This window comes from Stenotrophomonas sp. STEN046, assembly GCF_056759755.1.
Window position 1 is genome coordinate 1 of sequence record NZ_JBRRDR010000012.1, and the last position, 57,671, is coordinate 57,671.

Annotated in this window: 42 protein-coding genes and 1 riboswitch (1 of these 43 running past the window's edge); of the genes, 15 read left to right on the forward strand and 27 right to left on the reverse strand. The window is 66.0% G+C overall.

The features are described from left to right. Positions 1 to 524 precede the first annotated feature (524 nt). Complete coding sequence (locus tag ACVOLJ_RS08115; protein WP_475279955.1) at positions 525 to 2,489, forward strand: M2 family metallopeptidase; 1,965 nt, start codon at positions 525 to 527, stop codon at positions 2,487 to 2,489. A gap of 100 nt (positions 2,490 to 2,589) precedes the next feature. On the opposite strand, the gene ACVOLJ_RS08120 is transcribed toward ACVOLJ_RS08115, so the two are convergent. The 3 genes from ACVOLJ_RS08120 to ACVOLJ_RS08130 all read right to left on the reverse strand — a co-directional run bounded on the left by ACVOLJ_RS08120 (position 2,590) and on the right by ACVOLJ_RS08130 (position 5,326). Further along, a complete protein-coding gene (locus tag ACVOLJ_RS08120) occupies positions 2,590 to 2,982 on the reverse strand; it encodes a hypothetical protein (protein ID WP_475279956.1) in 393 nt (130 codons plus the stop codon). A 78-nt stretch (positions 2,983 to 3,060) separates the two neighbouring features. Continuing rightward, complete coding sequence (locus ACVOLJ_RS08125) at positions 3,061 to 3,957, reverse strand: siderophore-interacting protein (protein ID WP_481563881.1); 897 nt, start codon at positions 3,955 to 3,957, stop codon at positions 3,061 to 3,063. Positions 3,958 to 4,102: 145 nt separating this feature from the next. Next, positions 4,103 to 5,326, reverse strand: coding sequence for a multidrug effflux MFS transporter (locus ACVOLJ_RS08130; protein WP_475279958.1), 1,224 nt, complete (start codon positions 5,324 to 5,326; stop codon positions 4,103 to 4,105). 299 nt (positions 5,327 to 5,625) lie between these two features. Further along, a riboswitch (glycine riboswitch) is annotated at positions 5,626 to 5,728 on the forward strand. A gap of 61 nt (positions 5,729 to 5,789) precedes the next feature. Between ACVOLJ_RS08130 and gcvP the strand changes: the two genes are divergently transcribed. Further along, entirely contained in the window at positions 5,790 to 8,657 is a 2,868-nt protein-coding gene (gene gcvP / locus ACVOLJ_RS08135) for an aminomethyl-transferring glycine dehydrogenase (protein ID WP_481563882.1), read from the forward strand. Positions 8,658 to 8,756: 99 nt separating this feature from the next. Here the strand turns inward: gcvP and ACVOLJ_RS08140 are convergent, their stop codons facing one another. The 3 genes from ACVOLJ_RS08140 to ACVOLJ_RS08150 form a co-directional block, all read right to left on the reverse strand. Further along, entirely contained in the window at positions 8,757 to 9,167 is a 411-nt protein-coding gene (locus tag ACVOLJ_RS08140) for a VOC family protein (protein WP_475279960.1), read from the reverse strand. A gap of 106 nt (positions 9,168 to 9,273) precedes the next feature. Next, positions 9,274 to 10,644: an amino acid permease gene (locus tag ACVOLJ_RS08145; RefSeq protein ID WP_475279961.1), complete on the reverse strand. Its 1,371-nt coding sequence runs from the start codon at positions 10,642 to 10,644 to the stop codon at positions 9,274 to 9,276. Positions 10,645 to 10,725: 81 nt separating this feature from the next. After that, on the reverse strand, positions 10,726 to 11,448 hold the full coding sequence (locus tag ACVOLJ_RS08150; protein ID WP_475279962.1) for a PAS domain-containing protein: 723 nt from the start codon (positions 11,446 to 11,448) through the stop codon (positions 10,726 to 10,728). Positions 11,449 to 11,564: 116 nt separating this feature from the next. Here ACVOLJ_RS08150 and ACVOLJ_RS08155 point away from each other — a divergent pair, with 116 nt between their 5' ends. Both ACVOLJ_RS08155 and ACVOLJ_RS08160 read left to right on the forward strand, forming a co-directional pair. Further along, the gene (locus tag ACVOLJ_RS08155; RefSeq protein WP_481563883.1) at positions 11,565 to 13,658 is read left to right on the forward strand and encodes a catalase; all 2,094 of its coding nucleotides are present in this window, start codon (positions 11,565 to 11,567) and stop codon (positions 13,656 to 13,658) included. A gap of 21 nt (positions 13,659 to 13,679) precedes the next feature. Further along, the gene (locus tag ACVOLJ_RS08160; protein ID WP_475279964.1) at positions 13,680 to 13,889 is read left to right on the forward strand and encodes a hypothetical protein; all 210 of its coding nucleotides are present in this window, start codon (positions 13,680 to 13,682) and stop codon (positions 13,887 to 13,889) included. On the opposite strand, the gene ACVOLJ_RS08165 is transcribed toward ACVOLJ_RS08160, so the two are convergent. Together ACVOLJ_RS08165 and ACVOLJ_RS08170 are read right to left on the reverse strand one after the other, a co-directional pair. Further along, complete coding sequence (locus ACVOLJ_RS08165; protein ID WP_481563884.1) at positions 13,886 to 14,596, reverse strand: alpha/beta fold hydrolase; 711 nt, start codon at positions 14,594 to 14,596, stop codon at positions 13,886 to 13,888. The genes ACVOLJ_RS08160 and ACVOLJ_RS08165 overlap by 4 nt on opposite strands. Beyond that, a complete protein-coding gene (locus ACVOLJ_RS08170; protein ID WP_475279966.1) occupies positions 14,593 to 15,390 on the reverse strand; it encodes a hypothetical protein in 798 nt (265 codons plus the stop codon). The genes ACVOLJ_RS08165 and ACVOLJ_RS08170 overlap by 4 nt, the downstream gene beginning before the upstream one ends. A 343-nt stretch (positions 15,391 to 15,733) precedes the next feature. On the opposite strand from ACVOLJ_RS08170, the gene ACVOLJ_RS08175 reads away from it, so the two are divergent. Next, positions 15,734 to 20,617 (forward strand): autotransporter domain-containing protein, encoded by a 4,884-nt coding sequence (locus tag ACVOLJ_RS08175; RefSeq protein ID WP_481563885.1) that lies wholly within the window; start codon positions 15,734 to 15,736, stop codon positions 20,615 to 20,617. A gap of 88 nt (positions 20,618 to 20,705) precedes the next feature. On the opposite strand, the gene ACVOLJ_RS08180 is transcribed toward ACVOLJ_RS08175, so the two are convergent. After that, complete coding sequence (locus tag ACVOLJ_RS08180) at positions 20,706 to 22,832, reverse strand: methyl-accepting chemotaxis protein (RefSeq protein ID WP_481563886.1); 2,127 nt, start codon at positions 22,830 to 22,832, stop codon at positions 20,706 to 20,708. 227 nt (positions 22,833 to 23,059) lie between these two features. Between ACVOLJ_RS08180 and ACVOLJ_RS08185 the strand changes: the two genes are divergently transcribed. The 3 genes from ACVOLJ_RS08185 to ACVOLJ_RS08195 are packed head-to-tail and all read left to right on the forward strand — an operon-like array spanning position 23,060 to position 26,149. After that, positions 23,060 to 24,025 carry a L,D-transpeptidase family protein gene (locus ACVOLJ_RS08185; protein ID WP_481563887.1) on the forward strand — a complete coding sequence of 322 codons (966 nt, stop codon included), beginning with the start codon at positions 23,060 to 23,062 and terminating at the stop codon, positions 24,023 to 24,025. 4 nt (positions 24,026 to 24,029) lie between these two features. Continuing rightward, the gene (locus ACVOLJ_RS08190) at positions 24,030 to 24,638 is read left to right on the forward strand and encodes a M23 family metallopeptidase (protein ID WP_481563888.1); all 609 of its coding nucleotides are present in this window, start codon (positions 24,030 to 24,032) and stop codon (positions 24,636 to 24,638) included. A gap of 59 nt (positions 24,639 to 24,697) precedes the next feature. Beyond that, a complete protein-coding gene (locus ACVOLJ_RS08195) occupies positions 24,698 to 26,149 on the forward strand; it encodes a deoxyguanosinetriphosphate triphosphohydrolase (RefSeq protein ID WP_481563889.1) in 1,452 nt (483 codons plus the stop codon). A 125-nt stretch (positions 26,150 to 26,274) separates the two neighbouring features. Here ACVOLJ_RS08195 and ACVOLJ_RS08200 read toward each other — a convergent pair whose 3' ends face one another. From ACVOLJ_RS08200 to hflK, 8 genes are all read right to left on the reverse strand, one after another. Then, on the reverse strand, positions 26,275 to 26,634 hold the full coding sequence (locus tag ACVOLJ_RS08200; RefSeq protein WP_481563890.1) for a hypothetical protein: 360 nt from the start codon (positions 26,632 to 26,634) through the stop codon (positions 26,275 to 26,277). 10 nt (positions 26,635 to 26,644) lie between these two features. Next, positions 26,645 to 27,289, reverse strand: coding sequence for a nucleotidyltransferase domain-containing protein (locus ACVOLJ_RS08205; RefSeq protein ID WP_481563891.1), 645 nt, complete (start codon positions 27,287 to 27,289; stop codon positions 26,645 to 26,647). 41 nt (positions 27,290 to 27,330) lie between these two features. Next, positions 27,331 to 27,963, reverse strand: a complete 633-nt coding sequence (locus ACVOLJ_RS08210) for a hypothetical protein (RefSeq protein ID WP_481563892.1) — start codon at positions 27,961 to 27,963, stop codon at positions 27,331 to 27,333. Positions 27,964 to 28,118: 155 nt separating this feature from the next. Further along, on the reverse strand, positions 28,119 to 28,475 hold the full coding sequence (locus tag ACVOLJ_RS08215; protein ID WP_053510402.1) for a hypothetical protein: 357 nt from the start codon (positions 28,473 to 28,475) through the stop codon (positions 28,119 to 28,121). Positions 28,476 to 29,146: 671 nt separating this feature from the next. Beyond that, positions 29,147 to 30,439 carry an adenylosuccinate synthase gene (locus tag ACVOLJ_RS08220; protein WP_475279972.1) on the reverse strand — a complete coding sequence of 431 codons (1,293 nt, stop codon included), beginning with the start codon at positions 30,437 to 30,439 and terminating at the stop codon, positions 29,147 to 29,149. 324 nt (positions 30,440 to 30,763) lie between these two features. Further along, positions 30,764 to 30,949: a DUF2065 domain-containing protein gene (locus tag ACVOLJ_RS08225; protein WP_089236459.1), complete on the reverse strand. Its 186-nt coding sequence runs from the start codon at positions 30,947 to 30,949 to the stop codon at positions 30,764 to 30,766. A 68-nt stretch (positions 30,950 to 31,017) separates the two neighbouring features. After that, entirely contained in the window at positions 31,018 to 31,881 is an 864-nt protein-coding gene (hflC, locus tag ACVOLJ_RS08230) for a protease modulator HflC (protein WP_475279973.1), read from the reverse strand. Further along, positions 31,878 to 33,014 (reverse strand): FtsH protease activity modulator HflK, encoded by a 1,137-nt coding sequence (hflK, locus tag ACVOLJ_RS08235; protein ID WP_475279974.1) that lies wholly within the window; start codon positions 33,012 to 33,014, stop codon positions 31,878 to 31,880. Before hflK ends, hflC begins: the two co-directional genes overlap by 4 nt. A 152-nt stretch (positions 33,015 to 33,166) precedes the next feature. Between hflK and ACVOLJ_RS08240 the strand changes: the two genes are divergently transcribed. Beyond that, positions 33,167 to 34,162, forward strand: a complete 996-nt coding sequence (locus ACVOLJ_RS08240) for a YhdH/YhfP family quinone oxidoreductase (protein ID WP_481563893.1) — start codon at positions 33,167 to 33,169, stop codon at positions 34,160 to 34,162. An 88-nt stretch (positions 34,163 to 34,250) separates the two neighbouring features. Then, positions 34,251 to 34,622 (forward strand): twitching motility response regulator PilH, encoded by a 372-nt coding sequence (gene pilH / locus ACVOLJ_RS08245; protein ID WP_005410644.1) that lies wholly within the window; start codon positions 34,251 to 34,253, stop codon positions 34,620 to 34,622. Between the two features lie 73 nt (positions 34,623 to 34,695). Here the strand turns inward: pilH and ACVOLJ_RS08250 are convergent, their stop codons facing one another. Then, a complete protein-coding gene (locus ACVOLJ_RS08250) occupies positions 34,696 to 35,586 on the reverse strand; it encodes a DnaJ C-terminal domain-containing protein (RefSeq protein WP_475279976.1) in 891 nt (296 codons plus the stop codon). Between the two features lie 260 nt (positions 35,587 to 35,846). Between ACVOLJ_RS08250 and ACVOLJ_RS08255 the strand changes: the two genes are divergently transcribed. Further along, positions 35,847 to 36,329 carry a redoxin family protein gene (locus tag ACVOLJ_RS08255; protein ID WP_481563894.1) on the forward strand — a complete coding sequence of 161 codons (483 nt, stop codon included), beginning with the start codon at positions 35,847 to 35,849 and terminating at the stop codon, positions 36,327 to 36,329. Between the two features lie 29 nt (positions 36,330 to 36,358). Then, the gene (locus ACVOLJ_RS08260; RefSeq protein WP_475279978.1) at positions 36,359 to 36,943 is read left to right on the forward strand and encodes a ferritin-like domain-containing protein; all 585 of its coding nucleotides are present in this window, start codon (positions 36,359 to 36,361) and stop codon (positions 36,941 to 36,943) included. 96 nt (positions 36,944 to 37,039) lie between these two features. Here ACVOLJ_RS08260 and pbpC read toward each other — a convergent pair whose 3' ends face one another. Together pbpC and ACVOLJ_RS08270 are read right to left on the reverse strand one after the other, a co-directional pair. After that, complete coding sequence (gene pbpC, locus ACVOLJ_RS08265; protein WP_481563895.1) at positions 37,040 to 39,424, reverse strand: penicillin-binding protein 1C; 2,385 nt, start codon at positions 39,422 to 39,424, stop codon at positions 37,040 to 37,042. A 49-nt stretch (positions 39,425 to 39,473) separates the two neighbouring features. Next, positions 39,474 to 44,381 (reverse strand): alpha-2-macroglobulin family protein, encoded by a 4,908-nt coding sequence (locus ACVOLJ_RS08270; protein ID WP_481563896.1) that lies wholly within the window; start codon positions 44,379 to 44,381, stop codon positions 39,474 to 39,476. Positions 44,382 to 44,886: 505 nt separating this feature from the next. Between ACVOLJ_RS08270 and ACVOLJ_RS08275 the strand changes: the two genes are divergently transcribed. Further along, entirely contained in the window at positions 44,887 to 45,909 is a 1,023-nt protein-coding gene (locus ACVOLJ_RS08275; protein ID WP_481563897.1) for a WD40 repeat domain-containing protein, read from the forward strand. Between the two features lie 196 nt (positions 45,910 to 46,105). On the opposite strand, the gene ACVOLJ_RS08280 is transcribed toward ACVOLJ_RS08275, so the two are convergent. The 5 genes from ACVOLJ_RS08280 to prpB all read right to left on the reverse strand — a co-directional run bounded on the left by ACVOLJ_RS08280 (position 46,106) and on the right by prpB (position 53,760). Next, entirely contained in the window at positions 46,106 to 47,566 is a 1,461-nt protein-coding gene (locus ACVOLJ_RS08280) for a bifunctional 2-methylcitrate dehydratase/aconitate hydratase (RefSeq protein ID WP_475279981.1), read from the reverse strand. 152 nt (positions 47,567 to 47,718) lie between these two features. Beyond that, positions 47,719 to 48,897, reverse strand: a complete 1,179-nt coding sequence (prpF, locus tag ACVOLJ_RS08285) for a 2-methylaconitate cis-trans isomerase PrpF (protein ID WP_481563898.1) — start codon at positions 48,895 to 48,897, stop codon at positions 47,719 to 47,721. A gap of 51 nt (positions 48,898 to 48,948) precedes the next feature. Continuing rightward, positions 48,949 to 51,567 (reverse strand): Fe/S-dependent 2-methylisocitrate dehydratase AcnD, encoded by a 2,619-nt coding sequence (gene acnD / locus ACVOLJ_RS08290; RefSeq protein ID WP_481563899.1) that lies wholly within the window; start codon positions 51,565 to 51,567, stop codon positions 48,949 to 48,951. A 106-nt stretch (positions 51,568 to 51,673) separates the two neighbouring features. Next, the gene (gene prpC / locus ACVOLJ_RS08295; protein ID WP_475279984.1) at positions 51,674 to 52,831 is read right to left on the reverse strand and encodes a bifunctional 2-methylcitrate synthase/citrate synthase; all 1,158 of its coding nucleotides are present in this window, start codon (positions 52,829 to 52,831) and stop codon (positions 51,674 to 51,676) included. A gap of 35 nt (positions 52,832 to 52,866) precedes the next feature. Further along, a complete protein-coding gene (gene prpB, locus ACVOLJ_RS08300; protein ID WP_481563900.1) occupies positions 52,867 to 53,760 on the reverse strand; it encodes a methylisocitrate lyase in 894 nt (297 codons plus the stop codon). Between the two features lie 153 nt (positions 53,761 to 53,913). Here prpB and prpR point away from each other — a divergent pair, with 153 nt between their 5' ends. Continuing rightward, positions 53,914 to 55,497: a propionate catabolism operon regulatory protein PrpR gene (gene prpR / locus ACVOLJ_RS08305; protein ID WP_481563901.1), complete on the forward strand. Its 1,584-nt coding sequence runs from the start codon at positions 53,914 to 53,916 to the stop codon at positions 55,495 to 55,497. A gap of 35 nt (positions 55,498 to 55,532) precedes the next feature. Here prpR and ACVOLJ_RS08310 read toward each other — a convergent pair whose 3' ends face one another. Together ACVOLJ_RS08310 and pdxH are read right to left on the reverse strand one after the other, a co-directional pair. Beyond that, positions 55,533 to 56,582: a hypothetical protein gene (locus tag ACVOLJ_RS08310; protein WP_481563902.1), complete on the reverse strand. Its 1,050-nt coding sequence runs from the start codon at positions 56,580 to 56,582 to the stop codon at positions 55,533 to 55,535. Between the two features lie 95 nt (positions 56,583 to 56,677). Beyond that, positions 56,678 to 57,277, reverse strand: coding sequence for a pyridoxamine 5'-phosphate oxidase (pdxH, locus tag ACVOLJ_RS08315; RefSeq protein ID WP_475279988.1), 600 nt, complete (start codon positions 57,275 to 57,277; stop codon positions 56,678 to 56,680). Positions 57,278 to 57,317: 40 nt separating this feature from the next. On the opposite strand from pdxH, the gene ACVOLJ_RS08320 reads away from it, so the two are divergent. Continuing rightward, a protein-coding gene (locus ACVOLJ_RS08320) for a kinase (RefSeq protein WP_481563903.1) crosses the window boundary here: on the forward strand, positions 57,318 to 57,671 show its start. 486 nt of this gene lie beyond the right edge of the window; the window shows 354 of its 840 coding nt (coding positions 1-354); it begins with the start codon at positions 57,318 to 57,320; the stop codon falls past the right edge of the window.

Consider the following 57,671-nt stretch of genomic DNA (forward strand, 5'->3'; position numbering starts at 1 on the left):
GTTGAGGGGGACGCTGCAAGTACGTCCATGTAAGCTCGGTCGCCGCATCCATGCGGCTCACGCCCCCTCAACCGGACCCACCCCGCCTTCGACAGTTTTCCGCGATCGGATGGAACGACTCCATTTTGATTGTCGATACCTGACAGATGTGTCGACCAAGGTCGACACCTACCAACAGCTGCCGGGATGTGTCAGAGGTGGGGCGGTGTGGGCTTGCAGGACCGTTGGTGCCATGGATGGCGCCATCGAGCCCCCATGGGTGAGGGCGCTTTGCTTGCGGAGCACTGCTTCGCAAGCGCCCGAACGCACAGCCGCCAGCGGCTGGGCCGGACTGGGGGTTTACGGCGTGTCCTGCAAGTCCACACCGCCCCGCCATCCCACGGAATCCCCGCTGTTGGCGTTGCTTTTGCCGTTGCTTGAAGGCCTCTGCGGGTGCAGGGCGCAGCCCTGCCGACCTTTGCCACTTGCGGTGGCAGCGCCTGCCCACTAGCCTTCGGCGGTCGTTCACCACCCAAGGACCGCCCGTGAAACACCGTCATCTCCTGCTGGCTGCGGCAATCGCCACCGCCACGCTGGCCCTGGCTGCCTGCAAGAAGGAAGCAGCACCCGGCACCGATACCGCCAGCAGCAGCGCACCGGCCGGCGAAACCGCCGACCAGTTCGTGGCCCGCATCAATGCCGAGTTCAAGGCGGCCTACCCGGAGATGACCTCGGCACAGTGGCTGTCTTCCACCTACATCAACAGTGATTCCGAACGTATCGCGGCCAAGGCCAATGAGCGTTCGCTCACCCAGCTCAACAGCTGGATCGAGCAGGCCGGCAAGTTCGATGGCAAGCCGATGAGCGAGGACAGCAAGCGCGCGATCCATCTGCTGAAGCTGATGTCCTCGATGCCGGCACCGCGCGACCCGGCCAAGCTGGCCGAGCTGACCCAGATCGCCACCCGCATGGAAGGCAGCTACGGCGCGGGCAAGTACTGCACCGATGCCAACGATCCGAACTCGTGCCGCCAGCTGGGCGAGCTGGAACAGGTGCTGGCGCGCAGCCGCGACTACGACAAGCAGCTCGATGCCTGGCAGGGCTGGCACAGCACCACCAAGAACATGCGTGGCGACTACCAGCAGTTCGTCAGCCTGGTGAACGAAGGCGCCAAGGGCATGGGCTTCACCGATGCCGGCCAGATGTGGCGCAGCGGCTACGACATGCCGCCGGAACAGATCGGGCCGGAAACCGACCGCCTGTGGGAACAGGTCAAGCCGATGTACGAGCAGCTGCACTGCTACGCGCGCGGCAAGCTGGACAAGACCTACGGCAAGGACAAGGCCGAAGTGGGCGACGGCCTGATCGCCGCGCATCTGCTGGGCAACATGTGGCAGCAGGACTGGTCCAACCTCTGGGACCAGCTGGAACCCTACCCGGGCGCCGGCAGCCTGGACATCACCGCAGCGCTGGAAAAGCAGTACCAGACCAACCTGAGCGCGGCGCTGGCCAAGGCCGGCAAGGACGCCAACGTGGCCGCGCAGTACAAGGCACAGCGTGAAGCCGAGCTGCGTACCGCCAAGCAGATGACCGAGCGCGCGCAGGACTTCTACGTGTCGCTGGGCATGCCGTCGCTGCCGCAGTCCTACTGGGACAAGACCCAGTTCATCAAGCCCGATGACCGCGACGTGGTCTGCCACGCCAGCGCCTGGGACATGAACATGGAAGGCGATGTGCGCACCAAGATGTGCATCAAGCCGAACGAAGAGAACTTCACCACCATCTACCACGAGCTGGGCCACATCTATTACGACCTGGCCTACAACCCGCTGCCGCCGTTGTTCCAGGGCGGTGCCAATGATGGCTTCCACGAAGCGATCGGCGACACCATCGTGCTGGCGATGACGCCGAAGTACCTGAGCTCCATCGGCCTGGTCGACGCACCGAGCGAGAGCCGCGAGGCGGTCATCAACAACCAGATGCGCATGGCGTTGTCGGGCGTGTCGTTCCTGCCGTTCGGGCTGATGATCGACCGCTGGCGCTGGGGCGTGTTCGATGGCTCGATCACCCCGGACAACTACAACAAGGCCTGGTGGGACCTGAAGGCCAAATACCAGGGCGTGGCCCCGGCCGGCGCGCGGGGTGAGGAATTCTTCGACCCGGGTGCGAAGTACCATGTGCCGGGCAACACGCCCTATACCCGCTACTTCCTGGCGCGCATCCTGCAGTTCCAGTTCTACAAGGGCCTGTGCGATGCCTCCGGCTACAAGGGCCCGCTGCACGAGTGCACCTTCTACGGCAACAAGGAAGCCGGCCAGAAGTACTGGGCGATGCTGAGCAAGGGTGCCAGCCAGCCGTGGCAGGCCACGCTGAAGGAGCTGACCGGCAACGACAAGCTGGATGCCGGCCCGATGATTGAATACTTCAGCCCGGTCAATGCCTGGTTGAAGCAGCAGAACGAAGGCCAGATGTGCGGCTGGCAGGCCAGCGCGGCCCCGGCGGCAAAATGAAAAAAGGGCGGATCCGCAAGGATCCGCCCTTTTCGTTCCGGTAGCGCCGGGCCATGCCTGGCGGTGCAATCAGTCCAGGCGCGGTGGTTGCCGCAGGCCTTCAGTTGTTCTTCTTCGCCGCCAGCTGCGCGGCCAGTTCGGCCTTGAATTCATCGAAGGTCTGCCCCTTCGCGTTGGCCTCGGCCTGCGCCGCATCGCGCAGCGCGTCGGAGTACACCAACCGCACCGGCGTGCCATTGCGCTCGTGCAGTTCACCCGCCTGCATGATCAGCGACAGCACCTGCGCGGCGCTGTCACTCTGCCCGGCAATGCGGCCATCCATGCCCAGCACCCATTCGCCGTCGCGGCGGACGATACCGGCCAGCAGCGTGCGCTGCATGTCGCGCAGCTCGGCATGCGGCTCAACGGGCGAGGCGGTGGCGGCGGCCTTGTTGGCGGCCTGCTGTTCCTGGCGACGGCGCTGGTCGCGGCGGGATTTGGAAGAGGTGGACATCGATGGGGCTTGCGTTGCGGGGGCGCAAGGATAACCCAGCGCGCCCCCGCCCCGGTTCACGCAGCGCTGGAGGCACCCTCAATCCAGCACCCGTCCGTGCCGCCAGTAGCCCATGAAAGTGGCCATGCCGCGGTCCAGTCCACAGTCGCGCAGCAGGTGGCGGCGGATCGCCATCACCGCCCCGGCCTCGCCCGCCACCCAGGCGTACAGCGCCCCGCTGGCAGCGGCATCGGCCTGTTCCCACAGGATCTGCGTATCCACGTCGATCTCGTCCAGCGCATCCCCATCGGCCACGGTCGAGGCCGATGCCAGCCGGGCCTGCACCGCCTGCAGCAGTGGCTGGCCATGCGTGGACTGCCCGCGTGGCAGCCACACCAGCTCGGCGCCGGGTGGTGCCTTCAACGGCACCGCGTCACCGGCCTGGGCAACCTCCAGCAGGGCCAGTGCGCGCGGCGGATTGGCCAGCCCGGCCAGCTCCTCGAGAATGCCTGCCACGGCCGGCAGGGCGGTTTCGTCGGCCACCAGCAGCACCTGGCCAACGCCCGCCGGTGGCTTCCACTCCCAGCCTTCGCTGCTGTCAGCGCACTCGGCATCGGGGGCCAACAGCACGACGCGGTCACCCGGCCGTGCGTGGATGGCCCAACGCGAGGCCGGGCCGGTTTCACCGTGCAGGACGAAATCCACGTCCACTTCGCATTGATCGGCGCGCAGCTGGCGGATGGTGTAGGTGCGCATCGGCGGCCGCAGGCTGTCGGGCAACGTGCGGTAGCGCCGGTACCAGTCCTCGCCGCGGGGCACTTCCGGCACCTGCTGGCCGGGCAAGGGGAAAAACACCTTGATCCGCTGGTCCGGCCCCTCGGTCTTCATCCCCGCCACGTCGACGCCGGTGAACACCATGCGGTCCAGCGAAGGAGAAAGGACGCGGCGCTCCTTCAGCGCCACCTCGAACAGGCGGTAGGTCTGCTGTGCAGCCATGGGGGTACCTCATGCAACGACATCGGATTGGCTGGCTGTCGTGCATCCACGTACCGGCTGGCTGGAATCCCCAGCCTAGTCCGGTTGCTGCCCGTTGCCGGGCCTTGCAGGCCTGCCGGCCTGCCCTACCCCTGCATGCTGCCCGTTACGCCGTGCCCACTGCCTGCGATGCACGCTCGCGCCGGTGCTCCCAGTACCAGAACACGAAGCCTGCGGCGAAGAAACCGGCCTGGCCCAGCGCCAAGTGCAGCGGACTACCGTGCAGCAGCGGCGACACAAGGCCGGCCACCACCGTGCTGATCATCAGCTGCACGAACGCCTGCAGCGACGAGGCCAGGCCGCGCTGCTGGGGGTACATGTCCAGCACGGCCAGCGCCAGGATCGGGAAGATCAACGCCATGCCCATGCCACCCAGGAAGATCGGCATCACCGCCCAGGGCAGTGCGAACTGCGGCGCCAGGCTGACGTAACCGATGTTCAGCAGTGCAGACAGCGCACACAGGGTGAACCCGATGGAAACCTGGCGGGTCGGTGTGCTGTGCCCGGCCATGCGCCCGGACAGGAACGAACCGGTGGTCATGCCGCCGATGGTGGGAATGAACAACCACGCAAACCCGCCCTCACCCAGGTGCAGGTGCTGCATCACGATGGCCGGCGCCGAGGAGATGTACAGGAAGATGCCGCCGAAGCCGATGCTGCCGGCCAGCGCCAGGCGCAGGAAACGCGGGTTGAAGCCGATGCGCACGTAATCGCGCATCAGCGTGCGCGGGGACAACCCCACCCGCGCGTGTGGCGGATGGGTTTCCGGCAGGAACCGCGCCGTGGCCGCCAGCAGCACCAGCGAGAACACCACCAGGAACCAGAAGATCAGCGGCCAACCGGCGCCACTGAGCAGGATCCAGCCGCCAATGATCGGCGCGATGGCCGGAGCGATGCCGAACAGCATCGACACCTGGCTCATCAGCCGCTGGGCATCGTGGCCGTGGTACAGGTCGCGGATGACGGCGCGCCCGACGATCATGCCCACGCCGGCCGACAGGCCCTGCAGCGCGCGGAAGGCCAGCAGCGTGGTCAGGTCGGTGGACAGTGCACAGCCCACCGAGGCGCCGACGAACACCACCAGCCCCCCCAGGATCACCCGCTTGCGGCCCCAGGCATCGGACAGCGGGCCATGTGCAAGGCTCATCAGGCCGTAGAACAGCAGGTACACGCTGATGGTCTGCTGCACGGCGACCTCGTCCACCGCCAGGCGCTCGGCCAGCTGCGGGAACGCAGGAAAGATGGTGTCGATCGAGAACGGACCGAACATGGCAAGGCCGGCGAGCAGCAGGGCCATGCGGCGGGTGGAAGGAGCAACAGCGGCGGTCATCGGGCAAGCGTCCGGCAGGGCCATGCGCGGCACGCACGGCGGGCGCCGATCCCCTGCAGCAGGGACGGCGCCAGATGAATACGAGAATCCGGCCATCATAGGTGGGTAATGCGCCCGGCGCCATGCACAGCTGCACAAAACGCACGCCCGGGCCATCGGCCATTCAGCCCCACAGGGCCGCAAAAGGCCACCGTCGGGCAGCGGCAACGGGCTATAATCGGCGGGCAACACGGTGGGAGAAGCGGAACACCGCTGCCGAAGGCGCAACGCCCGTAATCGCTCAGGCCCGATACCACCCGTAACAGAACTCTGGAGAGACCGGTTCGATCCGGCGCCGAAGGGGCACGAAGCTGCGGTCCGCCGCGCTTTTAAACTCTCAGGCAAAAGGACAGAGGGGCGCCCGCAGACCGCCGACCGGCGGCTTGTGCCCGTGCGTGTGCCCTTTCCTGACGGATCCTTCGCCATGTCCCAGAACACCCCTTCCCTGCGTGAGCTCGAGCATCATTCGGCCTTCGTCGAGCGCCACATCGGCCCCAACGATGCGGAGATCGCGCAGATGCTCGGCGTCATCGGCCACGCCTCGCTGGATGCGATGACCGATGCCATCGTGCCGGCCAAGATCAAGTCGCCGGCACCGCTGGCGCTGCCGGAGTCGATCACCGAAGTGCAGGCGCTGGCCAAGATCCGCGCGATCGCCGACAAGAACACCGTGCTGCGCAGCTTCATCGGCCAGGGCTACTACGGTACCCACACGCCGAACGTGATCCTGCGCAACATCCTGGAAAATCCGGCCTGGTACACCGCCTACACCCCGTACCAGGCGGAAATCTCGCAGGGCCGCATGGAAGCGCTGATCAACTTCCAGACCCTGTGCGCCGACCTGACCGGCATGGAAATCGCCAACGCCTCGCTGCTGGACGAAGCGACCGCCGCGGCCGAAGCGATGACCCTGGCCAAGCGTTCAGCCAAGTCGAAGTCGGACACCTTCTTCGTGCACGACGCTGTGCACCCGCAGACGCTGGAACTGCTGCGCACGCGCGCAGAACCGCTCGGCATCGTGCTGCGCGTGGGTACGCCGGCCGAAGCGCTGGAAGCGGACGGCTTCGGCCTGCTGCTGCAGTACCCGGATACCTTCGGCCAGGTCGGCGACTACAAGGCGCTGGTCGATGCCGTGCACGCACGCGGCGGCCTGGTGGCCGTGGCCACCGATCTGCTGGCGCTGACCCTGCTGGCTGCACCCGGTGAATGGGGCGCGGACATCGTGGTCGGCAACAGCCAGCGTTTCGGCGTGCCGTTCGGCTTCGGTGGCCCGCACGCTGCGTTCATGGCCTGCCGTGATGCCTACAAGCGTTCGATGCCGGGCCGCCTGATCGGCGTGTCGATCGACGCACAGGGCAACCCGGCCTACCGCCTGACCCTGCAGACCCGCGAGCAGCACATCCGTCGCGAGAAGGCCACCTCCAACATCTGCACCGCGCAGGTGCTGCTGGCGGTGATGGCCTCGATGTATGCCGTCTACCACGGCCCGGAAGGCCTGACCCGCATCGCCCGCCGCACCCACCGCCTGGCCTCGATCCTTGCCAGCGCGCTGCGCAGTGCCGGCGTGCAGGTCGGTGGCGACTTCTTCGACACCCTGCATGTCACCGGCGTGCACGCCGATGAGATCCACGCCAAGGCCCGTGCCGCCGGTTACAACCTGCGTGCGATCGACAGCGACTCGGTCGGCATCAGCTTGGACGAAACCACCACCCGCGCCGACATCGTGGCCGTGGCGTCGGTGTTCGGCGCTTCGCTGGATGTGGACGCACTGGATGCCAGCACCGCCGACGCGCTGCCGGCCGGCCTGCTGCGCCAGTCTGAGTTCCTGACCCACCCGGTGTTCAACACCCACCACAGCGAGCACGAACTGCTGCGCTACCTGCGTTCGCTGGCCGACAAGGACCTGGCGATGGACCGCACGATGATCCCGCTGGGCTCGTGCACGATGAAGCTCAATGCCACCGCCGAGATGATCCCGGTGACCTGGCCGGAGTTCTCGCAGATCCATCCGCTGGTGCCGGCCGAGCAGGCGCTGGGCTACAAGGAACTGATCGAGTCGCTGGAAGCGATGCTGGTCGAGTGCACCGGCTACGACGCGGTGAGCCTGCAGCCGAACTCCGGCGCGCAGGGCGAGTACGCCGGCCTGCTGGCGATCCGTGCCTACCATCGCTCGCGCGGCGAAGACCATCGTGACATCTGCCTGATCCCGGATTCGGCGCACGGCACCAACCCGGCCTCGGCACAGATGTGCGGCATGAAGGTGGTGGTGACCAAGACCGACGCCAACGGCAATGTCGATGTGGAAGACATCCGCCTCAATGCCGAGAAGTACAGCGACCGCCTGGCCGCGATCATGATGACCTACCCGTCCACGCACGGCGTGTTCGAGGAAGAAGTGGTGGAGATCTGCGAGATCATCCACAAGCACGGCGGCCAGGTGTACACCGACGGTGCCAACATGAACGCCCTGGTCGGCGTGGCCAAGCCGGGCAAGTGGGGTTCGGACGTTTCCCACCTGAACCTGCACAAGACCTTCTGCATCCCGCACGGCGGCGGCGGCCCGGGCGTTGGCCCGTGTGCGGTCAAGGAGCACCTGGCTCCGTTCCTGCCGGGCAAGCTGGGTGACAACGGCCCGGTCGGCATGGTCAGCGCGGCCAGCTTCGGCAGCGCCTCTATCCTGCCGATCAGCTGGATGTACATCGCGATGATGGGCACCGAAGGCCTGCGCAAGGCGACCCAGGTCGCCCAGCTCAACGCCAACTACATCGCCAAGCGCCTGGCCCCGCACTTCAAGACCCTGTACACCGGCCGCAATGGCCTGGTCGCGCACGAGTGCATCCTGGACGTGCGTCCGCTGGAGAAGACCAGCGGCATCGGCGCCGAGGACGTGGCCAAGCGCCTGATCGACTTCGGCTTCCATGCCCCGACGCTGAGCTTCCCGGTGGCCGGCACGCTGATGGTCGAGCCGACCGAGAGCGAATCGCTGCACGAACTGGACCGCTTCATCGACGCGATGATCCAGATCCGTGAAGAGATCACCGCGATCGAAGACGGCCGCCTGGACCGCGAGGACAACCCGCTGAAGAACGCGCCGCACACCGCCACTGCGGTGACCGCCAGCGAGTGGACCCACGCCTACCCGCGTGAACTGGCAGCGTTCCCGCTGCCGAGCCTGAAGCTGCAGAAGTACTGGCCGCCGGTGGCACGCGTGGACAACGTGTACGGCGACAAGAACGTGATGTGTGCGTGCATCCCGGTCGACGCCTACAAGGATGATGAAGTGGAGGCATAAGCCTTCGTCGCCCTGGCAACGGAACGGCCCGCGCAAGCGGGCCGTATTCGTTTACCGGTAGCGCCGGGCCATGCCCGGCGAGCGCAGCGGCAGAACGCATCACGGGTCCGGCATCTGCCCCAGGCTCAGCTGCCACGAGACGCCGAAGCGATCCTGCACCCAGCCGTAGCGGCTGCTGAAATCATGTTCGCCGAGAGGCATCAGCCAATGCCCTCCGTCGCCCAGCACGCGCGCGGCACGATCAAGCTGCTCGGCGCTGGCGAACTCCACAAACAGCGACAGGGAGGGGGTGAAGGTGAAGGCGTGCACATCCAGGCTGTCAAAGCACAGGTAGTGGGTACCGCCCAGCACGAAGATGGCCTGGCGCACCTGGCCCGGCACACCTGCGCCTGCGCCTTCGGAATGGCGCTGCAGGGCCAGCAGGCGGAAATCGGAAAAGGCTTCGGCGTACAGCGCCAGCGCCGCTTCGGCCTGGCCGGTGAACATCAGGAAGGGGCGGCTGCGCAGCATGCGGTGCTCCTGGTCGAGGGGCCGGTGACGACCCACACGGTCAGCATGGCAGGGCGCATGTGCGCAGGGTGTATCGGTGGCGCCGGGCCATGCCCGGCGGCATCGATCAGGCCTCGCGCAGGCGCCGGGCGATGGCGCTGCTGGCGGCGATGGTTGCCGTCAGCGCCACCATCGACAGGAATTGCAGGCGGGTGTGCGATTCGCTCAGCAGCAGGCCGAAGATCAGCGCCAGCACGGCCAGACCGATCACGGTCAACCACGGGAAGCCGGCCATGCGGAACGGCAGGCGGGTGCCCAGGCGGTCGGCACGGCGGCGCAGCACCAGCTGCGAAACCAGCGACAGCGTCCACACCAGCAGGCAGGTGGAGCCGACGATGTTCAGCAGCACCGGCAGTACCTTGTCCGGGAACAGCAGTTCCATCACCGTGGCGGCGAAGCCGAACAGCACGCTGGCCAGCACGGCGATCACCGGCACCTGGCGCGGGTCGGTCCAGCCCAGTACTGCCGGTGCCTCGCGGCGCTGTGCCAGCGAGTACATCATGCGCGAGGCACCGTAGAGGTTGGCATTGAGCGCCGACAGCAGCGCGATCACCGCGATCAGGGTGATGGCGGTGGCTGCACCGGGAATGTTGGCCACATCCAGAACGGCGGCAAACGGCGACTTCAGGGCTTCACTGGTCCACGGCACCACCGCGATGATGACGCTGAGCGAACCGATGTAGAACACCAGGATGCGCCAGGCCACGGTGCGGATGGCGCGGGCGATGCTGCGCTCCGGGTCTTCGGTTTCAGCAGCGGCGACAGCGACGATCTCAGTGCCACCGAAGGCAAACACGACAACCAGCAGGGCCGCGCCGATGCCGGCCAGTCCCTTCGGTGCGAAGCCACCATGCTCGGTGAAATTGCTCAGCCCCGGCGACGCCACCTGCGGCAGCCAGCCCATCAGCAGGGCAATACCGACAGCGATGAAGGCAAGGATCGCCGCCACCTTGAGGATCGCGAACCAGAACTCGAACTCGCCGAAGTTCTTCACCCCGAGCAGGTTGATGGCAGTGAAGAACAGCATGAAGGCCAGCGCCGCCATCGGCACCGGCACCACCGGCCAGACCGTGGCCAGCAGGCCGGCCGCACCCACCGCTTCGGCGGCGATCACGATCACCAGCTGCACCCACCACAGCCAGCCCACGGTGGCCCCGGCGGTGGCGCCCATGGCATCGGCTGCATAGACCGAAAACGCGCCACTGGTGGGCTTGGCCGCCGCCATCTCGCCCAGTGCGTTCATCACGATGATCACCAGCGCACCGGCCACCAGGTAGGACACCAGCACCGCCGGACCGGCCGCCTGCACACCCACGCCCGAACCCAGGAACAGGCCGGCGCCGATCGCGCTGCCCAGGCCCATCATGATCAGCTGCCGCGGCTTGAGCGAATGGCCGAGGCGGGAGGGCGAGGTGCTGGAATTGGGGGTGGCGGGCATCGGCAGGGCTGGCGGCGGCTACAGGGGCGTCACCTTACAGTGTCCGGCGGCCGCCGGGATAGGCACAGCGCAGCAGGAAACTCAGGCCGGTACCGGCTCGCCGATGCTGTCGCCGATACGGGCCCGGTAGGCGCGCGGCGAGAAACCGGTTTCGGCCTTGAACTTGCGGGTGAACGCGCTCTGATCGCTGAAGCCGCAGGCCTGGCCGATGCAGGCGATGCTCTCGTTGCCGTGCAGCAGGTGCATGGCCATCTGGATCCGCAGGCGGGTCAGCACCTGCTGCGGGGTCATCTGGAACACCTTGCGGAAACTGCGCTCCAGCTTGGAAAGCGAGAAACCGGTGATGTCCAGCAGGGTCTGCATGCGCACGTTCTCGGCGTAGTGCGCATTGAGATGGGCCAGCGCCAGCCGCAGCTGCTCGTACTGTGCGCCGAGGCTGTCCTTCTGGCCCAGGTCGCGGGAAATGCCGATCAGCCCCTCGATCTGGCCGTCCACCAGCAGCGGGCGCTTGCAGGTCAGGCACCAGCCCGGTTCGCGGTTGGCGAACAGGTGCAGCTCCATCAGGTTCTCGATCACCTCACCGGACAGCACCCGGGCGTCCTGGTCGACGTAGTCGGCGCTCAGCCCGGTCGGGTAGATCTCGGCGGCGGTGCGCCCGATCACGTCCTTGCGCGCACGCAGCCCCAGCCGTCGCAGCATGGTCTGGTTGACGTAGGTGTAGCGGCCCTGGCGGTCCTTCATGAAGAACAGCACGTCCGGAATGGCGTCGAACAGGGCTTCGATGTCGGCGGGTTCGACTCGCATGCGGCAAGCATACCCGAGCCGCCGATTTCCCTGTGCGTTCACTCCCACGGGACCTGGGTTTAACGCGACCGGCGCCAGTGTCAGGGTCTGCCCCTACCCGCCCCAGGAGACCGTCCATGGCCGCCAGCAAGCCGACCGGCAAGCGCGCCCCCGCCACCCCCACCTACCGCGACAGCCGCGGCCAGGGCGATGAACTGCATCAGCTGGCCGGCGGCAGTCATCCGGTGCTGACCACCAACCAGGGCCTGGCCGTGGCCGACAACCAGAACTCGCTGCGGCAGGGACCGCGCGGGCCGAGCCTGCTGGAAGATTTCATCCTGCGCGAGAAGATCACCCACTTCGACCATGAGCGCATTCCCGAGCGCATCGTGCATGCCCGTGGCAGTGCGGCGCACGGCTACTTCGAACTGACCCGGTCGCTGCGCAAGCTGACGCGCGCGAAGATCCTCGGCGACGTCGGGGTAAAGACGCCGGTGTTCACCCGCTTCTCCACCGTGGCCGGCGGCGCCGGTTCGGTGGATACGCCGCGCGACGTGCGCGGCTTTGCGGTGAAGTTCTATACCAGCGAAGGCAACTGGGACCTGGTCGGCAACAACATCCCGGTGTTCTTCATCCAGGATGCGATGAAGTTTCCCGACCTGGTGCACGCGGTGAAGATGGAACCGGACCGCGCCTTCCCGCAGGCTGCCAGTGCGCATGACACGTTCTGGGACTTCATCTCGCTGATGCCCGAATCGATGCACATGATCATGTGGGCCATGAGTGACCGTGCCATTCCGCGTTCGCTGCGGATGATCGAAGGCTTTGGCGTGCACAGTTACCGCCTGCTTGACGAGGATGGCGCATCGACATTCGTCAAGTTCCACTGGCGGCCGAAGCTGGGCATCCAGTCCACCGTGTGGGACGAAGCACTGAAGCTGCAGGCCGCCGACAACGACTTCCATCGCCGCGACCTGTTCGAAGCGATCCAGCGCGGTGACTTCCCGGAGTGGGAGCTGGCCGTGCAGCTGTTCAGCGAAGCGGATGCGGAGAAATTCCCGTTCGACCATCTGGACCCGACCAAGATCATCCCCGAATCGCTGGTGCCGTTGCAGGTGATCGGGCGCATGGTGCTGGACCGCTGGCCGGACAATTTCTTCGCCGAGACCGAGCAGGTAGCGTTCTGCCCGGCCAACGTGCCGCCGGGCATCGACTTCAGCAACGATCCACTGCTGCAGGGGCGCCTGTTCTCCTACCTGGACACGCAGCTGCTGCGGCTGGGTGGGCCGAACTTCAACCAGATACCGGTGAACGCACCGAAGTGCCCGTTCGCCAACCACCAGCGCGATGGCCACATGCAGATGCAGGTGCCCAAGGGCCGGGTGGCCTACGACCCCAGTTCACTGCAGGAGGACAGCCCGCGCGAAACGCCCACCGGGTTCAGCAGCCACGCCAGCGCCGACGATGGACGCAAGGGCCGCACCCGCGCCGAGAGCTTCGCCGACCACTACAGCCAGGCGCGCGCGTTCTTCCGCAGCCTGGAAAAACCCGAACAGGCACATCTTGCCTCCGCGCTGGTATTCGAGCTGTCGAAAGTGGAAACGGAAAAGGTGCGCGTGCGCACGATCAGCCACCTGCGCAACATCGATGAGGCGCTGGCCCGACGCGTTGCCGATGGCCTGGCCCTGCCCGCCCTGCCCGACCCGGCGCCAACGGCCACACCGGCGCGCGACATGCCGGCGGTGCCGGAAGTGCGGGTGATCGGCCGCAACAGGAGCACACTGCAGGGCCGCTGTATCGGCATCCTGTTCGACGAAGGCTCCGATGCCCGGCTCATCGCCAGCCTGCGCAAGACGGCTGAAAAGGCCGGTGCCAGCGTCAAGCTGGTGGCACCGAAGGTCGGTGGCGCGACACTCAGCGACGGCAAGTTGCAGGCTGCCGATGGGCAGCTCGCCGGCACACCCTCGGTGGTCTTCGATGCGGTGGCGGTAGTGCTGAGCGCCGACGCCGGCAAGTCGCTGGCCAAGGAAGCAGCGGCGGTCGGTTTCGTCAGCGATGCATGGGCACACCTGAAGGCCATTGCCAGTGACGACGGCGCGCAGCCGCTGTTGAAGGCGGCGCGCGTGGGCAAGGATGCCGGCATCGTAGCGGCCAGCGACAGCAAGGCCTTCCTGGCTGCTGCCGCCAACCGGCAGTGGGCACGCGAGCCGAAGCTGCGCCTGCTGGCCTGATCGATCGACAGGAGAACCGACATGCCCCGGGGTGACAAGAACGCCTACACCGACAAGCAGAAGCGCCAGGCCGAGCACATCGAGCACAGCGAACGCGCGCGTGGGGCCAGCGAAGGCACCGCCGAGCGCATCGCCTGGGCCACCGTGAACAAGCAGGACGGCGGTGGCAAGCGCAGCGGCAGCGGGCGCAAGACCGCAAAGAAGGCCGTGCACCCGCCTGCCCGAGGCTAATCCACGGGCGGCAGCGCCTTCACCCAACCGGCCACCACGGCGGCGGCCGGTTCGGCGCGGGCCTGCAGCAGCAGATGCGGCCCTTCCAGCGCGACGTGCCGTGCGTCCGGCAGCAGCGCCAGCAGTTCAGACACGCTTGGCGGCCACAGCAGACGGTCCTGGCGCGCCTGCAGGCACAGCGTGGGCACTGCGATGCGGCTCAGCACGCTTCGCACGTCCACGCGCAGCGTCGCAGCGGCACGCTGCCGCAGTGTGCCCGTTGGAACCTGGGCCAAGGCATCGCGCAGCAACAACCGGTGTTCGTGGTCGTGCCACCGGCCCAGCAGCAGGCGTGCCAGCAGCGCCAACGGCGGCATCGGCCAGGCCGGTGACAGCATTGCTGCGCTGGCCGCAGGCAACGGCACCGGCCGACGCGCGAACGTGGCGGCCAGCACCAGCCCATGCAGTGCGGGCGGCTGCCGCGCGGCGAGTTCAATAGCCAACGGGCCCGAGAATGATTCGGCAAGCAGCACGAACGGTGCGCGTGGCAGCTGTGGCAACACCCACTGCGCAAGCGCGGGGTAATCCTGCGGACCCTGTACCGGCAGCGCGATCGCCTGCACGGTCAGTCCATGGGCCTGCAATGCCGACAGGAAGCGCACCGACATGCTGCCGGTGCCGTCCAGCCCCGGCAGCATCACCACCCGCGGCAGCGCTCCCGCACTCAACGCGCCGCTGCGCCCTTGCCAGCAGACGGTGGTTGCGCCGCTACATCAACGGCCTGCACCCTGCGTACTGCGGCAATTGGGATCGCCTCGGCCCGCCGTTGCTGTGGCCACCATACAAACAGGAACGCGCTGCTGGACCCCAGCAGGCGCGCGGTGCCCGGCAAAGGCATCGGGTCTCCGGTGAGCTGCACGCGCACCACCTCACCATGTCCATGCTCACGGACCTGCGCGCCGCGCACCTGCACATAGTTGGCCGCGCCCACCGCCATGAATGCCGCCACGGCCAACGTCATCGCCGTCAACGGACGCAGCCCCAGCACATCCCAACTGGTCAGCAGTGAGCGCGACAGCACCAGCCGCCACATCCGGTTGCGCGCACGCAACTGCTCCAGCTTCGCCGCATTGCGCAGGCGCAGCGTTTCCGGCCAGCTGACCAGCAGCACCAGCAGCACGCCCAGCGCCAACAGCAGCACATAGGCGGGATCACGGATGCCGGCCACCAGGAAATCACTGGGCTGCATGTAATCGAGGATCGACAGCGCGAAGCCACGATAGAACCAGTAACTGCACCAGAGCCCCAGCAGCGACACCAGCAGGTAGGCACTGCTGAACAACAGCGCCGGCTCGCGGCGCATCCGCCGCAACGCGCCCATGACCGCCGAATCATCATCGCTGCGCGTGAGCGGTATCAGCGACCAGTCGGTCGCCGGCTCACTGCGTGGCGCATCGTGTACATCAATGCCCTGCAGCGCCGGCACATCGCCATAGGCGCCCTCGGTTTCCCTGCTGTCCATGGCATCCCCCCTTTGCCTGCGAGCATCGCCGAATTGTGGCAACGGCGATAGCCCGGCACACCGTACGCCGCAGTACTTGATCACCCCGATGAGCGGTTCAGACGCCCCGATTGGCAATCGCGAAAAAACCGCTAGAATCGCCGCCACACGGGCTGCCAGCGGCGGCCCAGGGGATTGAGGAAGTACGTGCCACGGCACGGAAATTGCATCGCGGCAATGGACTGTCGACCGGCAACCCGGCCGACATCGGGAATCGAAAGCGTACGTAAGGAATGGCCCATCCGCGGGAGCGCATCGCGCGTTTCGTGGTGGCTGACACTCGTGGATTGATCAGGGGGATCACATGTCCGCACCATATTTCGGCCGTCCGCTGCTGCGGGCGGTGTTTCTGTTGTTGTGCCTTGCCGTGGCGCTCACCACCCATGCCGCACCCACCATGGTGACGTTCAGCAACAACGCCGGGCTCGGCGGTCCCATTGCCAGCAGCGGCCAGGGCGGCTCCGCTTCGATAGCGGGGCTCAGCATCCAGATCGGCCACATCTCCGACAGCAACGGTACGCCCTCCGGCGCGATCGGCTGGCAATCGGCAACGGCGCTTTTTGACAGTGACAACTTCGACGGCCTGACCGACGCCGCGCTTGCCGTCGGCTATCGCGGCATGATCGTCCGCTCTGCCGACGGCAAGGAGTTCCAGCTGACGGCATTCCGCTACTACAACTGGGGAGAGACCTTCAGTGCCCCGATCACTGTGGCGGGCTTTCGCAACGGCCGCCAGGTCGCCTCGACTTCGTTCGAGGGCTACAAGGCAGATTCCAGCTCGGTGCAGGTCACTCTGCCGTCCTTCACCAACGTCGATGAGGTTCGCCTCTATACCGCCAGCGGAAACCCCAGCTGGCACACGATCAACAACCTGGTGATCGATCCCGTGCCGGTGCCTGAAGTGCCAGACGCACCGCAGATGGGCCTGGCGACAGCGGGCAACGCACAGGCCTCGGTGAGCTTCACCACGCCGACCGACAACGGTGGCGCGGCCATCACCGGATACACCGTGACGTCATCGCCGGGCGGACTGACCGCCAATGGCAGCAGCTCTCCGCTGGTGGTTGCCGGATTGACCAATGGCACCTCGTATACGTTCAAGGTCACCGCCACCAACTCCGTTGGCACCGGTCCCGCCTCCGCGGCGTCCGCTGCGGCCGTGCCCAAATCGGACCAGACCATCACCTTCGCCGATCCGGGGGCACAGGCATTCGGCAGCACCCCCACGTTGACCGCTTCCACCACGTCCGGCCTTGCGGCGAGCTTCTCATCAAGCACTGCAGGCGTCTGCACCATCACCAGCGGAGGAGCGCTGACCTTTGTCAGCACCGGCACCTGCACCATTGATGCCAACCAGGTTGGCGATGCTGCCTGGAATGCGGCGCCCACGGTGAGCCGTTCCTTTACCGTCAATGCCGTCGCGCCGGCTGCGCCGACCATCAACGCACTGACCGCTGGCAACGGCCAGGTTTCCGTCGTTTTCAGCGCACCCGCCAACAATGGCGGATCGGCCATCACCGGTTATACCGTGACCTCCGCACCGGGTGGATTCACCGCCACGGGTGCGGGTTCGCCGCTGGTCGTCACCGGCCTGAGCAACGGTACCGCCTATACCTTCTCGGTCACCGCCACCAACGCGATCGGCACCGGCGTCGCTTCGGCTGCCTCGCTGGCAGTGGTTCCGAAAGGCCAGCAGACCATCACCTTCAACAATCCCGGTGCGCAGAACTTCGGCACGTCGCCGACGTTGACCGCCGCCACCAACGCCGGCCTGCCGGTCACCTTCACCTCCAGCACGACCGCCGTGTGCACGACCAGCAGCGACGGCACGCTGGCGTTCGCCACAGCCGGCACCTGCACCATTACTGCCGCACAGGGCGGCAACGGCACATACGCCGCAGCAGCGGATGTCATGCAGAGCTTCACCGTCAACCCGATTGTTCCCGGCGCGCCGACGATCGGCACCGCCACTGCGGGTGACTCGCAGGCGACGGTCACCTTCACGGCACCGGCGAGCAACGGCGGCGCCGCCATCACCGCCTACAAGGTGAGCGCAGTGCCAGGCGGCAATCTCACCATTGGTGGCGGATCACCGCTCACCGTGACCGGCCTGACCAACGGCGTGAGCTATACCTTCACCGTCACCGCAACCAACAGCGCTGGCACCGGCACCAATTCAGCCAGCTCCAACGCCGTCATCCCGGCTTCGCCGCAGACCATCACCTTCGCCAACCCCGGTGCGCAGAACTACGGCACCACGCCCACCCTCACCGCCACCTCCAGCTCAAACCTGCCCGTGGCACTCACCTCGTCCACCACGGGCGTCTGCACGATCAGCAACGGCACGCTGGCGTTCCTGGGCGCCGGTACCTGCACCATCGACGCCAACCAGGCGGGCGACAGCGCCTATCTGCCGGCAACACAGGTCAGCCATTCGTTCACCGTCAATGCCGTGGCGCCGGGCACGCCCACTGCGGTCAGCGCGACGCCGTCAGGCACCGGTGAGATCAAGGTGGCGTTCACCGCACCTGCCGGCAACGGCGGTGCCACGATCAGCGGCTACACGGTGACGTCCATCCCGGGCGGTATCACCGCCTCCGGTGCGGCCAGCCCGCTTACGGTCAGCGGCCTCACTGTCGGCCAGTCCTATACGTTCACCGTATCGGCCAGCAACAGCGCCGGCACCGGCAGCCCATCCACCGCCTCCAATGCGGCGGTGGCCGCCGATGCCATCGTCGCCAACAACTCCGCCGCTGCGGTGGCCTACGGTACGCCCACGCCGATCAGCCTGAGCATCAGCGGCGTGGCCACGCAGGTAACCGTGGGCACTGCGCCCGCGCATGGCAGCCTGGCGATTTCGGGCATCATTCCCACCTACACACCGGCGGTGGGTTACGCCGGGTCCGATACCTTCACCTACACCGCCACCGACGGCAACATGACCTCGGCAGCGGCGACGGTCAGCATCACCGTCGGCGCGCCCGCACTGGCATTGACGCCGGCCACGCTGGCCAGCGCCACCGCCGGCAGCAGCTACCAGCAGAGCCTGTCCAGCAGCGGAGGCGCGGCACCCTACAGCTACCAGCACGCCGGCACACTACCGCCCGGCATCAGCCTGTCGGCCAGCGGCGAGCTCAGCGGCAATCCGACAACGGCAGGCAGCTACAGCTTCGCCATCACCGCAACCGACAGCAGCACCGGCACCGGTCCGTTCTCCATCACCCACAACTACACCGTGGTGGTGGCTGCACCGCAGATCGGCTTCACGCTCTCGAGCCTGCCGCCGTCCTCGACCGCCACCGCCTACGCCCAGCAGCTGCAGGTCTCCGGCGGCGTCGCGCCCTACAGCTTCCAGGTCAGCGCCGGCGCACTGCCGTCCGGCCTCAGCCTGGGCAGCGACGGCACGTTCTCCGGCACGCCGACCGGCGCAGGCAACTACGCGTTCACGGTGACCGTCACCGATGGCAACGGCTTCACCGCCAGCCAGGCCTTCACCCTGCAGGTGATCGAGGCGGTCCAGCAGATCACCGCGTTCGTGGCCAATCCCACAACACCGGTGTACAGCGTCGATGGGCGCTTCACTGTTTCCGCCAGCGGTGGCGCCTCGGGCAGTCCGGTGCTCTTTGCCACCACCACGCCTGCGATGTGCCGTGTTGAAGGCAGCACGGTGGTGATGCTGTCGGCTGGCCGCTGCAGCCTGACCGCCAACCAGGCCGGCAACGCGCAATACCAGGCTGCGGTGCAGGCCACTCTGGATGTGGACATCACCGCCGCGGTACCGGTGCTGCAGTGGCCGCAGGAACTGCACAAGGTCTTCGGTGAAGCCGCGTTCGACCTGGCCGACCCGCAGAGCCCGAGCCGCGGCAGCTTCAGCTACAGCAGCAGCAATACCTCCGTGGCGACCGTGCAGGGCCGCACGGTCACAGTAACCGGCGAAGGCGTGGCGATCCTCACCGTCACCCAAGCCGCCGCTGGTGGCTTTGCGGTGGGCACGGCGCAGCTGCGCCTGGTAGTCAGCCAGCGTCCGGATCCGAGCCGCGACCCCGGCGTGATCGCCAACCTGCAGGCCCAGGTCGATGCCAGCGTGCGATTTGCCAGTGCACAGCAGGCCAACATCCGTGATCGCCTGCGACAGGTACGGAGCGGCAGCAATGCGTCCAGCAACCAGTTGTCATTGAGCTACAGCGGTGGCAACGATCTGCCGAGTGTGTCGGTGCCGATGTCGCGGCTGGGGGGCGATGCGCTGCCGGCGCTGGCCGCCGGCTGGGGCATGTGGGCCTCGGGCAGCGCCAGCTACGGTGCCGGTGCGGGCAGCAGCCGCTACGACTTCCGCACCGATGGCCTGAGCGTGGGTGTGGACCGTGCCTTCGGCGATCAGTTCCTGTTCGGCGTGGCCGGCAGCATCGGTCGCAACAACAGTGACATGGACGGCAGCGATGCACGGGTCAGATCCGATCAGCGCTCGCTGGCCGCCTACGGCCTGTGGCGCGGTGGCGATCACCTGTTCGTCGATGGTGTACTCGCTACCGGCACGCTGGACTTCGATACGCGCCGCTGGAGCGCGGACGCCGATGCCTTCGCACAGGGCAAGCGTGACGGCGACCAGTGGTTTGGTTCGCTGGCCATCGGTTACGAACACCGCAACGCGGGGATGTCACTGACCGGCTACGGCCGTGTTGAAGCCAGCCGCAGTACGCTGGACAGCTACCGCGAGAGCGGCGCGGGCCTGTACGACCTGGTCTATCGCGAGCAGGTGGTACGCAACAGCGCCGTCGCACTGGGCCTGGAGGGCGCCTACCTGCCTGCCGACCCGGAAGCGCGCGTGCGCCCGTTCTGGAGCATCGAGTACCGCCAGGCGCTGGATGACAAGGGGGACGCCTACATGAACTACGTGGTGGGTCCGCGAGCACAGGATTACCAGTTGCGCATGCAGAGCTACAACGACCATGCGCTGTCGATTGCCGCCGGCATGGACGTGCGCCTGCAGCGTGGCTGGTTCATGTCGCTGCTGCTGGGCCACGAGCAGACGCGTGGCTCGAGCCGTGCCAGCAGCATCGGCCTGCGTGTGGGCTATGGCGCTGCGGGCGGTGCATCCGGTACCGGCACGCTCGGCAACAACGATGGCACCGGCAAGCAACGCTGCAACCCGCGCCGTTGCCCGCCGCAGGCCAGCGCCGCGCCGCGCTGAGGCTGCTGCATCGCCCTGGCTGAAAACACTGCGACCTGCCTGCGTATCAGCGCAGGCAGGCCGCAGGTTGCTTGTTCAACGCGTGGCTTTACGCAGCGCGTGCCGCTGCCAGCGGCGTCCGCACGCCCTGCTCCAACTGGAACACCGACACCGAAGTGGTCAGCGCATGCGCCTGCTCTTCCAGCGCGCGGCTGGCAGCGGTCGCCTCTTCCACCAGGGCGGCGTTCTGCTGGGTCACCTGGTCCATCTGCACCACCACCTGGTTGACCTGCTCGATACCTGCCGCCTGCTCCTTGCTGGCCGCGGCGATGTCGCTCATCAGCTGGGTGGTACGCGCGCTGGCCTGGGCGACGCGGGCAATGGCGGCTTCCGATTCGACGGTCACTGCCAGGCCACTCTGGACCTTTGCAGCGGCGTCCTCGATCAGTTCCTTGATCTCCTTGGCCGCAACACCGGCACGCTGCGCCAGCGTACGCACTTCGCTGGCGACCACGGCAAAGCCACGCCCCTGCTCGCCGGCACGTGCGGCTTCCACCGCCGCGTTCAGCGCCAGGATGTTGGTCTGGAACGCGATGCCATCGATCACCGTGGAGATTTCCGAGATGCGCGCCGAGGACTGATCGATCTCGCCCATCACCGTGGCCATCTGCGTCATCGCCTGTTCGGTCTCGCGCACGGCGGCACCGGCGGCATGCGCCTCGCTGTCGGCCTGGCGTGCCAGTTCGGCATTCTGGCGAACGGTCGAGGTCAGCTCTTCCATCGATGCGGCGGCCTCTTCCAGATTGGCGGCCTGCTGCTCGGTACGGCGTGACAGGTCGTTGTTGCCGGCCGCCAGTTCCTGCGCGGCGTTGTTGATGCTGTCGGCGGCCACCTGGATGCCCCGCACGATGCCGGTCAGCTGCGCGGTGGTGGTGTTGGCATCGTCACGCATGCGCGCGAACACGCCTTCGTACTCGCCGTCCATGCGTGCGGTGAGGTTGCCGTGCGAGATCGCACGCAGCACGTCGGAGACATCGGCGATGCTGGCCTGCGAACTGGCCATCATGCCGTTGAGGTGGTTGACCATGGCCTGGAACTGGTACTGGAAGGCCGAGGCGTCGCCGCGCATGCTGAAATCGCCGGCGCGGGCGGCGCGGGCCAGTTCGTCGATCTGCGCATTGATCGCCATCAGGCTCTGCTTCACCGCTGCCAGGGTGCGCGTCAGCGTGCCCTTCTCGCCCGGGTACTCGGGCAGATCGCGGCTGAGATCGCCGATGGCATAGCGCTGCATCACCTCGGCCATCAGCAGCTGCACCTGCACGTGCGATTCGACCAGGTGGTTGGTGGCCTGCACCATGCGGCCGAAATCGCCGGGGAAGGCGCTGGCGTCCATCCGGTAACGGATCGCACCGGCTTCATGCTGCTCGGCCATCTGCAACTGCGCACCGATCGCGGCCTGCACACTCTGGCGCACGCTGGCCATCGCCTCGCCCAGCTGGGTCAGCTCGTCACGGCCGCCGAGGCGGAACTCCTGGTCCAGCTCGCCCTTGGACAGGCGCTCGGCCAGCTGCACCGCACGCGCCAGCGGCGCGGTCATGCTGCGGCCGATCAGCACCGAGGCGGCAATGCCCACCAGCAGCGCCACACCGCCCAGCACCAGCAGCTGCAGCAGGCTGCGCTCGCCCAGCCGGATGGCCTCGGCGGCGGCCTCGCGGCTTTCCTTTTCTTCATAGGCCACGCCATCGGCCAGCGCCTTGTTCCAGCCATTGGCCGCTTCCTGCACCGGGCCCAGGGTCAGCGCCACGGCACCGGGAAAGTCGCCTTGTTCCATCAGTTCGCTGGTCTGCTTGTTGAGCGGGCGGGCCAGCGCTCGCTTGGCGGCGATGGTCTCACCGATCACCTTGCCTTCGGCATCGCCCGGCAGTGCCTGGTAGGCCGTCCAGCTGGCCTCGTAACGCTTGACCAGGTCGGCGATGCGCTGTTCGTCGCTGGCGCGCTCTTCGCCCTGGCGGATCAGCATTTCGCGGCGCACGACCATCATCTGGTTGTTGGCATCGAGCATCTCCGACAGCAGCCGCACCTTGGCCACGCCGACCTCAACCACCTGCTCCATCGCGCGCTTCTGCACGGTGGTGGCGGTGGCACCGGTGGCAACCACGGCGGCAACCAGCAGCAACAGCAGGCCAAAGCCAAGCCCAAGACGCCAGGCAACCCTGACGTTCCTCAAGTAGTTCATGGGTGAATCCAAACGGGGGGGATGTGCCCTTATCGGCGGGCGCGCAGGCAATCTTGATCGCCGTCCATCGATGGCGTCGGGTGCCGTTCACCTTGGTGAGCCCCGTCCTGCTGCGCCCGGCAGCGGTTAACGCACCCATCTGCCGTGCTTGCTCATGCGGGCATCAGATCCCTTTCACGGTGGCTCGGCGCCGCCTGCGGGCAAGGTGGAGGCGTTACCTGCTGGAGATGCCCATGCCTGTAGTCCGCCCCGCCCTGCTCGCCCTCGCGCTGCTGGCATCACCCGCCTTCGCGCAGGTGCCACCGCCTGCCAACCTGCCCGCGCCCATCGCCGAGACATCCGGCCCTGACATCGCACCGCGCTCGGCCCTGCATGCCCAGGTCCTGCTGGACCGTGCCAACTTCTCACCCGGGCAGATCGATGGCGAGGTGGGCAGCAACCAGCGCCGCGCGGTGTCCGGTTTCCAGGCCGCGCATGGCCTTGCCGTGACCGGTGAACTGGACGATGCCACCTGGAAGGCCCTGCAGGCTGACACGGTCAGCCCGTTGGCCAGCTATACGCTGACCGCAGAGGACGTGGCCGGTCCGTTCGTTGCCATTCCGAAAAAGCCGGCCGCACAGGCCAAGCTGAAGGCACTGGGCTACACCAGCGTGGCCGAAGCACTCGGCGAGCGCTTCCATGCCGCGCCGGACCTGCTGAAGGCACTCAACCCCGGCGTCGACCTGGGCAAGGCCGGCAGCCGCATCCAGGTGCCGAACATCGCACCGGCGGCACTGCCGAAGGCGGCCAAGGTGGTGGTCGACAAGTCCGACTCCACCCTGCAGCTGTTCGATGCACAGGGCAAGGTGATCGCGCAGGTCCCGGTCTCTTCCGGCAGCGAGCATGATCCGCTGCCGATCGGTGAATGGAAGATCCTCGGCGTGTTCCGCGACCCGCCCTTCCACTACAACCCCAAGCTGTTCTGGGACGCGAAGAAGGGTGATCGCAAAGCGACGATTCCGCCCGGCCCCAACAACCCGGTCGGGCAGGTGTGGATCGACCTGTCCAAGCCCCACTACGGCCTGCACGGCACGCCGGAACCCGGGCACGTGGGCAAGACCGAATCCCATGGCTGCGTGCGCATGACCAACTGGGATGCGCTGCGTGTGGCGGCAGCCGTGGATACCTCCGTGGCCGTGGTGATGCAGGAGTAAGACGATGCGCCTTGCGCAGCTGATCGTGCTTGGACTGGTACTGGGTGTGGCCGCCGGGTGGTGGCTGCAGCGCGGCACGCCTGTGCCGGAAACGCAGCGCACGCGCGTTGCTGCGCCGGCTTCCGTATCGGCCGCAGCGCAGGCTCCGCCGCCTGGTGCAACGTCCGCAGGCGTGCCGGCAGGCCTGCTGCTGCCGGTGCAGGACATCGCGCCGTCGCAGCTGCGCGATACCTTCACCGATGCGCGCAGCGAAGGCCGCGTGCACGATGCGATCGACATCATGGCGGCCGCTGGCACGCCGGTGCTGGCGGTAGCCGACGGACGTGTGGAAAAGCTGTTCGACAGCGAACGCGGCGGCCTAACGATCTACCAGTTCGAACCCACCGGACGCTGGTGCTACTACTATGCGCATCTGCAGCGCTATGCCGATGGCCTGGCGGAAAAGCAGGTGATCAAAAGCGGGGATGTGATCGGTTACGTCGGCAGCACCGGCAACGCCAGTGCCGACGCGCCGCACCTGCATTTCGAAGTACATGTGCTGGGACCGGAAAAACAGTGGTGGAAGGGAGAATCGATCAACCCGTATCCGATTCTTGCTCGGACAGCACCCTAGACTCGATCTGGCGCCAACAGTGAAACTCGGCTGACAGAACCGCGCCAAGGATACGGCGTATGGACATCCGGCCTGTTTCCAGTGTAAATCTCAACTTCCTCGCCGTTACGCGCGAGGGAATTGGATTACTCACAGGGGAAACAAGGATGATGCAGTGGGAAAAATTACTGAACTCGACTCGACTGGGCAACAGACCTCCAAAGGACGAAGTTGGCCGTTCGCCGTTCAATTCAGACCACGACAAAGTGATCTTCTCGGGATCTTTCAGGCGCCTAGCGCGCAAGACGCAAGTCCACCCTCTAGCCACCAACGATCATATTCATAACAGGCTGACGCACAGCCTGGAAGTCGCTTGTGTTGGTCGGACGCTGGGAATGAGGGTCGGGCACGAGCTAATCAAGGAAAAGAAGCTTCCAGAACTATTTTCCCCAGCAGACATCGGCGACATCGTTCAGACGGCCTGTCTTGCTCACGATATCGGCAACCCCCCTTTCGGGCACACAGGCGAGGAGGCAATTAGACACTGGTTCTCCAATGAATCTGAGGACATCCTCAAGACATTACGGCCGAACGAAGCAGCAGATCTGAAACTATTTGAGGGCAACGCCCAAGGTTTTCGGGTGCTGACCACCTCGGAGTACCACCCTTACGATGGCGGAATGCGCCTAACCTATGCGTCTCTCGGCGCCTTCATCAAATACCCATGGAATTCCGTCGATGCTGCCAGCGGGGCGCGACCCAAGGACTCGAAGTACGGGGTGTACCGATCCGAGGAGGATCTATTTAGAGAGGTGGCAGAGGCGACTGGCCTCTTGAAGAAGGGTGATAATTGGTACTGTCGCCACCCACTTGCCCACCTTATGGAGATGGCAGACGATTTTTGCTATGCGATTCTAGACTTGGAAGACGGAATAGAAATGGGCATCCTGAACTGGGACGAGGTATTCGAAATAATACGACCAGTACTGGACCGCAGCAAGCTTGCAGAATTGAGTAGTGACCTTAAGGATCTCCGCCCTGGCAGGAAGCCCCCACTAGTTCGAGGAAAAATAATATCGGCATTTGTCGATGCGGGCGCAAAGGCATTCATTGACAACGAAAGCGACGTACTCCGCGGGGAGGTTAACGACCTGCTGGCAAAGTGTGATCCAGCTGTCGTCAAATGTGTTCAGGACGCTAAAAACCTAGCAAAGGAACGAATTTTCCAGCATCCCCGAAAGGTTGAGCTAGAGATTGGGGCTTACAACACACTCGCAACAATCCTGAACGTACTCTGCAGGGCCGCCATCAGCCACGTGACCAACGCCACGGAGGGTGATTACAAATCGAAGCGGGCACTCGACCTGATTGGGCGAAACACGTTCGACCCGAAAATTTCTTCCATTGGAGCCCAAGTCTTTTCGCGTGAGTACTTGGCTCTGATGAGAGTTATGGATTTCGTAAGCGGAATGTCTGACAACTATGCAACACACCTCGCACGGCAGTTCAATGGATCAGGAGATGTTCGATAGATGAGCAGAAGCCCCGCACAATCGGGGCTTCTATAGAAGCTCAGAGGGCACACCGTGGGGCCTTACGAACCAGCATGTAGGGATGAAACGATCACCCCGTTTGCACTGCATTCACGCACACGGCTCTACAGCCCAGAAGCAACTCGTACCGCCTCGCACGCGGCAATCAGGTCTTCGACCAGACGACCGCTGGCATCCAGTTCACCCTCGTACTCGGCAAGGTTGCGCTGCTGGTGGCACTTGTCCAACACGCGCCAGACCTCCGGGCCAACGCCCAAGGTGTGCTTCAGGGACTGGAACATGATGTAGCGGTTGCTGGGCCGGTAGCCCTGCCCGCGCAATGCCGCCAGGCTCAGCGCATGGGCCTCGTTGTAGGCCCGGCCGAAGCGGCTTTCCAGCGAAAGCGTGCCATTGCGTGCATCGCGCAAACGCGCCAGGCCGGAACGCTGCAGTCCCTCGATCTCGCGCGCATGCGGCGGTTCCAACGAAAGCGGCTTACCCGGCCCTACCAAGTTCTGCAAAGGCGAGGTCATCCTTTCCTCCAATCACCCACAGCTTGGGTTGTTCCAGCACCCGCTGCAGGAAGGCATTGCCCTTGCGCAGGCGCTCGCTCAGTTCGTCGTGCATGTACAGCGTCGGGTTCACGGGCCGCCCAAGTCGGGCTTCAAGCGGGTCCAGAGCGGCCATCAGTTCAGAATAGCCCAAGGTATTGGACACCAGCAGCAGATCGATGTCGCTGTGCGCGGTATCACCTCGCTTGGCTACCGATCCATAGACGAATGCACAGGTGATCTGGTCCTGCAGCGGCTGCAATGCGTCGCGCAGCGGACCAGCCAGGCCGACGGTCTTGTGCACCGGGGACACCAGTTCGACATGGATGGGCGAGTGTGCGTTGACCCGGCAACGCTTCTGGCTGCCGACCCGCCGCTGGTTCACCAGGCCACTGGCGACCAGCTTGGCCACTTCGCGCTGCACGGCGCCCGAGCCGGCACCGCTGCCGCTGATCAGCTCAGAGATGCTGAAATCGCGGCTGTCCTGCCCGAACAGCAGGGCCAGCACCCGTTGCTGGGTCTGGGTGAAGAGCGCGTCGGCCAGCCCGACAGGGCCGGCAGAAGACCGATTGTCGGCAGGGATACCCATATTGGGTATATGACAAGTATCCCGCCGGGCGTGGCCTGCCGCTACCGGCGTCGCCAGCGCCGCAGCGCGATGCTGGCGGCCGCCAGTCCGCCACCGGCAATCAGTAAAAGGAGCGCCACCGGCTGCCAGAAGAAGAACGGCCACAGCCAGAGGTAGTCCAGGTCGGTCAGCTTCAGCATGTCCATCGGTGGTAGCAACTCCACCGAGGCCGCACGGCCGGCCAGCGCCGGGTCGACCGCCAGCACGGTCAACCGCAGCCAGGAACGGCCACGCGGCAATGCATCACCGCGGCCGTAGCCGAAGTACGAGGCGGCGAAGCGGTCGGGCTCGACCGATTCCAGTGCACGAATGACCTCGGCCGTTGCCGAAGGTGAGCGCGTATCCGCGCGGAACTCATTGCGATCGGTCGGCGTTTCAGCGCGAAGGCGCACCTCCGGATCGATCGGCGGCTCGAGGCCATCGTCCGCATAGCGCAGTCGCAGGCGCAGCGGATCGTCGATGAAGCGATAGACCGTGATCTCGGCCGTGTCGCCCGGCTGCAGCACCAGCGGCAGGGTCTGCGTGCGCGAGGCCAGGTGGTTGGCGACCGCGCCCAGCAGCAGCACGGTGCAGGCCAACGTCCACAGGCTCCACAGCAGCCACAGGCTCACCCGTGCCACGGTCTCGCCCTTCATGCCGAACTCCCGGTCATCGCGATGCATCCCTGCTGGCGTTGGCCACAACGTAGCGCAGAACTGCACGTGCCCACAGTGCCGGCGTAAAGCAGCGCATGAGCCCACCCGGTACCTCGCAAGATGGCGAGGCTGGGCATCGCACATGCGGAAGGAGGTCAGGCCGGCCTGACTTCCCTGCAGACCAGCTCAGCAAGTTCGCGGCACGCGAAGAACAGCCCTTCAACCACACCTTCGTCCAGGTGCCTGCGCGGCGTCGCCATGGTGGCGCAACGGTTGGCCGCATGCAGCATTTCCACCGCGGTGAGGATGCCCACGGCCGCACGGTCGATCCGCGCCAGGGACTGACGTCGTCCGTCGGACAGGTTCTCCTCCGGCCACAACATGCCATCGGAGCCTTCGCCATCACGGATGCGGGTGAGGCAGCCCTGGAACGTGCTGAGATCGTCGGCGGGATTGGCGTCGTCGTTGATGGGCTCAACAACATGGAACGGCGGAGTCTTGCGAGTGGTCATGGCGTCGGCTTCCGTGGCTGTACGTGACAGCGCCACCGCGTGGAAGCGGGGTGGCGGACGGTGCGGGTTCCAAACCGGGATACGTGCTAGACCGGCGGGTCCGAAGACCCCCACGCACCGCCCGCCATAAAGGCCGACGGATTGCCAGCCGGCACCGTTTCAGGACGGTGCCGGCTGACAAGCGCTTACAGCACATATCGCGGGTTTGGATGCCCGGCCACCCTTTTTCGGTGGCGCGCCATGGTGTCTACGCCTGCACGTTCGATTCAATGAGAAAAATTCGAATGCTTCGGATGAATAGAGAGCGCAGGGCGAAGTGTTGCATGCCCGGGAAATGGTGGATGCGACAGGAATAGGCGCGACTGTGCTGGTGCGCGGACGAGAGCGACGCGCGGTGACGCGAACAACCCTCACTTCAGAATGGCGCGTGACGTTTATCGCTTACCAGAAGTTGTATGCGGGAGCATGAGGGATGTGTGGCTTGGGAGAATTTGACGTGGTCGGCCGATTTGGCGTGCTGGAAGCGACATGTTGGTGGCTTCGGTTCTGCCAGCCATGGGCTGGCACTACTGGAGCCCCCCGAGCCGCCGAAGATTGCTTCGGCCAAAAACGAAACGCCGCGACCCCACAGGGAGTCGCGGCGCTCTTTTTCAATTGAACCGCGTTATTGCTCAGGCGAACGGGTCCTGCAGGACCATGGTGTGGTCGCGGTCCGGGCCGGTGGAGACGATGCTGATCGGGCAGCCGGCCAGTTCTTCCAGCGAACGCAGGTAGGCGCGTGCGGCCGGCGGCAGGTCGTCCCAGTTGGTGATGCCATGGGTGTTCTCGGTCCAGCCCGGGAACTCCAGGTACACCGGGGTGCAGTCTTCCCAGCCCTGCGCGTCCAGCGGTGCGTACTCGGTGCGCTTGCCGTTGTATTCGTAGGCGATGCAGACCTTCAGCTTTTCCATGCCGTCCAGCACGTCCAGCTTGGTGATGCACAGGCCGCTGATGCCGTTGATGGCCACCGCGCGCTTGAGGGCGACGATATCCATCCAGCCGCAGCGACGCGGGCGGCCGGTCGAGGCACCGTACTCGGCGCCGCGGTCACGGATGCCCTGGCCGATTTCATCGTCCAGCTCGGTCGGGAACGGGCCACCGCCGACGCGGGTGGCGTAGGCCTTGGCAATGCCCAGCACGTAGTCGATCGCATCGGCGCCGACGCCGGCACCGGCCAGCGCGCCACCGACGGTGGTGTTGGAGCTGGTGACGTACGGGTAGGTGCCGTGGTCGATGTCCAGCAGTGCGCCCTGCGCGCCTTCGAACAGCACGCGCTTACCCTGCTTGCGCAGGTCGTGCAGGATGCCGGCCACGTCGGACTTCATCGGCTGCACGTACTCGCCGAACGCCAGCGCCTCGTCGAAGGTCTTCTGGAAGTCGACGGCGTCGGTGTTCAGGTACTTGGTCAGCACGAAGTTGTGGTAGTCCAGCGCCGTGCGCAGGAGCTCTTCCAGCTGCTTCGGGTAGTGCAGGTCGGCGATGCGGATACCGCGGCGCGCCACCTTGTCTTCGTAGGCCGGGCCGATACCGCGACCGGTGGTGCCGATCGCCTTGCCACCGGCAGCGCGTTCGCGCGCCTGGTCCAGGGCAATGTGGTACGGCATGATCAGCGGCGCGGCCGGGGAGATCTTCAGGCGCGAACGCACTTCCACGCCGGAGGTTTCCAGCTCGGCGATCTCCTTCTGCAGCGCGGCCGGCGAGATCACCACGCCGTTGCCGATCAGGCACAGCGCATCGTCGCGCAGGATGCCCGACGGGATCAGGTGCAGGACGGTCTTCTTACCGTTGATGACCAGGGTGTGGCCGGCATTGTGGCCACCCTGGAAGCGCACGACGGCGCCGATTTCCTCAGTGAGCAGATCGACGATCTTGCCCTTGCCTTCATCGCCCCACTGGGCACCCAACACTACGACAGACTGACCCATGACGGGCTCCTCGATTTTGTAGCGGCCATCGGGGCCGCGGACGGGTAAACCGTGGCGGGGCTGGCCAGCACCTGGATGGCGGCTCCAAACGGGGAGCAGCCGGCGATGGAAGGCCCAGACACAGAAAAAGCCGAACGGGGAGGCCCGTCCGGCTTTTGTGCATTATCCGGGTTTCCGGGGTCGGCTGCCACCTTTCCGACGGACGGCTTCACCGGCCGGTCAGGCGTCTCATCCGGTCGTGCCAGCCGCTGGCCGGCAATGCCAACCAAGGTTGGCATCCACCAGAGCCGGGCCACGCACCTAGACGCAGCCGGCCCGGCGGGTTCAGTGGCGCACCCACCACAGCAGGCTCAGGCCGGCCAGCAGGACCAAGCCACCAAAGCTGCGCAGCGCCGGGCTGGGCAGGTCCAGCAGGCGTTCGGCCATGCGCTTCCAGGCCACGGGGGCCGCGAACAGCAATAGGCCTTCCAGCACCGCGACCAGGCAGACGGCGGCGAACAGATCTTTCATGGGGGGAACTCCGGAAAAGCACGGGGCCCGGCGAGTGGCCGGGCCCCGTGGGGTATCGCACTGCGGTTTCAGCGATCGTTCTTGAGGTACTGCAGGAACGGGTCGTTCTTGTCCAGCACGATCACGCCGTTGCCGTCGGTCATCGAGCCGCGGTAAGCCTCGAGGCTGCGGTAGAACGCATAGAACGACGGGTCGGCCGAGCCGGCCTTGCCGTAGATCCGTGCAGCCTCGGCATCACCCTCACCACGCAGGCGCTGGGCATCGCGTTCGGCTTCGGCGATCAGCACGGTGCTGTCACGGTCGGCCTGGGCACGGATGGTCAGCGACTGCTCCTCGCCCTCTGCACGCAGCTTGGCTGCTTCCTGCTTGCGCTGTGCGCGCATGCGCTCGTACACATCGTTGATCACCTGGCTGTCGGTGGGCAGGTCCACCTGCTTGATGCGCAGGTCGATCATCTGCATGCCCAGCCCGGCCACCGCTTCGTTGATCCCCTTCAGCTGCTCGGCGATCAGCTCGCTGCGGTCGCCGGAAACCAGCTGCTGCAGGGTGCGCGAGTTGATCTGGTTGCGCAGCGAGTCGGTGATGATCGGTGCCAGGCGGGCATTGGCGATACGCGGATCGCCGCCGGTGGCACGGAAATAATCGCCGACGTTGGAGATGTAACCGATGGCGAAGAAGTCGACGCTGACGTCCTTCTGCTCGGCAGTGAAGTAACGGGCCGGCGCGGTGTCCAGCACCTGGAAGCGGCGGTCGAACACGCGAACGGTTTCCACCACCGGCAACTTGAAGTGCAGGCCCGGCTTGATGTCCGAACGCACCACCTTGCCCAGGTTCAGGACCATGGCGGTCTGGTCCTCGCGGACCACGTAGACCGAGCCCAGCAGGCCCAGCAGCACCGCGACGGCGACGGCGATCCAAATAGAATTTCTCATCGGCTGCCCTCCTCACGGCCGCTCGAACGCCCGGTCGGGCGGCCCACCGGCCGGCCCGGATCACGGGAAGCTTCCACCGCCGTGGTACCCGGCAGCGACGGCATCACCACATCCGGATTCGGCACCGGTGCCGGTGCCGACGTGCTGGCGCGGGTATCACCGGTCATCGGCACGTAGATCAGCTGGCGGCCATCGCCGCCGATCACCTTGCGGTTCTCGCTGAGCACCTGCTGTACCGTTTCCAGCCACAGGCGCTTGCGGGTGACTTCCGGCGCGTCCTTGTACTGGGCCTGCAACAGGCTGAAGCGCTGGCCATCACCCTCGGCCTTGGACACCACGGCCTGCTTGTAGCCTTCGGCGGTGGTACGGGCACGCGAGGCCTGGCCTCGGGCTTCCGGCACGACCTTGGCGGCATAGGCCTGGGCTTCGTTGATCAGGCGTTCCTTGACCTGCTGGGCACCGTTGACCTCGTCGAAGGCCGGCTTGACCTCTTCCGGCGGACGGGCGTCCTGCAGGGTCAGGCCGGTCACGGTCAGGCCGGTCTTGAACGCGCCCAGCAGGGTCTGCAGGCGCTCTTCGGCGGCCACGGCCAGCGGGCCACGGTTGTTCAGCACGGCATTGAGGTCGGCACGACCGACTTCCTCGCGTACTGCGCTCTGCGCCGACTGTTCCAGCACCTGGTTGGCATCAACGGTGCCGAACAGGTACTGCTGCGGGTCATCGATGCGGTACTGGACGTTCAACGAGACATTGACGATGTTCTCGTCGCGGGTCAGCACCGGCACCTGGATCGAGAACGTCTTGATCTCGGTGGCGTTGACCTTGGTGACCGATTCGATCGGCCACGGCAACTTGAAGTTCGGGCCTGGGGTCAGGATGCGCGAGAACTGGCCGAAGCGCAGCACCACGCCACGCTGCTGTTCGCCGATCAGCTGGAAGCTGGAGAACAGCACCAGCAATACCACCGCAGCCGCCACCCAACGCAGGATGCCACCGTCGAACAGGTCCTTCAGCGGTCCGGGCAAGCCGCCCCAGCCGCCACCATTGCCACCGCCGCGCGTGCCGAAAGGCCCACGTCGATTGTCCTCGGGGCCTTGTCCGCCCTTGTTGCCGCCGGGTGTATTCCAGGCCATGCACGCTCCATCAAGATTTGGGCTGCGACGCGGGCCCTTCCCGCAACGCCAGCCGTGAACCACTACCGATCATACAAGATGGGGCGGACCGGCAGGATTGAAAGGGCCAGGAACCGGTAAGGTGGCGTTTTCCTCGAAGTCAGGCAGCGCCGATGGCCCCCACCACCCCGTTCACCGCCTTCCGCATTGAAAAAGACGACGCCGGCTATCGCAGCGGCCTGGTCCAGCTGGGCCTGGACGACCTCAATCCCGGCCAGGTCCTGATCCGCGCCCACTGGTCCTCGGTCAACTACAAGGACGCCCTGGCAGGCACCGGCAAGGGCCGGATCCTGCGCCGCTTTCCGCTGGTGGGGGGAATCGACGTGGCAGGCACCGTGGTGGCTTCCACCGATCCGGCCTGGCGCGAGGGCGATGCGGTGCTGGCCACCGGCTGCGGCCTGAGTGAAACCCGCGATGGCGGCTACAGCCAGTACGCGCGGCTGGAATCGAGCGCGGTCATCGCCCAGCCGGCCGGCTTGAGCCCGCGCGACGCGATGGTGCTGGGCACTGCCGGCTTCACCGCGGCACTGGCGCTGCTGCGCCTGCAGGACAACCGGCAGACGCCCGAGCAGGGGCCGTTGGCGGTCACCGGCGCCAGCGGCGGGGTTGGCGCGCTGGCCGTGGATATCTTCAGCCGTGCCGGCTATGCCGTACACGCGATCAGCGGCAAGCCCGAGCAGGCCAGCTTCCTGCGCGACATCGGCGCTGCCGAGGTGCTGCCGCGCGAGGCACTGGCCGATACCGGGCCGCTGCAGTCGGCGTGCTTCGGTGGTGGCCTGGACAACGCCGGCGGGCCGATGCTGGCAAGCCTGCTGGCACAGACCGTGCCCTATGGCAGCGTGGTCAGCGCCGGGCTGGCGGCCAGCCCGACACTTGATATGACCGTAATGCCGTTCATCCTGCGCGGCGTTTCGCTGCTGGGCGTGTCCTCGGCCAATGCACCACGCGCGCTGCGCGAAGAGGTCTGGGCACGCCTGGGCAACCAGTGGAAACCACAGCACCTGGATCGCATCTGCACTGCCGAAGTCGGCCTGGATGGCCTGCCTGCGGTGTTTGATCGCATGCTGGCCGGTGGCTCCCTGGGCCGCACCGTGGTGCGGATCGACTGAACGTCGCAGGCAGGCGACGGACGGCAGCCGCCGTCCTCCCGCCGACACGATGCCCGCACTACACTTCGGGCATTACATGGGGAACAACATGGCACGCATTCTGATCGTCGACGACTCACCGTCGCAGCTGTTGGGGATACAGCGCATCGTCGAGAAGCTCGGGCACCAGATCCTGACCGCCACCGATGGCGCGGCCGGCGTGGAAACCGCCAAGGCCGAGCTGCCCGACCTGGTGCTGATGGATGTGGTGATGCCCAACCTCAATGGCTTCCAGGCCACCCGCACGCTTGCCCGCGACGAGGCAACCCGGCATATCCCGGTGATCCTGGTGACCACCAAGGACCAGGACACCGACCGCATGTGGGGCATGCGCCAGGGCGCGAAGGCCTATATCACCAAGCCGTTCTCGGAAGACGAGTTGTCCGAGGTGCTGGAGCGGGTGTTCGCCGGGCAGGGCTGAAGCAGCGCCCCCGGCAGGTGCCAACCTTGGTTGGCACGCGTTCGAATCCGCCGGGCATGGCCCGGCGCTACCGTCAGATCGTCTCGCCAAAAGCCTTTGCAAGGTTCCGGTAGGCCTTCTTCTGCGCCTCGTCGGTCGCAGCCGGGGCAACGATCTCCAGCTCCACGATCTGATCACCCTCGGGGCTGCCCGGCAGGCCACGCCCACGCAGGCGCAGTTTGCGGCCCGCATCGGAACCGGCCGGAATCTTCAGCTCCACCGCCCCGCCCAGGGTCGGCACGCTGATGCTGGTGCCCAGCGCGGCCTGCCACGGAGTGACCGGCAGCGTGTGCAGGATGTTGCGGCCGTCGACCTCGAACTGCGGGTGGGCGGCGTATTCCACTTCCAACAGCAGATTGCCGCCATGGTTGCCCTGCCCGGCCAGGCGGATCACCTGCCCGGGACGGATCCCCTTGGGCACGCGGACATCCAGCTGCTTGCCGTTGACGGTGATGCGCAGGCTGTCACCGTTGTAGGCCGCTTCCAGCGGTACCGACAGCTTGGCCCGCGTATCGCGGTTGGGCGCATGGCCCTGGCTGCTGAAACCGGGCCCGGGGCCCGCCCCCTGGCCACCGCGCTGGCGTGCGAACAGGCTTTCGAAGAAGTCGCTGAAGCCGCCATTGGCGCCACCGCCGCCGAACACTTCCTCGAAATTGAACCCGCCGCCGCCGTAGTTCGGCGGTACGTTGAATTCTTCGCCCGGGCGGTAGCCCTGCGCGCGCAGCTGGTCATAGGCGGCGCGCTTTTCCGGATCACGCAGCGCCTCGTAGGCCTCGTTGATCGCCTTGAACTTGTCCTCCGCCCCGGCTTCCTTGCTGACGTCCGGGTGGTACTTGCGTGCCAGCCGACGGTAGGCGGTCTTGATTTCCGCCTCGCCCGCGCTCGGTTCCACCCCCAGGGTGGCGTAATAATCCTTGAATTCCATCCAGCTACCTCGATTCGCTTCGGCCGCGCCGGTGGCGTGGCCCCGGGTTCATTCTACGCGCCGGCGATGCTACCCCGCCCCCTGTGCGGCACGGGTGAGGTCAACTGATCCAGCGCAATGCGCCTGCCATCGCGCTGCCCCACCCTGTGACTGGAAGTCGCTGCGTCGGACCCCGAAGATGGGGCCTGCACGCGACGTTTCCAATGTCTTGACGCCTCCGTCCCATCCGGCCCACTAGCCTGCCCCAGCAAGGAGTTCCCATGACCATCCATGTCGGCGACCGCATTCCGGAAGTGACCCTCAAGCGCATCCGCGAGGGCATTGAAACGCTGGATACCCACGCCCTGTTCGATGCACGCAAGGTGGTGCTGTTCGCCGTGCCCGGTGCCTTTACCCCTACCTGCTCGGCGCGTCACCTGCCCGGCTTCGTCGAGAAATTCGATGCATTCCGCAAGCGCGGCATCGACGTCTACTGCATGGCGGTCAACGATCCGTTCGTGATGAAGGCCTGGGCCAGCGACCAGCAGGTACCCGAGGGACTGATGATGCTGTCCGACGGCAATGCCGAACTGACCCGCGCACTTGGCCTGGAGCTGGACGCCAGCGCATCGGGGATGGGCATCCGCTCGCGCCGTTTCGCCCTGTATGTGGTGGATGGCGTTGTACGTGCGGCATGGATCGAGGAACCCGGTCAGTTCGAGGTGTCTTCAGCCGATTACGTGCTGGAACACCTGCCCACCTGAAACCCCCACAGCAGAGGAACCGGCCAGCCATGTCCAGCAAGCCAGCCAAACGCAGCAACGCCCCCACCGCCCGCTCCAGCGTGCCCGGCATCAGCGATCGCAGTACGCTGCGTGAGAATGCACGCCGCAACATCGAAGACGGCGCGATCACCGACAGCTACAGTGCCGACCGCAAGGTGGTGATCAAGCTGCTGAACGATGCGCTCGCCACCGAGTATGTGTGCGTGCTGCGCTATTACCGGCACTACTTCATGGCCAAGGGAATGCTCGCCGATGCAGTGAAGGCCGAGTTCCTCGAACACGCGCAGCAGGAACAGGCGCACGCCGGCATGCTGGCCGAGCGCATCGTGCAGCTCGGTGGCGCGCCGGACCTCAACCCCGACACGCTCACGGCACGCTCGCATGCCGAGTACAAGGAAGGCAGCGATCTGCGTGACATGGTGCGCGAGAACCTGATTGCCGAGCGCATCGCCATCGACAGCTACCGCGAGATGATCAACTTCATCGGCGACCGCGATACCACCACCAAGCGCATCCTCGAACAGATCCTCGCGCAGGAAGAAGAGCACGCCGACGAGTTCGCCGACCTGCTCGATGGGTGGATCGGCGAATGATCTGGTAGATGCCCACCTTGGTGGGCGTTCTGCCACGTGCCAACCAAGGTTGGCACCAGGGCCCGGTGCACCGGCAGCGCCGGGCCACGCCCGGCGTCAACGAAGCACGTTGAACCGTACCTGCGTCCACGCACCATCCGCAGCCAGCGCGGTCAGCGTATGGGTGCCCGGGTCGGCGAACTCACGCTGCATCAGCTGTGCCCCCCGGGTCTGTGCGATCCAGCGCCCGTCCAGCAGCCAATCCACCGCCTGCTCACTGCCCAGCGCGCGCAACTGCAGGCGCACGCCGTGTTCTGCATTGGGTGCACGTGCCAGCGTCGCGCCCTGGTTGATGCCATCGATATGCAGGGCCACGCTGGCCTCGCGCCCGTCATCGCGGCAATCGGCGGCCAACGCAGGAAGCTGCGAGGCATCGCGGGTGGCCTGCGGCAGCCAGGGCGACAACAGCGCCGGCCAGCGTGCGATCTCGCGCGCGACCTCCTCGTGCGGCGCGCTGCAATCTGCCGACAGGCGCAGACCGGTGCGTGCATCGGCGATGTAGCGCTGCCGGCCCGGCTGCCAGCGGCGCGCCTCGCGCTCGGGGAAGGTCGGGGGCGCAGCGCCATCCAGCAGGTACGCCGACAACCGGCGCTGGCACAGCGCCGGCGACAGTCCTTCGGCGCGTTCCCCGGTGGGCCAGCAGACATCGGCCTGGGTCACGCTGGCCGGCATCGGCGCGGCGGCCGCATCACCGCGCTGGCGCGGCAGACTGTCGACCACTTCGAACATCAGCGGCAGCGCGGTGACCGCCCCGTACTGGCCCGGCAACGGCGTGCCGTCCGGTCGCCCGACCCACACGCCCACCGTGTAGTGACGGGTGCTGCCGATCGCCCAGGCATCCCGGTAGCCGTAGCTGGTGCCGGTCTTCCAAGCCACGCGCGGCCGCCCGCCGACATCGAACGTACCGACCCCGTAGCCGGGCCGCGGATTGGATTCCAGCATCTCGCGCACGATCCAGCTGGCACCGGGCGATGCCAGCCGACGTTCGATCATCGGTTCGTCATCGGTGTAGCGCACGCGACCGGCGATGCCGTTGCGATTGAGCGCGGCGAACGCACCCACCAGATCTTCCAGGCGCGCACCGGTGCCCCCCAGGATCAGCGACAGGTTGGGCGAGCTGCCCGGCGGGAACCGCAGCTGGATGCCCGAGTGCGACAGGCGTGCGGCAAAACGCGCCGCACCCACCCGCTGCAACAGATCCACCGACGGCACGTTCAACGACAGGCGCAGCGCGCTGGCGGCACTGATCGGCCCGTTGAACGCCGCATCGAAATTGCCCGGCCGATAATTGCCGAAGCTCTGCGGTGCATCCACCAGCAGGCTCTCGGAATGGATCAGGCCATCGTCCAGCGCCATCGCGTACAGGAAGGGTTTGAGGGTCGAGCCCGGCGACCGCCAGGCCTGCACCATGTCCACATGGCCCAGGCGTTGGCGGTCGCCGAATGACAGCGTGCCAACGTAGGCACGGGCCTGCAGGGTCTGGTTGTCGACCACCAGCAGTGCGGCCGAAGTGCGTTCGGGCAATGTCGAGAAGTAACTGGCCACGCGCTCTTCCAGCGTGCGCTGCAGTCCGATGTCGATGCTGCTCTGGATGCGTGCCTTGCCCGGTTGCGCCGAATGCAGCCGCTGCGCAAGCAGTGCGGCATGCAGCGGTGGACGCAGCGAGCGCGCCACCACGTTCTCGATGCGCGCGTCTTCCACTTCGTCCGGCGTCCACGCACCCAGCTCGGCCATGCGCGCCAGCACCTTGTCGCGGGCCTTCTGTGCGGCTTCGGGATGCCGGTCAGGGCGCAGCCGGCTTGGCGCCTGCGGCAGCACGGCCAGCAATGCGGCTTCGGCGTGCGAAAGCTGTGCGGCCGGCTTGCCCAAGTACGCCCAGCTGGCCGCTTCCACGCCCTCGATGGTGCCCCCGTAAGGCGCGCGCTCCAGGTACAGGGCCAGGATCTGCTGCTTGGACAGATGCACTTCCAGCTGCACCGCGCGCAGCATCTGCTTCAGCTTGCCCCAGGGCGTGCGCGTATGCGGGTCGAGGATGCGCGCCACCTGCATGGTCAGGGTCGAACCGCCGGACACAATGCGCCCGCCACGCAGCAGCTGGCTGCCGGCCCGCGCGATGGCCAGCGGATTGATGCCCGGATGCCGCCAGAACCAGCGGTCCTCGTAGGTCAGCAATGCCTGCAGATACAGCGGCGAGACGCTGTCCACCGATGCCGGGTAGCGCCAGACACCTTCGGCATCGGCGAACGCACGCAGCGGGCTGCCATCGGCGGCCACCACCAGCGTGCTGGTGTCGCGCTGCTTCGGCAACGGCGGCGGGAAGACGAAATCCAGCACCAGCAGCACCACCAGCAACGCCGCCGTGCCCCAGCGCAGCCACGGCCACAGTGATTGCAGCGGCTGGCGCAGGCGCGGCAGCCGCGTTTTCAGTGTTCCTGCATTCATCCACGGCACCCTGTGGGACGGGCCGCACCGTCGCGGCCCGTCCGCACGATCACGGCTGTACCACCGTCAGCGTCGTCGGGTTGCTGCGGCCCACACCGCGCAGCTGCGGCCGGTACATGTCTTCCACCAGCGGCGGCGGCACCGAGTATGTTCCCGGGGTGACCGCGCGCACCAGATAGAACACATTGGCCTTGCTGCCGCGCGAGAGCTTCAGCGCTGCCACGTAGCGGTCATCGCGGAACTCTTCATGCTTGGTGTCGGCCGCCTCGCTGCGATCGCTGATGGTGATCCCGTCCACCACCACGTCGGCCCACTGCTTGGCATCGCCCAGGTTGAGGTTCTCGATCTCCAGGCCGGCCGGCAGCAGGTCGGTCAGCAGCGCATCGGGCATCTCGCTGTCGGAGGTGACCGTGACCCGCACGATCAGGGCTTCGCCTTCCTTCAGCGGACGCGGCGACCACGGCTTGCCGTCGGTGCCGAAGTAGCTGCGCTCCACGCCGATCACGCTGTTGTCCGGTGCCGGCGCAGTGCGCGGGATGCCGGCCACATCAATGCTGGCAAACATCGGCGGCTGCCCCTGCGGGGTGAACCGCACGCCGCTGGCCAGTTCGCTGGCACTGAAGTTGCGGCCGAACAGCTTGCGCTCGCCGACGCTCTCGGTGTTGCCACCGATCACCAGTTCACCGGCCACCAGCGCCTTCTGGTTGGCCGCCAGCGCCTTGCCCAGTCGCGCGATGGCGACCTGTTCCTGCGTGCTCAGCCACATCCAGCCACTGTTGCGGCGGGCATCCAGGCCGCGGCCGAGATCGACTGCGCGTGCATCCCAGGCCGGTTTGGCCAGCTTGTTTTCGTGGGTCAGTGCAATCATCAACGCGTCATCGCGCACTGCACTGCCGTAGTCGCCAAAGTACGACGGACGTTCACTGCTGGACTTGGCAAAGCCGGCCGCCAGCGCAGCCTGGCCACGCTTGGCGTCACCCTGCAGCGACAGTGCCACGCCCAGATGGACCAGCGACAGGCCACCGACGGCCTTGCTGCGCTCGTTGTCGTACAGCGTGCGCAGCGTACCCAGCGGCGCACGGTTGACCCGCGCCAGCACGTAGCCCGAATACGCCTGGTTGGCGAACTTCAGGCTCTCGCGCTTTTCCTGCCCGTAGAACTGGTTGCCGCCGGACAGCAGGTCTTCGCTCAGGCGGTTCAACGCCTTCTGCAGCACGTTGTCCGGCACCGCAAAGCCACCGTCCTTGGCATCCAGCAGGAACTCGGCGATGTACGGCGTCAGCCACGGGTTCACATAGCCGTCGTCGCCCCACATCGAGAAGTTGCCATTGGCCACCTGCATCGATGCCAGTCGCCCGAACGCGCCTTCCATGCGCTCGCGGCGGGTCTTGGCATCCAGGCCATCGGCACCGAGCATCGACGAGGTCGCCTGATCCAGGATCAGTGCGGCGTAGCCCTTGCTGGTGGTCTGCTCGGCACAGCCATACGGATAGTTCAGCGCACCCTGCAGCGCGCTGGCGAATGGAATCGGCGGCAGCGGGCTGACCAGCAGGCGGGCATTGACCGACTCGGTCATCAGCCCGTCCATCAGGCTGCCATCGAGGCTGACCGCCGCCAACGGATCGAGTGTGCGCACCTGCGATCGCAGCACCTGCGGCCAGGCCGCACGCACCGGCAGCTCGTAGCGGCGGTCGGCCTTGAAACCATTGCCGTCCACGCGCACACGCACCTTCGCCACGCTGTGCCCCTCGCGCGCCGACAACGGGAAGCTCAAGGTGGTCTTGGCATCGGCATCGAGCTGCACGCTGCGCGTGCCCTCGCCCAGGGCCAGCGGCCCTTCGCTGTCCACCCGCACGTTGAACTGGCCCGGCTTGCCGGTGAAGTTCTGGACATCCAGGGTGACCGTGCTGCGGTCGCCCGGCGCCAGTACGCGCGGCATGCTGGCCTCGGCCAGGATCGGCGCACGTACCACGGTCTCCACATCGCGCTTGCCGTACTGGTCATCGCTGTAGACCAGCGCCGACACCCGCAGTGTGCCGTTGAAGTCCGGCACCTTCAGGCGGATGCGGGCGATGCCCTTGGCATCCAGCTGCACCGGGCCGGAGAACAGGTCCACGGTCTGCACCCGCGCGGTCGGCCGCTTGGCCTGCGGCAGCGCCTGCAGTGCCATGTCGCCGCCGAACTTCAGCTTGCCGCTGCCACCATCGAAGCTCTCGATCACCCGGCTGTAGATGTCGTAGGCATCGATGCCGAGACGACGCTGGGCGAAGAAATGCGCACCGGCATCGGGCACCGGGAAGCGGGTGATGTTGAGGATGCCCACGTCCACCGCCGAAACGGTGACGTGTGCCATCTTGCCGGCCAGCTGCGGTGCGCTCACCGTCACCGGCAGGTCCTGCTCCGGCCGCATCTGCTTGGGCGCCGACAGCCCCACGGCCACGGTGCGGCCCTTGCGGTCCATCGGCACGTGCACCACGCCGACCGCACGGGCCGGGGTGATCTTGCTCGGCGCGCTGCCACCGCGGAACACCAGTGCGGTGATGTAGACATCGTGGCGCTCCCAGTCGGCGGTGACCGGAATCTTGAACGTGGCACCCGGCTTGGCGTCGATGTCCTGCACGTACAGCATGCGGTCGGTCTCGACCATCAGCACGCCCTTGCCAGCATGTGGCGGGGTCACCGTCACTTCCAGGGTGTCACCGGCCTTGTAGCCGGTCTTGTCCAGGCCCAGCTTGATCTTGTCCGGGCGCGCATCCAGGCCACGGTTGTCATCGCCCCAGCTCCAGCCGGCGCGGAACGGATAGCGGCTGGTCAGGCCGGTGGATGGATCGAACACGTCCACCCGGTACTCGCCCCATTCCACGGCGAAATCGAAGGCCACCGCGCTGGCGCCGGCATCGACGGTGCGGGTTTCCTTGTTCTCGAAGCGGCGGGTGAAATCGTAATCCCAACGGTTGTCGTTGAAGGTCCAGTGGTAATCACGCAGTTCGCGCACCAGGGTGATCTTCAGGCCCTTGGCCGGCTGCGGTTTGCCGGCCGCATCCACGCGCATCAGCTCGAAACGCGCATTGCCGTTGGCATCGGCACCATCGTCGGGGTTGAACAGCGGGCGCACGCCCACCAGTGCGGCCGCCGGCCACACCACCCGCTTCAGGGTGCGGGTAACCGTGCGGCCACCGGTTTCATACAGGCTGCCCGACAGCACCACCGCGATCGGCGCCTTGGCCTTGGTCGCCTCTTCCGGCAGTGCGACGTCTTCGCGCAGCTGGCCATTGGCCGGCAGCTTGGTATCGATCACATCCTTGGCTTCGCGCGGCAGCTGCAGCGTCGGGTCGCCGAAGAAATAGCCCGGCATCCCTTCCACCGGCTTCTGCTCGGCGGCCACCGCCATGCGTGCGGTGAAACGGTTGCCATCGGCCGGGGCGCCATACAGATAGGCACCGTTGGCCTGCAGGCGCAGTTCTTCGCCCGGCTTCAGCGTCTTCTGCGCGCTGTCCAGGTCCAGCTTCATGCGCTCGGGCAGGAATTCCTCGATGCGCAGGGTGATGCCCTGGATCGCTTCCTTGCTGGCCGGGTCGGTACGGAACTCGACCTGCCAGCGCCCGGTCGGCGCCTCGGCGGGGATGGTCTGCTCGAAGTTGATGTAGCCCTGTTCGCCCGGCTGCAGGCGCGTTTCGCGGAAGGTCTTGCCGTCCGGCTGCTTCAGGCGCAGGAACACCGGTTGTGCCTTGACCGGCTTGCCATCGTTGTCGCGCAGCAGTGCGGACAGGCGCACGGTCTCGCCGGGGCGGTACAGGTCACGACCAGACCAGGCGTAGACGTCGAACCAGGCATTGTCACGCCCGGCCACCGCGAACTCGCTCAGGTCCAGCGCGGGCTGGTTGAATGGCAGGAAGCTGGTGTCCTTGCCGCTGCTGGCCACCAGCACGTGGGTGGCATCCAGGGTGTAGTTCAACAGCGCGTTGCCGTTGCTGTCGGTGCTGCCCTTCAGCACCACCTCGCCCTTGGCATCGAGCACGCGCAGGTCGATGCCCTTCAGCGAGGCACCGTCCTTCAGCGCGGCGGTATGGACGAACAACTTGTCCTTGTAGGCACGGGTATGCAGGCCGATGTCGCTGACCGAGAAGAACGCGGTATCGAACTCGCCTTCATAGTCACCGGTGCGCTTGAGCAGCGCGAAGTACAGCCCGGGCTCCTGTAGTTCCTTGATGTCCTGGGTCGGCAGGTAGGTCAGCACCCGCTCGTTCTGCTTGCCCCCCAGGATGAAGCGGTTGACGTAGACCGGCTCGGCCAGCTTGCTGATCGGGCTGCGCTCGTAGTCGCTGCTCAGCTCCCAGCTGCCACGGCGGCCGCCGCGCTGGTACTGGCTGAAGAAGGTCGGCAGGTCCTTCTCGCGCACGCGCAGGAACTCGACATCGACCTCGGGCACGTTCACCGACACCACCGGCAGGCCGCGGCTGTCCTTGGCCGGCAGCACGCTGCCCTGCGAGGCAAAGCCGGCCACCGGCTTCAGCTCGCCGCTGAACACCTTCTGCTTCAGTTCCTTGCCCAACCGGCTGCCATCGGCGGCCAGCAGGTCCGGGGAGACTACCAGGCTGAATTCCTTGCCGGCCTCGACGAAGGGATAGCGCAGGGTCAGGCCGTCGTCGGACAGGGTCCAGCTGCTGTCATCGTTACCGACCTTCTCCTCGAACCGCACCAGCTTGTCGAAATCCTGGGTGCCGACCAGCGGGCGCGAGAACTCCAGCGCCAGCGACAGGCCTTCACTCTTCTGGTCCGGGTAGGCGCGCAGCAGGGTGAACTCCTTCACCTGCTCGGCCTTGGTGGCGATGGCTTCGCCGCTGGCCTTGGGCAGCTGCCCGCTGTCATTGCGGCAGCCGGCCAGACCCAGCAACAGGCCTCCTGCCAGTACAGCCGCCGCCCAACCCCACCGCTTCCGCCGTGCCGGACCGCTCATGTCGTCACTCCTTGATCGAGGTGGCCATTATAGGCAGGCCGCGTCAAGGTGTTGACGCGAATTCGGCAGGAGCGCATCGGCGGGGTAGCGCCGGGCCATGCCCGGCGGGATCGGTAGCCGCCAACCTTGGTTGGCGATAGCCGTGGCAACCAAGGTTGGCACCTACCCAAGCGCCCTCCCCCGCTGCGCCAGGCACAGGCCGATGCAGGCAACCTGTCTGGCTTGGGATCGGGCGCTCCCCCCAATCGTGGCGCGCAATGTCCTGGCGGAGAGAAGGCCGAAGCCGCCCCAAAGTGACGGGTTCAACCCTCGAGTGAGCGACTTCCCAATCGGCCTTCAGTCGCCGCTGTAGCATCGGCATCAGGCCTTCTGGACAGCAGTGAACATTGCAATGACACGAGTACGCATGATTCAGGATCCAGCGACCGGTAAGGTCTGGGGTACACGATGTGACCGAGGTACTGTCGAAGTCACCTCCGGAATCCCGGGGAAGCTGAAGTCACAGTTGAAAGACTTCCCGAGTCCCGACGAGGCACTGAAATGGGCCATCAAACAGGAGTGGTCGCGGCTGAAAAAGGGCTTCGTACTCGTGAACCCTGCTGCTGCCGCAGGCGAACCCTGCATGCATCGTTACATTGGCGGGGGGTACACGGGAGCCCTGATGATTGCGGGTTGCAATGGGAAGCTGGCGACCAATCAGCACCAGGACGAAGACACGCATGGTGCGGCAACCGACATGTTGCTGCTCATTGGTGAAGACACTGAGATCATCCATGGTTGGCGATCAAGCAAGACGGACCTTGCCTGGTCGGCACTACCTACGGATGACCGAACAGGATTCCTGATTCGATTCGACTCTGGAATCTACCTTTGGCCTTCAGATGGCAGTCCTCCCCAGCGGATCAGCGACGCATCCGTACTGTCATCGCCCTTCCTGACAAGGTCCAACGGGCATGCCGCATGGCATGACGGTGAGCAGGTAACGGTAATGAGACTCGACGATGGAAGGCACATCATGCAGCTGGTGCGCTCCCCTGCGATGGTTGGCGGGCATTCCGAGCAGATGATGGGCACGCTCTCAGCGGATGCCACGATGCTTGCCTGCTGTGCCAATCCGGGTGAGATCGAGTACATCGATGTCGCCCAGGCCAAGACCGTGCGCCGACATCAGGCTGATTTTGAAATGATCGTCAAGATGGAGTGGAGCGCGGATGGACGCTGGTTGTTGGCCTTGGAACAGTATGGACGGTGGCGCCTGCTGTGCCTGGAGGCGGCAACAGGCGAATCCCGCCCCGGGTGGCCGGAGTTCACTGATATGACACGAACTGACTTTGCACTGGACTGCGACAGCAAGCGATTGGCCGTCATGCACCGCGGTCATATTGCACTTTATGACTTTGCAGACATGAGGGAAATTCGACGCTTTCCCGTCGATCATGTGGTGCGTACCGCGCATATTGCATGGACGGGAGACAATGCCATCTCGGTGCGAACGGACTACGGATGCCTTTCCACATATGTGATCTGATCCGGCTGAGCCTATCGCTATCGCGGGATTACACTATCTCTGAGGAACCTCTGCAGACTGCAGCGTGGACCAAAGCATCCCGGTAGATGCCACCCCTGGTTGGCGTCGGCCATGCCAACCAAGGTTCGCACCTACCAAAGCGGGTCGAGGCACGTGCCCGTCAAGCACGCGCAGCGCCAGAGCCGGCGAAGCGCCCCTACCCCGGCAGGTACAGGTCCACGTAGTCGGTCACCGCCATCGACGCCAGCGCCACCGGGTCCAGCGATGCGGCCAGGATGCGCTGCTGCTGGGCGGTCGGGAAACGGTGGGCCAGGTGCCGGCGGAACTTGTCCATCAGCAAGGGAATCCCTTCCTCGCGGCGGCGGGCGTGGCCAAGCGGATACTCCACCAGCACCTCAGGCAGCTCACTGCCATCGCTGAAACGCACACGCAGGCCGTTGGCGATGCTGCGCTTGGCCGGGTCCAGGTAGTCGGCGCTGAGCTGCGGATCCTCGTGACAGGCCATCTTTGCGCGCAATGCGTCGATGCGTGGATCGGCGGCGACATCGTCCTCGTAGTCCTCGGCCACCAACCGCCCATGCAGCAGCGCGATGGCGATCATGTACTGCACGCAGTGGTCGCGGTCGGCCGGGTTATGCAGCGGGCCCTGCTTGTCGATGATGCGGATGCAGGCGTCCTGCGTGCGGATGGCGATGTGTTCGATGTCCTCGACGCGCCGCCCGGCCACGCGCAGCTGCTGGTGCAGCGTGATGGCCGCCTCCACCGCGGTCTGGCCGTGGAACTCGGCCGGATAGCTGATCTTGAACAGTACGTTTTCCATCACGTAGCTGCCCAACGGACGCCCCAGGGTCAGCGCCCGGCCATGCATCGAAACGGCCTCGAACCCCCAGGTGGGTGCACTGAGCACGCTGGGGTATCCCATTTCGCCGGTTGCCGCGATCAACGCCAGGCGCACGCCCCGGCTGGTGGCATCACCGGCAGCCCAGCTTTTGCGGGAGCCGGTGTTGGGCGCATGCCGGTAGGTGCGCAGGGCCTGGCCATCGACCCAGGCCAGCGACAGCGCGTTGAGCATGCGTTCGCGGTCCAGCCCGAGCAGCTGCGCGACCACGGCGGTGGTCGCCACCTTTACCAGCACCACATGGTCCAGCCCGACCCGGTTGAAGGAATTCTGCAGTGCCAGCACGCCCTGGATCTCATGCGCCTTGATCATCGCCAGCAGCACGTCGTGCACGGTCGGCGGCGGGCGGCGCAGGGCCTGCGCGTTGCGTCCCAGCCAATCGCAGACCGCCAGGATGCCACCGAGATTGTCCGACGGATGGCCCCACTCGGCAGCCAGCCAGGTGTCGTTGAAATCCAGCCAGCGCACCATCGCGCCGATATTGAACGCGGCCTGCACCGGGTCCAGCACATAGTGCGTACCTGGCACATGCGCACCGTTGACCACGCTGATGCCCGGCACCAGGGGACCGAGCAGCTTGCTGCAGGCCGGGAAGGACAGTGCCTCCAGCCCGCAGCCCAGCGTGTCGAGCAGGCAGTGGTGCGCGGTCTGGAATGCCGGTGCGGAGTCGATGCGCGCATCGCGCACGTAATCGACGATGTCCACCAGCAGCGCATCCCACGCTGCACGCTCGTTGGATGGGGTGGGGTTGTCGGACATCGTCGATCTCCTCTTCAGAAAAGCAGGTCAGGCCGCGCATCCCGGTAGTCGCTAACCTTGGTTGGCGCCGGACATTGCCCGGGCGGTGCCAATGCCATGCCAACCAAGGTTGGCATCTACCTAAGCGTGTGATGCGAGCGCCGATCGGCTGGTTACTCGGCCGGCACCCGCACCTTGCCTTCCATCAGCACACGGGCGCTGCGGCTCATGATGGCCTTGCTTACTGTCCACTGCCCGTCAACGCGTGCCGCCTGCGCACCCACGCGCAACGTGCCGGACGGATGGCCGAAGGTCACCGCTTCGCGCTCGCCGCCGCCTGCTGCACGGTTTACCAGCGTTCCGGGAATTGCTGCTGCAGTGCCGATGGCCACCGCAGCGGTACCCATCATCGCGTGGTGCAGCTTGCCCATCGACAGCGCGCGCGCGTGCAGGTCGATGTCCGCCGCAGAAATCGACTTGCCGCTGGACGACACGTAGTCCTGTGCCGGCGCCACGAAGGCCACCTTCGGCGTGTGCTGGCGGGTGGCCGCGTCTTCCAGCTTCGAGATCAGGCCCATGCGCACTGCACCGTAGGCACGGATTTTCTCAAAGCGCTCCAGCGCCGCCTTGTCCTCGTTGATCGCCGGCTGCAGCTCGGTGCCGGTGTAGCCCAGGTCGGCGGCGTTGAGGAAGATGGTCGGGATGCCGGCGGTGATCATCGTCACCTCGAAACTGCCTACGCCCGGTACGTCCAGCGTGTCCACCAGGTTGCCGGTCGGGAACATCGCGCCGGCATCGCCGTCGTCGGACGGATCAATGAATTCAAGCTGGATCTCGGCGGCCGGGAAGGTCACGCCATCCAGCTCGAAATCGCCGATCTCCTGCACCTGCCCGTCGCGCATCGGCACATGGGCAATGATGGTCTTGCCGATGTTGGCCTGCCAGATACGCACGGTGCACAGGCCATCGCGCGGCACGCGGGCCGGATCGATCAGGCCATTGGCGATGGCGAACGGGCCGACCGCGGTACTGAGGTTGCCGCAGTTGCCGCTCCAGTCGACGAAGGCGGTATCGATCGAGACCTGCCCGTACAGGTAGTCCACGTCGTGGTCCGGCACCGAGGCGGTGGAGATGATCACGCACTTGCTGGTGCTGGAGGTGGCGCCACCCATGCCGTCGGTCTGCTTGCCATACGGATCGGGCGAGCCGATCACGCGCATCAACAGCGCATCGCGCGCGGTGCCTGGCACCTGCGCGGCGTCGGGCAGGTCCTGCAGGCGGAAGAACACGCCCTTGCTGGTGCCGCCACGCATGTAGGTGGCGGGAATACGGAGTTGCGGGAGGAAGGTCATGGATGTGTTCCTTGCAGATAAAGACGGCCCGTTGCCGGGCCGTCAGGCTTCTTACGCCACCTTGGCCCCTTCCAGGAAGTCCTGGGCGAAACGCTGCAGCACGCCGCCTGCCTCGTAGATCGCCACTTCCTCGTCACTGTCCAGGCGGCAGGTGACCGGCACGATCACCTGCTGGCCGTCGCGGCGATGGATGACCAGGGTCAGCTCGGCGCGCGGCGTGCGCTCACCCGTCACGTCAAATGTCTCGGTGCCGTCGATGCCCAGGCTCAGGCGGGTGGTGCCCGGCTTGAACTCCAGCGGCAGCACGCCCATGCCGATCAGGTTGGTGCGGTGAATCCGCTCGAAGCCCTCGGCCACGATCGCCTCCACGCCGGCCAGGCGCACGCCCTTGGCGGCCCAGTCGCGCGAAGAACCCTGGCCGTAGTCGGCGCCGGCAATGATGATCAGCGGCTGCTTGCGCTCCATGTAGGTCTCGATCGCTTCCCACATGCGCATCACCTTGCCTTCCGGCTCCACGCGCGCCAGCGAGCCCTGCTTCACGCTGCCATCCTCGTTGCGCACCATCTCGTTGAACAGCTTGGGATTGGCGAACGTGGCGCGTTGCGCGGTCAGGTGGTCGCCGCGGTGGGTCGCGTAGGAATTGAAGTCCTCTTCCGGCAGGCCCATCTTCGCCAGGTATTCGCCGGCAGCGCTGGAGGCCAGGATCGCGTTGGACGGCGACAGGTGGTCGGTGGTGATGTTGTCCGGCAGCACCGCCAATGCGCGCATGCCAGACAGCGCGCGCTCACCGGCCAGGGCGCCTTCCCAGTACGGCGGGCGGCGGATGTAGGTGCTCTGCGGGCGCCAGTCGTACAGCGGGCTGACCGCCGCACCGTGCTCCACGCGCACGTTGAACATCGGGTTGTAGACGCTGCGGAACTGCTCCGGCTTCACTGCCGCCTTCACCACGGCGTCGATCTCGGCATCGCTCGGCCAGATGTCCTTCAGGCGCACCTCGTTGCCGTCGCCATCCACACCCAGCACGTCCTTCTCGATATCGAAACGCATGGTGCCGGCGATGGCGTAGGCGATCACCAGCGGCGGCGAGGCCAGGAAGGCCTGCTTGGCGTACGGGTGGATGCGGCCATCGAAGTTGCGGTTGCCCGACAGCACGGCGGTGGAATACAGGTCGCGGTCGATGATCTCCTGCTGGATGGCCGGATCGAGCGCACCGCTCATGCCGTTGCAGGTGGTGCAGGCGAAGGCGACGATGCCGAAGCCCAGCTTCTCCAGGTCCGGCAGCAGGCCGGATTCTTCCAGGTACAACTGCACCGCCTTGGAGCCTGGCGCCAGCGAGGACTTCACCCAGGGCTTGCGCAGCAGGCCACGCTCGTTGGCCTTGCGCGCCAGCAGTGCGGCGGCGATCACGTTGCGCGGGTTGGAGGTGTTGGTGCAGCTGGTAATGGCGGCGATGATCACCGCGCCATCCGGCATCAGACCCTGCGCCTGCTCGGCCCGGCCCGCCTCCAGCTTGGCGGCGTCGGCGATGCCGCGCTCGGCCAGCTCGGCCACCGGCAGGCGACGGTGCGGATTGCTCGGGCCGGCCATGTTGCGCACCACGGTGGACAGATCGAAGCGCAGCACGCGCTCGTACTGCGCGGTGGCCAGATCATCGCCCCACAGGCCGGTGCCGCGTGCGTAGTTTTCCACCAGCGCCACCTGCGATTCCTCGCGCCCGGTCAGGCGCAGGTAGTCGATGGTCTGCGCATCGATGTAGAACATCGCCGCGGTTGCGCCATATTCGGGGCACATGTTGGAAATGGTGGCGCGGTCACCGATGGTCAGTGCCGCGGCACCCTCGCCGAAGAATTCAAGCCAGGCGCCCACCACGCGTTCCTTGCGCAGGAACTCGGTCAGTGCCAGCACCACGTCGGTGGCGGTGATATCCGGTTGCGGCTTGCCGGTCAGTTCGACGCCGATGATGTCCGGCAGGCGCATCCAGGACGCGCGGCCCAGCATCACGTTCTCTGCTTCCAGGCCGCCAACACCAATCGCGATCACGCCCAGCGCATCCACATGCGGGGTGTGGCTGTCGGTACCCACGCAGGTATCGGGGAAGGCGACCCCGTTCTGCACGTAGATCACCGGCGACATCTTCTCCAGGTTGATCTGGTGCATGATGCCGTTGCCCGGCGGAATCACGTCCACGTTCTCGAAGGCCAGCTTGGTCCAGTCGATGAAGTGGAAGCGGTCCTCATTGCGGCGATCCTCGATCGCGCGGTTCTTCTCGAACGCCTGCGGATCGTAACCCCCGCATTCCACCGCCAGCGAGTGATCGACGATCAGCTGCACCGGCACCACCGGGTTGACCTTGGCCGGGTCGCCGCCCTTGTCGGCGATCGCGTCGCGCAGGCCGGCCAGGTCGACCAGTGCGGTCTGGCCAAGAATGTCATGGCACACCACGCGTGCGGGGAACCACGGGAAATCCAGATCACGACGACGCCCGATCAGCTGCTTCAGCGAATCGGTCAGCGTGGCCGGATCGCAACGACGTACCAGGTTTTCGGCCAGCACGCGCGACACGTACGGCAGGGTGGCATAGGCGCCCGGCTGAATCGCATCGACAGCGGCACGCGCGTCGAAATAGTCCAGCGAAGTGCCGGGGAGGGTCTTGCGGTAATCGGTATTCATGGGCTGGCGGAATGCTCGTGGCGGGCCGGGTGCCGGCGGTACGGCGGTGAAGGCATCCGGCCGGCACGAGGCCGGCCGGATGCATGCAGCGGGTGCAGCGGTGTGATCAGGCGCGCTTGTCGATGGCGACGAAGTCGCGATCTTCCGGGCCGATGTAGTTGGCGCTCGGGCGGATGATCTTGCCGTCGATGCGCTGTTCGACGATGTGCGCGCTCCAGCCGGCGGTGCGGGCGATCACGAACAGGGGGGTGAACATCGCGGTCGGCACGCCCATCATGTGATAGCTGACGGCGCTGAACCAGTCCAGGTTCGGGAACATCTTCTTGATGTCCCACATGACCGTTTCCAGGCGCTCGGCAATGTCGTACATCTTCAGGCTGGACTGCTCTTCGGACAGCTCGCGGGCCACGTCCTTGATCACCTTGTTGCGCGGATCGGACACGGTGTAGACCGGGTGGCCGAAACCAATCACCACTTCCTTGCGCTCCACGCGGGCCTTGATGTCTTCCTCGGCCTCGTCGGGATTGTCGTAGCGCTTCTGCACTTCGAAGGCCACTTCATTGGCACCGCCATGCTTGGGACCGCGCAGCGCACCGATGCCACCGCAGATCGCGCTGTACATGTCGCTGCCGGTGCCGGCGATGACGCGGCAGGCGAAGGTGGAGGCATTGAACTCGTGCTCGGCGTACAGGATCAGCGAGGTGTGCATCGCCTTCACCCACGAATCCTGCGGCTTCTCGCCATGCAGCAGGTGCAGGAAGTGACCACCGATGGAGTCATCGTCGGTTTCCACGTCGATGGCGCGGCCGTTGTGGCTCCAGTGGTACCAGTACAGCAGCATCGAGCCGAGGCAGGCCATCAGCTTGTCGGCGATGTCGCGCGCGCCCGGATGGTTGTGGTCGTCCTTTTCCGGCGACACGCAGCCGAGTACGGACACGCCAGTGCGCATCACGTCCATCGGGTGCGCCGACGGCGGCAGTTCTTCCAGCGCCGCCTTCACCGCGGCCGGAATGCCACGCAGCGACTTCAGCTTGGCCTTGTACGAAACCAGCTCGGCGCGGGTCGGCAGCTTGCCGTGCACCAGCAGATAGGCGATTTCCTCGAACTCGCTGGTGTTGGCCAGGTCCAGGATGTCGTAGCCACGGTAGTGCAGATCGTTGCCACTGCGGCCCACGCTGCACAGCGCGGTGTTGCCGGCAGCGGTGCCGGACAGGGCGACGGACTTCTTCGGCTTGAAGGTCGGGGTTGCGGTCGTATCGTTCATGTTTCCCTCCGAAACTTGATGGTGCAGGGTACTGCTTATTTCTTGGCGGCGAACAGCGCATCGAGCTGCTGCTCGAAGGCGTGGTAACCGATACGGTCATACAGCTCTTCGCGGGTCTGCATGCTGTCGATCAGTGCGCGCTGGTGGCCTTCACGGCGCACCGTCTGGTAGACGTTCTCGGCGGCCTTGTTGGCCGCGCGGAAGGCCGACAGCGGGAACAGCTGGATGGCCACACCGGCCGAGGCCAGCTCGTCGCGGCTGAACAGCGGGGTGGCGCCGAACTCAGTGATGTTGGCCAGCACCGGCACCTTCACCGCATCGACGAAGCGACGGTAGGTATCCAGGTCATAGGCGGCCTCGGCGAAGATGCCGTCGGCGCCGGCTTCGACGCAGGCAATGGCGCGCTCGATGGCCTTGTCAACGCCGTCCACCTGGATGGCATCGGTACGGGCGATCAGGAAGAAGTCCGGATCGGTCTTGGCATCGGCGGCAGCCTTCACGCGGTCGACCATTTCACCCTGCGACACGATCTCCTTGCCCGGGCGATGGCCGCAGCGCTTGGCGCCGACCTGGTCTTCGATATGGCAGGCCGCGGCGCCGGCCTTGATCAGCGACTTCACGGTGCGGGCGATGTTGAACGCACTCGGGCCGAAGCCGGTGTCGATGTCGACCATCAGCGGCAGGTCGCACACGTCGGTGATGCGGCGCACGTCCACCAGCACGTCTTCCAGGGTGTTGATGCCCAGGTCCGGCAGGCCCAGCGAACCGGCCGCCACACCGCCGCCGGACAGGTAGATGGCACGGAAGCCGGCGCGCTTGGCCAGCAGCGCGTGGTTGGCGTTGATCGCACCGATCACCTGCAGCGGCGACTCGGCAGCCAGCGCCTCGTGGAAGCGGGCACCAGCGGAAAAGGGAGTGAAAGCAGTCATGCGGCAATCCAGATTGGAGACGGTGGGTAAGGCGCAAACACCATGCCAACCTGCAAGCGGTTGATTTCAAAGGCATGACCACTCTGAAGCGATGAAACATATGAAACATTGAAACGCATGTATCATGAAACACCATTTCCCGGCGCCGTTGCCATGTACCTGCCCCGCTCGCCCCTGCGCCATGCCGACGCCGACCCCGGCCGCCCGGTGATCTGGACCGTCAGCGTTTCGCGCTTGACCGGACTGCTCGGCGACGTCATTCCCGAGTTCGACCGCCGCGCCCGCATCGAGCAGATCAACCTCGGCTTCGAGGAAGCGGTGGACGTGATCGGCCAGCGCCTGCGCCGCGAACACTGCGACGTGGTGATTGCCGGTGGCTCAAACGCGGCGTGGCTGCGGGGCCGCCTGGACCTGCCTCTGGTACCGATCCAGGCCAACGGCTTCGACCTGATGGAAGCGCTTGCGCGTGCACGACGCATCGCACCTCGCATCGGCCTGGTCACCCACGCCAGCGACGTGCCGGTGTTCAGCAGTTTCCAGCAGAGTTTCGGGCTGGATATCGAGCACCGGCGCTTCGTCACCCGCGAAGACGCACGCGACTGCATCGGCGATCTGCGCGCCAACGGCATCGAAGTAATCGTCGGTACCGGCATGGCCATCGACCACGCCGAACAGGCGGGCCTGCCCGGCGTACTGCTGTACTCGGCCGACTCGGTGCGGCAGGCGTTCGAGCACGCGCTGGAACTGACCCAGGCCCTGGCCCGTTCCGGCGGAGCCCGCCCTGCCCCGCGGCGACGTCCCGCGTCGCGCGCCGATACGCATGAACTGCTCGGCGACAGCGACGCGATGGCCGACGTGCGCGCGCAGATCGCGCTCTACGCCCCGCATGACAGCACCGTACTGGTCACAGGCGAAACCGGCACCGGCAAGGAGCTGGTCGCGCGCCAGCTGCACGCGGCCAGTGGCCGCCGTGGTCGCTTCGTTGCGCTGAACTGCGGCGCGATCAGTGAATCGCTGCTGGAAGCGGAACTGTTCGGCTACAGCGATGGCGCCTTCACTGGCGCGCGTCGTGGCGGTCGTGTCGGCCTGGTGGAAGCCGCCGACGGCGGCACCTTGTTCCTGGATGAGATCGGCGAACTGCCACTGCCACTGCAGACCCGCCTGCTGCGGGTACTGGAAGAGCGCGAAGTGCTGCGCGTGGGCGCCACCGAACCGACCCCGGTCGATCTGCGCGTGGTCGCCGCCACCCTGCAATCACTGGAACAGCGCGCGGCGGCCGGCAACTTCCGTCGCGACCTGTATTACCGCCTGGCCGCATTGCGCATCGCCCTGCCCTCGCTGCGTGCCCGGCGCAGTGACATCCCGCTGCTGGCACAGCACTTCTTCCGCCAGCTGCGCGGTATCGATGCGCCACTGGATGAGGATGCCATGGCCGTGCTGGTCGCCGCCGGGTGGCCCGGCAATGTGCGCGAACTTCGCAATCTGGTCGATCGCCTGCGCATCCACTGGCAGTCGGGCGAAGGGCTGATCGATGCGGCACGCCTGCTGCAGCTGGCGCCCGAACTAGTGAACGAAGGCGCCGCGGCATTGCCCGTGGAAAGCAGCGGCAAGCGCCCGCCGCGTGTGCAGCTGGAAACGCTGCTGCAGGAACATCGCAATGACCGTGAAGGCATGGCCCAGGCGCTGGGTGTGTCACGCACCACGCTGTGGCGCTGGCTGCGCGCGGAAGGCCTATAACCTCAATACCGCGCTTCGCACCTTGAAACTCCGCCTCAGAACTTGAATCTATTTGCGAACATTCTCCGCTTTCTGGATTCGATGGGATCACGCGTGGGCAGCTCTTCAAGAGCGATCACTTCCCCCGTCAGGTGCAACCAGACGTCATCGAACAGTCGATATCCAAGTGGCTCTTCAAAGCCGCGCTCAAAAGCGAAGAAATAGTTCTCTTCCACGAAACGGGTCTTTCGCTCCCCCCAACCGTGAGCCACCGACGGGGACAACGCAAACGACCCTCCGGTCATGAAGGCGCGCTCAGCAAACAGAACAGCGGCCACATCGGTACGGAGCTGCGTGCGCACGCGATTGGAAAACGAAGGGTCACACATCGCCATCACCATCGTTTCCCCATCCTCGGGAATCACCACTGCAAACACCTCCACCACACGGCGGTCCAACCGGAGCAGAAATCTTGTCTCGATGGCTGCGGGAACTGCGAATGGCAACCGGCGACAATGCACCTCCGGACCAAGCTGCCCTCCCGCATGGGTTTGGAGGCTTATCACAGAACCCGCCTGAAGAACCTGCTGGGTGTAGCTCTCCCCCTCCAGGACATACGCTAAAAAGTCTGCTGCCGCCCCCAAAGACAAGTGAGAAACAGCTGGCTCGACCCGATCACCGGCATTCGCAAGCCCTGAAGTTTCATGACACAACTGCGCAGTTCTAGCTCTGAATGAGAACTTGGACGCTGTCCGGTACATCTGCAGGAGCACGTCCTGGACGGTCGATACTCCCACGCCATCAAGCGCACCAAACAGCATCTCATGCCTATCGCAGAAGCCCCGGAAGACGGACGCGTCGCCAATTCCTTGAGGCGCGAAGGCAATCTTCTTCCAAAAATCCCTGCCAGCCAGCTGCACTTTCGGTGCCAAGACCTTTCCACCCTCGGCCAGAGACCGCAGAACACGTTCTTTGGAAATCGTATGCGATCCGACAGCAGCCTCCGCGCATCCGCGATAGGCGCACTTGTTCTTTGCCTTCTTCCCTTCTCGTTGGATTCTCGTCTTCTCCACTCGCGCGCTCAGCGCATCGCCAGAAACGTCCAAACCTGCCCTCCTTTGCATGCACGACCAGCACAATACGAACAGCGAGCGTCAATTGCAGACAAGCTCAGCGGCCATTTACCATGTATTACGCTACCTTACGGGTACAGCAACCGCTTGCTCCAGCGCCCTTCGGCACCGGCTTCATAGCACCAGCGCTCGTGCAGGCGGAACTGCGCGCCATACCAGAACTCGATGCGGTCGGGCACCACGCGCAGACCACTCCAGCCGTCCGGGCGCGGCACGTCCTTGCCCTCGAAGCGCGCCTCGATCTCGGCCACGCGCGCGTCGAATTCCTCGCGCGTGGCCAGCGTCTTCGACTGCTGCGAGGCCCATGCGCCGATCTGGCTCATGCGTGGGCGGCTGGCGAAATAGGCATCGGCCTCGGCATCGGCCACCTGCTCGACGCCGCCTTCGATGCGCACCTGGATGCCGGCCTCGCGCAGGCTGCGCCACAGGAACAGCAGTGCTGCCTGCGGGTTGGCGTGCAGTTCCTGGCCCTTGTGACTGTCCAGGTGGGTGTAGAACACGAAGCCACGCTCGTCGAACGCCTTCAGCAGCACGGTGCGCGCCGAGGGACGGCCCTGCGCATCGGCAGTGGCCACGGTCATTGCGGAGGGCTCGACTTCGGCACTCTTTCCCGCCTCCTCGAACAGCGCGGCAAAGGTCGACAGGGCTTCGGCGTACAGGTCGCTCATGACAGCATTCTTCTCACACGGTTTGGGCTATTGTGGCGGCATGGTCGCTGCTGCGTACATGCCCCAGGTGAAAGGATTCCCGGAAACACTGGCCGAGCAGGCGCTGGATGATGCGCTGGACAGCGGCGCAGCCATTCCAGTATTGGCGATCAGCGGGCTGCAGGGGAGCGGCAAATCGACGCTGGCCGCACAGATCGTTGCCCGCGCCCAGGCGCGCGGGCTGAACGCGGCCACGCTGTCCATCGACGATGTCTACCTGACCCGCGCGCAGCGACAACGCCTGGCCCGCCAGGTACATCCACTGCTGATCACCCGCGGCCCGCCCGGCACCCACGATCTGCCACTGGCGCACGCGGTGCTCGACGCGGTGGCCACGCGCCAGCCCTTCGCGATG

Bases quoted from the DNA above. Each gene is read 5' to 3' on its own strand.
- ACVOLJ_RS08120 (WP_475279956.1), bottom strand. From the start codon at position 2,982: ATGTCCACCTCTTCCAAATCCCGCCGCGACCAGCGCCGTCGCCAGGAA.
- ACVOLJ_RS08125 (WP_481563881.1), bottom strand. From the start codon at position 3,957: ATGGCTGCACAGCAGACCTACCGCCTGTTCGAGGTGGCGCTGAAGGAG.
- ACVOLJ_RS08130 (WP_475279958.1), bottom strand. From the start codon at position 5,326: ATGACCGCCGCTGTTGCTCCTTCCACCCGCCGCATGGCCCTGCTGCTC.
- gcvP (WP_481563882.1), top strand. From the start codon at position 5,790: ATGTCCCAGAACACCCCTTCCCTGCGTGAGCTCGAGCATCATTCGGCC.
- ACVOLJ_RS08140 (WP_475279960.1), bottom strand. From the start codon at position 9,167: ATGCTGCGCAGCCGCCCCTTCCTGATGTTCACCGGCCAGGCCGAAGCG.
- ACVOLJ_RS08145 (WP_475279961.1), bottom strand. From the start codon at position 10,644: ATGCCCGCCACCCCCAATTCCAGCACCTCGCCCTCCCGCCTCGGCCAT.
- ACVOLJ_RS08150 (WP_475279962.1), bottom strand. From the start codon at position 11,448: ATGCGAGTCGAACCCGCCGACATCGAAGCCCTGTTCGACGCCATTCCG.
- ACVOLJ_RS08155 (WP_481563883.1), top strand. From the start codon at position 11,565: ATGGCCGCCAGCAAGCCGACCGGCAAGCGCGCCCCCGCCACCCCCACC.
- ACVOLJ_RS08160 (WP_475279964.1), top strand. From the start codon at position 13,680: ATGCCCCGGGGTGACAAGAACGCCTACACCGACAAGCAGAAGCGCCAG.
- ACVOLJ_RS08170 (WP_475279966.1), bottom strand. From the start codon at position 15,390: ATGGACAGCAGGGAAACCGAGGGCGCCTATGGCGATGTGCCGGCGCTG.
- ACVOLJ_RS08175 (WP_481563885.1), top strand. From the start codon at position 15,734: ATGTCCGCACCATATTTCGGCCGTCCGCTGCTGCGGGCGGTGTTTCTG.
- ACVOLJ_RS08180 (WP_481563886.1), bottom strand. From the start codon at position 22,832: ATGAACTACTTGAGGAACGTCAGGGTTGCCTGGCGTCTTGGGCTTGGC.
- ACVOLJ_RS08185 (WP_481563887.1), top strand. From the start codon at position 23,060: ATGCCCATGCCTGTAGTCCGCCCCGCCCTGCTCGCCCTCGCGCTGCTG.
- ACVOLJ_RS08190 (WP_481563888.1), top strand. From the start codon at position 24,030: ATGCGCCTTGCGCAGCTGATCGTGCTTGGACTGGTACTGGGTGTGGCC.
- ACVOLJ_RS08195 (WP_481563889.1), top strand. From the start codon at position 24,698: ATGGACATCCGGCCTGTTTCCAGTGTAAATCTCAACTTCCTCGCCGTT.
- ACVOLJ_RS08205 (WP_481563891.1), bottom strand. From the start codon at position 27,289: ATGGGTATCCCTGCCGACAATCGGTCTTCTGCCGGCCCTGTCGGGCTG.
- ACVOLJ_RS08210 (WP_481563892.1), bottom strand. From the start codon at position 27,963: ATGAAGGGCGAGACCGTGGCACGGGTGAGCCTGTGGCTGCTGTGGAGC.
- ACVOLJ_RS08215 (WP_053510402.1), bottom strand. From the start codon at position 28,475: ATGACCACTCGCAAGACTCCGCCGTTCCATGTTGTTGAGCCCATCAAC.
- ACVOLJ_RS08220 (WP_475279972.1), bottom strand. From the start codon at position 30,439: ATGGGTCAGTCTGTCGTAGTGTTGGGTGCCCAGTGGGGCGATGAAGGC.
- ACVOLJ_RS08225 (WP_089236459.1), bottom strand. From the start codon at position 30,949: ATGAAAGATCTGTTCGCCGCCGTCTGCCTGGTCGCGGTGCTGGAAGGC.
- hflC (WP_475279973.1), bottom strand. From the start codon at position 31,881: ATGAGAAATTCTATTTGGATCGCCGTCGCCGTCGCGGTGCTGCTGGGC.
- hflK (WP_475279974.1), bottom strand. From the start codon at position 33,014: ATGGCCTGGAATACACCCGGCGGCAACAAGGGCGGACAAGGCCCCGAG.
- ACVOLJ_RS08240 (WP_481563893.1), top strand. From the start codon at position 33,167: ATGGCCCCCACCACCCCGTTCACCGCCTTCCGCATTGAAAAAGACGAC.
- pilH (WP_005410644.1), top strand. From the start codon at position 34,251: ATGGCACGCATTCTGATCGTCGACGACTCACCGTCGCAGCTGTTGGGG.
- ACVOLJ_RS08250 (WP_475279976.1), bottom strand. From the start codon at position 35,586: ATGGAATTCAAGGATTATTACGCCACCCTGGGGGTGGAACCGAGCGCG.
- ACVOLJ_RS08255 (WP_481563894.1), top strand. From the start codon at position 35,847: ATGACCATCCATGTCGGCGACCGCATTCCGGAAGTGACCCTCAAGCGC.
- ACVOLJ_RS08260 (WP_475279978.1), top strand. From the start codon at position 36,359: ATGTCCAGCAAGCCAGCCAAACGCAGCAACGCCCCCACCGCCCGCTCC.
- pbpC (WP_481563895.1), bottom strand. From the start codon at position 39,424: ATGAATGCAGGAACACTGAAAACGCGGCTGCCGCGCCTGCGCCAGCCG.
- ACVOLJ_RS08270 (WP_481563896.1), bottom strand. From the start codon at position 44,381: ATGAGCGGTCCGGCACGGCGGAAGCGGTGGGGTTGGGCGGCGGCTGTA.
- ACVOLJ_RS08280 (WP_475279981.1), bottom strand. From the start codon at position 47,566: ATGTCCGACAACCCCACCCCATCCAACGAGCGTGCAGCGTGGGATGCG.
- prpF (WP_481563898.1), bottom strand. From the start codon at position 48,897: ATGACCTTCCTCCCGCAACTCCGTATTCCCGCCACCTACATGCGTGGC.
- acnD (WP_481563899.1), bottom strand. From the start codon at position 51,567: ATGAATACCGATTACCGCAAGACCCTCCCCGGCACTTCGCTGGACTAT.
- prpC (WP_475279984.1), bottom strand. From the start codon at position 52,831: ATGAACGATACGACCGCAACCCCGACCTTCAAGCCGAAGAAGTCCGTC.
- prpB (WP_481563900.1), bottom strand. From the start codon at position 53,760: ATGACTGCTTTCACTCCCTTTTCCGCTGGTGCCCGCTTCCACGAGGCG.
- prpR (WP_481563901.1), top strand. From the start codon at position 53,914: ATGTACCTGCCCCGCTCGCCCCTGCGCCATGCCGACGCCGACCCCGGC.
- pdxH (WP_475279988.1), bottom strand. From the start codon at position 57,277: ATGAGCGACCTGTACGCCGAAGCCCTGTCGACCTTTGCCGCGCTGTTC.